The organism is Streptomyces aurantiacus (assembly GCF_001418335.1).
GTDB lineage: Bacteria > Actinomycetota > Actinomycetes > Streptomycetales > Streptomycetaceae > Streptomyces > Streptomyces aurantiacus.
Genome location: NZ_LIPP01000005.1, coordinates 57,672 through 115,342 on the forward strand (window position 1 = coordinate 57,672; position 57,671 = coordinate 115,342).

Consider the following 57,671-nt stretch of genomic DNA (forward strand, 5'->3'; position numbering starts at 1 on the left):
TTCAGGGTCAATCTGCACGTCCGCAAATTTTTCCCCTTGGCGGGCGGCCCAGTTCTCAATTTCCACATCGTCCCACGTGCGCCTATTCATTCCTTTTCGCCCTCCCGATTCAGCCCACGCTCAATCAGCGGAGCCAGACGCCTCCGTGCATGCCGGAGAGTTGAGCGCACAGTGCTTTCTGGCATGTGCAGATGTTGCGCGACCTCCTTACATGTATACCCGTCAAGCAGCCAGGCCGTAACCCGGCGCTGAGCTGGAGGCAGCAACCGGAGGGTGGCAAGTACCTTGCGCCACTCCTCCTCATCGCTCAGTTTCTCTTCGGGTCCCATTTCTCTCGCGGCATTAGACTTCCTATGAGCTTTTTTCTCCCTCGCGTGACGTCGCAAATCGCGCTCGTTAGTGCGCCAAGCAATTCGGACCGCGACCTTGCGCACCCAGGTCCGCGGCTCCCATATTTCCGACCAGTCCCGGTAGGCCAAGATCATTGCATCCTGGGCGGAATCTAGCGATGCCTGCTCGCTTAAACCATGGATCTTTAGATGAGCGACCAGGCGTGGGTATTCTTTCCGGAAGAATGAATCGAATTCATCTTCGTTGCCGGACAAGACATCAGAGCTCTTTTCTCCGAATCGCTGGGCGTGCAGGAGCGTGGCCAATTTTTGTGTATTCTTCGCGATCTCCAGAGTCTCATCCTGCCGATGCTTCCAAGGCTGTGGTGACCACGCAGCGAGTGTGTTGAAGCGTATCCGGCAACTAGGGCGCCAGCAGGGGCTTGAGAGAATAGTTGCGTCGGCGTCGCGAAAGCATGCCGCGCCCCCTGATCCCGCTGCCAAGCCATCATGTCGACGAGCATCTCGCCGAACGATCCGACTGTCCAGGTGCACTCAATGCTGCCGGTTTGTCGGGCTCAAGTCAGCTGTCAGGCCTTGCGCCGGGACATCTCCGCCAGCGGGGGCGACGAGGCGAGATGACAGCCGAGGGACAGTCGAGTGGCATGCGGTCGTAACGAATGTGCCGTCCAGTTGCACAACATGCAGGGCCTGTTGGCTCTAAGAGGCATGGATGAACCAGAGCAGACGTTGAAGGGTGCCAGGTCCATCAGGGCCGGGCACCGTGGGCACACGCACATAAGCGCGAAAAAACGGGCGGCCATCGCTGCCGCGATCTCCAGCACCGTCGGCAGCACGGCGGGCCTGACGGCCGCTCACCTCGGCCTAGACCCGAACCAGTCCGCCCAGATCGGCGCCGTGGTCAGCGGCGCTGTCGGTAACCTCCTCTCCCAAGCCTTCCGCCTGACGCCGAACGACGGCGACAGGGCTTCGGAGGGCAGCTCCCCCTTCCGCGCTGCCGAGATCGAGCCAACCGTCTCGGATGAAGTGGCTTCACCGGGCCGTGCCAGCGAGAGCGACCGCAAGCACCCCCGCCACCGCAAGCTCGAGCGCGCGGCACGGCGGCGGATCGAGCGGCGTCATCGGGCCGGACGGAAGGAGAAGGGACATGACACGTCCTGAGAGGGGGATGGGTGTAATGAGCCGCGCCCAAAGGCATTCCGGTCCGCGGGCAGTGCGATGTCCTGCCGAACGTCAGTCACCGCAGCACCGACCGACCATGTGGCGAACATGTCCGGCATGCAAAGTGCCTGGTCAAGCCATCTTCTCGCAAGAGTCGGTCGGGAAAACTGGAGATCACCGAACGGTGTCAGCTCACCTGCCCCACCATGTGCTACGCGAAATCAGGCCCCACCCGGGGGCACGGCGAGATGTCCACCGACGACTGGAAGCGGCTCATCAGCGACACCGCCGAGGTCGGCGTGAAGAAAGTCCAGTTCACCGGCGGGCAACCCACCCTGCACCCCGAGTTCGAGGCCCTGGTGAACCGCGCCCTGGTACTCGGCCTGACCGTGCGGGTCTACAGCAACCTGTACCGCGTGAAGCTTGAGCGCTGGGAGCTGTTCATGCGCCCGCGGGTGACGGTGGCGACGTCGTACTACAGCGACGATCCTGCAGAGCATGAGCGCGTCACCAACCGTAGGGGCTCGCACGCGGCGACCCGCGCGAACATCGTCGAGGCCCTACGCTGCGGCATCAGCTGCAGGTCGGCACCGTCGAGGTCTTCGAGGGGCAGCGCACCGCGCAGGCACGCGAGGAGCTGCTCGCCCTCGGCGCCGACTGGGTCGTCACCGACCGGGTCCGCAGCATCGGCCGCGGCGAGGTCCACATCCCGAGCACCAGCGACCTGTGCGGCTGGTGTGCCAAGGGCCGGGCGGTGATGATGACCGACGGCACCGTCACCCCGTGCGTCCTAGGCCGTTTCCTGCCTACGGGGAACGCAAAGACCGACGGGCTCGCCGTCGTGTTCGGTGGACGGGCCCCTTGTGTCCAACCTGCGTCCAGAACGCGTCCTAAAAGGACAGGCCCGGTTAGCCCAGGGGCCGTCTCCCTCACCCGGGAGACCGGCTCCGAAACGATGCACAGTGGATTCTCCTTCCGGATGTGCAGACGCTCCGCCACTACACCTCTCACACCCCCGGCCGCCGCGCCGGCACCGGCGGCGATGCCGGGGCCGGCCCCGGCGGAGTGAGCGTGACATCCGCGAGATCGATATCGCCCCCCGCTATGACTTTGCCGAACAACCACACCAGCCGCGTCGCCCGCGCCACCCCCAGAGCTATGGCCGCCTCGGCCAACCAGTGTGTCCCGCCTGGGTCTCGCTGCGTCGTATCGAGGATGATGGCCATCAGGCACAACCCTGAGATCACCAGCGTCGCGCTGAGGATGCTCATCCAATTCCGACGGAACTGCGGCCCCTGTACAGGATGAGTGCGTAGCGTGCGCATCCGTTGCCCAGTGGATGCGGCGTACAGGGTGACGGCCGCGGTGATGAAGCTGCCGACAACGGCGGCGACGGTCGCCGTCGCGGTGTAGGCAGCGACCCTCTGTTCCCTGTCGGGCCAAGCCAGCACATCCCCGCCACCTGCGATCTGCACAGCCGCCGCATGCACCCCGGTGATCGTCAGCGCGAGGATCCAGTCCACCGCTGGCCGTCCCACCCATCGCCGCCACAGCCAATCCAGCATGTCGGCCCCCAACTCCTGCGCTGCTGCTTAGATTAGCGGCCGGTACTGACAGGCTTCCTGGAGCGCACGTTCATGCGTACAGGCCGCGGCGAAGATCGCGTCGACGGCGTAGTGCAGATCGACCGATCGGCCGTCGGTGAACGCGATCGGCACTTCGCACTGCGCCGTGATGCGGTGTGCCAGGAAGTCGAGCGGCTCGTACTCCAGGGACTGTCGGTGTGGGTCCCGGATGGCGACCTGGCCGCTGACCGAGCGCACCACGCCCGACTCGTCCATCCACTCATCGAGGTCGGGAATGAACTGCAGGACATCACTCCGCAGTTGGGTGGCAGCACGGTTCCTGCGGAGCTTGCTCAGCCGTCCCCCGCGCCTGGGAACCTTCAGCGAGAGCGTGATGGAAGTATCGGGATGGCGCTGCCCGAAACTCCGCAACGAGTCCGCGAGATCGCCTCGCGCGCTCAAGGCACTGACCGTGTCCGCCGGGGCGCCTTCGAGCTGCACGGTGAACTCCGACACCGCCTCGATGCGGTTGAGTTTCTCACGGGCTCGCGCGTGAATAACCGGCTTGAGTACGACCTCGCCGCACGAGAGTCCGATCCCGTTCAGCCACTTGGTGATGGCGCTGACACGCGGCGCGGAGAAGCCACCAGGCAGGGCGCCGATGATGTTTCCGTAGGACAGGAAGCAGAGCGTGGTCACATGGACGACATCCGTGCCGGCCGCGAGCTGTAGGGCTTCAATGGTGCCGTTGCTGTGGTCGAGTTGGTGCGGTACCTCACCAGTGATCTTGGCGAGCTGGAGATGGTCGGCCTCGGTGGCCGTATCCACGATCCCGACCAGTTGGTCGTCCGCGCTGCGCACGATCCGCTCGTGCGGCTCCGAGACCGCGACACGGTCAAGGAAGCCCCGCCAGGGCTGGGGTTCCATGCGGGGCTGGCCGTCTTTGGCTTCGACGACCTCGAAGAAATACACGGTCCGTTGGCGTACCGCCCCGGCCATATCCGCCTCCCCGCTGCGGTTCATTGAATGACACATGAGCGTAGGCGGACGCGCCGTGACGCATGCCATACCGGCCACGGAATGGCCTGATCGCGACAATCTCCATCCAGTTCATCTCGAAACCACCCCAACTTGGCATCTGGATCCTGCGACACCTCCTCCCACCTGGCACGATGTCCCCCTCATTTATCTGACGATATGAACACGTCGCGATTCACCACATCCCATCACGCTTCTCACGGATCACATCGATAGGCGGGTGGATCGGGCAGATGAAAGGTGCGGTGAACGACGGTGGCGGCAGCAGCCAGCCAGGCGACCCCCAGGCCCGGTCCACCTCAGGTGAAACGCTGGTATCAGACGCGGCCGTCACCGTTCCCCTGGGAGCAGGCGGCCCTCGATCACATCAAGCAGCGGATGCCGGTCACCGCCCCGCACTACGCCTGGGCGACCTTCTCCTTCACCGCCATGAGCGGCCGTATCAATGAGTGCGATCTCCTCATCGCCATGCCTCGCGGCCTGTACCTGGTCGAGCTGAAGGGGCACCCGGGCCGGGTGGTCAACAGCGGCGACACCTGGAGCTTCCACGCGCCCGACGGCCGGATCCGGACGATCCGCAATCCGTTACACCTCACAGACTTGAAGTCCAAGGAACTCAAGTCCCGCCTCCAGGAGGCCGCCCGCGAGATCTGTCCGGGAGAACGGATCCCGCGCATCGACCCGGCCGTCTTCCTCTCCGACCCGCTGCTCACCAGCGAGCTGGACACGGTGCAGCGCACTCATGTGTACGGGCGTGACGGCTCCAAGACGGGGCTGCCCGGCATCTGGGACGACTTCCTGAATCTCCCGCCGGAGCGCGAGAACTGGCGATTAACCGAGAACTTCGCCCGGCACATCCCCGCCTTGATGAAGAAGATCGGAGTGCGAGCCTCCACGGCCCACCTCGACTTCGGCGACGGCTGGAAGCTCTCCTCCCGTCCCCTGGACGCGGGCCCCACCTGGGAGGACCGGCTCGCGGAACGCAAGGAGATGATCCACGAGGAGGGCCGGGTCCGGGTCTACCTCGTCGAGCAGTTGGCGAGCGAGGAGCAGCGCCGCTCCGCCACCCGGGCCGCGGAACGCGAGTACCAGGTGCTCCAGGGCATCGCTCACCGCGGCATCGCCCAGGCCGTCGCCTTGCGCCAGCACCAGGGCGGTCCGGCGATCCTGTTCCGCCACCGTGAGAGCGATCTCCGTCTGGACAACTACCTTGCTGCGTACGGCGCGAAGCTGACCGACGCGGTACGCCGCGACATGGTCCGCCAGCTCGCCGAGGCCGTCCGCTACGCCCACCGCCGCTCGCTCTACCACCGCGCGCTGGCTGCCCGCTCGGTGTACGTCAGTGCGCGGGAGAACGGCAGTAACCCCGTGCTGCAGATCATCGACTGGCAGGCGTCCGCACGCGACTTCGACACCACCTCGCTGCGCTCGCTCGGCGAGTCCTCCTTCACCGGGGAGCACATCGAGGACGCTGCCCAGTGCTACCTCGCACCCGAGACCGATGCTGACTTCCCCGACCCCGTGGACCTGGACGTCTTCGGCCTCGGAGCGGTCGCCCACCACATCCTGACGGGAATGCCGCCCGCCGAAACCCGCACCGCGCTCAAGGAACGACTCCAAGCCGACGGCGGACTGCACCTCTACGCGGTCAGCGACGCCGTCGACTCCGACCTCGACGAATTGGTGTACGCCGCCACCCGGGCCTCGGTCGACGAACGTCTCGACTCCGCAGACGCCTTCCTCGCCCGGCTCGACGAAGCCGAGCAGGCCCGTGCCGCCCAGGCAATCGCTGTGGAGGCCGACCCTCTTGACGCCACACCCGGACAGGCCGTCGACGGCGACTGGACGGTGGAGCGGGTGCTCGGAACGGGCTCCACCGCGCGCGCCCTGTACGTGAGCCGCGTCAGCGAGGACGAACGTGGGCGGAGAGTGGAGGAGGAACGGGTCCTCAAGGTCGCTCTGGACGCGGAGAAGAACGAGCGTCTGGCCTCCGAGGCTGCAGCCCTGCAACAAATCAGCAGCGGCCGCATCGTCAAACTGTACGAGGGTCCGCGCACCCTCGCCGGCCGAACCGTACTGGCCCTGGAATACGCCGGCCCCGAGACGCTGGGCCAGCGGCTGCGCAGTCACGGGCCGCTGGGCTACGAGGAGTTGGCGACCTGTGGCGAGGACCTCTTCACGGCGCTGGACGACTTGGCCGCCAGGGGCATGCGCCACCGCGACCTCAAACCCGACAACCTTGGGATCAAGGTCAGGGAGGACGGCGAGCAGCAGCTGATGCTGTTCGACTTCTCTCTTGCGGCCGTCTCCGATCGGGACATCAAGGCGGGCACCCGCGGCTACCTCGACCCGTTCCTGGGTGACGCACGGCGGCCTGTGTACGACGACTACGCGGAGCGGTACGCGGCCGCCGTCGTCCTGCACGAGCTGGCTGCCGCCGAGCGGCCCACGTGGGGCAATGGCACCGACGACCCACTGACCGCCATGAAGGACGAAACCCCGCTCCTCGCCTCCGATGCCTTCGTAGCCGTACTGCGTCCAGGGCTTGAGACGTTCTTCGAGCGGGCTCTGCACCGAGACGTCAACCGCCGCTTCGAATCACTGCGGCAGATGCGGGACGCCTGGCGGGCGATCTTCAACGACGCCGACCGCACCCAGCCGCCTCCGACCACGGACACCGTGTCGCTCCTGGGGGTCGGCGGGCTGCCTGAGGGGTTGTCCGAGGACGACATCCGCGATCTGTACGCGGACAGGGCGAAGCTCTCCACCACGCTCAGGGACGCGGGGCTGACCGAGCGGGCGGCGGCGGTGGCCGAGGAACTCGGCGCAGTGACGGTCGGCGAGCTGCTCGACGTACCGCTGCCCCGCTTCCGCAACAAACGCGGGATCGGCGCGATCGTGAAGAAGGAGCTCAACCGGCGGCACCGACAGTGGACGGCGGCTCTCCGTCCGAGGAAGTCCAAGGCCGTGACTGCCCTGCCGGTACAGCCGGTTGAGGCTCTCGGGCCGGTCACGGACAACAAGCTCGGCGCGCAGTACGAGGCCCGGCAGAACGTGGAGCAACTCGCGGCCCTCCTCAACCCGGAGCCGACAGGCCGCAAGGACAACAAGCGACCGCAAGTGGTCGCGGCTTGGCTTGGGCTCGACGGCAACTCGGAAATCGGAACCTGGTCGACCAACCGGCAGGTCGCGGAGGCGGTCAAAGCCTCTGAGTACACGGTCTCCAAGCACCTCGGCTCGACCATCGGCGACTGGGCCGAGGCGGGCTGGATGGACATCCTGTGCGGTGAACTGGTCGACGCTGTTCGGGACGCCGGCCGCGTGATGACCGCTCGCGAACTGGCCCGGGTACTCGCCGCCAGTCATGGCTCGGAGAGCACGACCAGCGAGGGCACGGAGGCCGCCGCGCTCGCCGTTGTACGGGCGGCGGTCGCCGCCGAGACGCTGCTCACCGGTCGCGACGAGGAGCACGAGCCTCGACTCGCTCAGTTTCGGCGCCGGGGGCGGCTGATCGTCGCCCTGGAGTCGCTGGACGGCTCCGACGACCCGACACCGGGTGAACTCGCCGCGTACGCCATAGCGTTGGGCGACGCGGCCGAGAAGATCGCCATCAGCGATCCCCTTCCCGACCGGAGCGCGGCGCTGCGTGACCTGCGTGCCGTGGGCACGCCCGAGGGCATGGACCCGCTGTCCGACGCCCGGTTGGTCACACTCGCCGCGGCGACGTCGATGAAGGCAGCCGCTTCCCCACGCCTTGAGGTGTACCCCAAGTCGCTGGAGCTGTGGCGGGCCCTGCAGATCTCTCAGGCCGCGGCGGGTGTACGCCGCGAGGTCGGCATCAGTCTGGACGGGCTACTGGCCCGGCTGCGTTCACGCTTCCCCGAGATGGCGCTCGGCAAGCCCACGTATGTCGAGGTCGAGGACGCGCTGAAGAAGGCCGGCTTCCCGCTGACATACGAGATGGCCGAGCAGCGTTTCAAGCCGCCGATGCCGGTTGCCCCGGTGGGCGGCGGCAGCAGCTGGCTGTACTCGTCCACGGGCACGGCGACGGCGTCCTCCCGCACACAGACGGCGAGGGCGGGGGCCGGGCGGGATCCGGTGGCCCTGCTCACCTCGAAACTCAACTCCGCGGTACGGGACGGCGGCTTTCTCGCACTGAACGTGGCGGTCAAGCGGATGCGGGGCGAGAACGGATCGGTGCCGGAGGCGATCGCGAGTGCGTTCCCGGTGGTGTCGGTGAATCTGGCGCGGGTCTTCCTGGAGGAGTTCCGGGCCCTGGCCGCCGAGCAGGGCACGGACTGGTCCAAGGTGCTGGGCGCGGACACTCGGTACACCAGGAGCAGCGAACTGCCGGGTGGGCTACGTTCGTTCGTGGTGCGGGTTTGGCCTCGGGTCGCGGAGCGACTGGAGGAGGCGGCCGAGCGGGAGCCGGGGGCGGTGCTGTTCATTCACGCGGCTGGGCTACTGGCCCACTACTACGAGGCGGGCGGGCACGAGCTGCTGGTGGGGCTCCAGCGGGAGGCCCGCAAACCGGGCGGTCGACCGCACGGGCTGTGGCTGCTCACCCCCTCGCACAACGCGCACGGCGCACCGGAGCTGGACGGACGCACGGTGGAGGTGACCGGCGGCGACGCGGAACGCGTGGTGCTGACCGACGACTTCCTGAAGGGCTTGGCTGCACATCAAGGGGGATTTACGCAGTGAGCACTTGGGCCAGTGGCGGAGGCAGTGGCAAGGACGGTCTACTGAAAGACCTCCGCAAAGAGGTCTCAGTCCTGGAGGGCGACTTACGGGCGCGCAGCGACTCGGTGGACGTGTACCGGGAACGGCTGAGCTCCGAGTACGGGAGGGCCTACGAAGCCAGGCGTACGGCGGCCACGTACGAGGCGTGGCGGGACGATCGAGTCACGCAGGTCGCGGCGGCGTGGGTGCTTGGTTGCGTCTTCGTACGCTTCTGTGAGGACAACGGACTCATCGCCCGGCCCTGGTTAGCAGGCATGGGCGAACGTCTCAAGGACGCGGAGGACCACGACGCGGCGTTCTTCGCCGCGAACCCAGAAAAGAACGACCGCGACTGGATCATCGCGGCGTTCGATCACCTGGCGGGGACCAATCCGACGGTCGCGGGCCTCTTCGACCGAGCGCACAACCCGATGTGGGAGATCGAGCCGTCGTACGAAGCGGCGACCGGGTTGTTGAAGTTCTGGCGGCGGGTCGGAGCGGACGGTGAGATCGTCCACAAGTTCGTGGATGAGGACTTGGACACACGTTTCCTGGGCGACCTTTACCAGGATCTGAGCGAAGACGCCAGGAAAACGTACGCGCTGCTCCAGACCCCGGTGTTCGTGGAGGAGTTCATCCTCGATCTGACGCTGGAGCCGGCGGTGGCGGAGTTCGGACTTGAGCATGTTGTGAAGATCCGCGACGGCCGTGACAGGGTACGCGAACTCCCGGCGGGCCTGAGAGCAATCGACCCGGCGTGCGGGTCAGGGCACTTCCTGCTGGGGATGTTCGAACGGCTACTGAAAAAGTGGCGGGACACGGACAAGGTAGCGGACGAGTGGACCCTGATCCGGCGCGCACTGGCTTCGGTGCACGGCTGCGACAAGAACCCGTTCGCGGTGGCAGTGGCCCGGTTCCGGCTGCTGGTCGCGGTATTGAAGGCGGCTGAAGAGGCGCCTAAGAAGCGGCGGCTAAACGCGCTTAAAGAATTCCCGATCAACATCGCGGTAGGGGATTCGCTGCTTCACGGGCGGGATGTGGGGCGGGAACACGACACCCTACCGGAGGATGGAGACAGCGAACCGTTCCTGTACCGGACCGAGGACATCGATACCTTCGTTGAGCGATGCGATCTCCTGGGCCGAGGTTCGTACCACGTGGTGGTCGGAAACCCTCCATATATCACCGTCAAGGACAAGCAGGAAAACAAGAATTATCGCGACCGATACGACACGTGCGGGGGTACATACGCACTGTCGGTTCCGTTCGCACAGCGCATCTTCGAACTGGCGGTGCGCGCGAGCGGGTCGGAGCGTGCGGCGGGGTTCACCGGGCAGATCACGGCCAACTCCTTCATGAAGCGGGAGTTCGGCAGGAAGCTGATCAATTGGTTCCACCAGAAGGTCGATCTGACGCAGGTCATCGACACCTCTGGGGCCTACATCCCGGGGCACGGGACCCCGACGGTCATTCTGGCTGGGCGAAATAGGGTGGCCTACCAGGGCGAACCGATTCGTGTCGTTCTCGGAATCCTGGGGGAACCGTCTCAGCCGAAGAACGCGTCTGAGGGGCTGGTCTGGTCAGCCATCGTCGATCAGCACGATCAGCCTGGCAGCGGGAGCGAGTGGGTCTCAGTGATCGATTCTGAACGTAGCAAGCTCGCTCAGTTCTCGTGGTCTCTGAGCGGTGGTGGAGCTGGAGAACTCGCCGACGAGGTTGCGTCGAACCGGGAGAAGCTTGGCTCTAGAGCCGTCAGTATCGGGCGGACCACTGCAACTGGAGCTGACGACGCTTACTTCCTCCCAAACCTCGGTACCGCACAGCGACTCGGTGACGAGTCTGCAATCCGAACGCTGATCACAGGTGACGTCGTACGAGACTTCCAGTTCACTGGCTCCGCCACTGTACGGAACCCTTATTCAGGACAAGAGAATCGAGTTTCCATTGATCCTAACAACCACCTTGTGACGCACAGTTTATGGCCGTTCCGCACTCAGCTTACGAACCGCGTCATCTTCGGCAAGACGGTGATCGAGAACGACTATCCCTGGTACTGCCACCTTGAAAACTATTCAAGCAAGCTCACCACCGCGAAGGGAATCTCCTTCGCCTTTGTTTCCACGCACAATCACTTCACGCTCGACACTCAGTCGCGTCTCTTCAACCGCACCGCGCCAGTGATCAAGCTGCCGAAGGATGCGAATGAGGACGAGCACTTAGCCTTGCTCGGCGTGCTCAACTCATCGACGGCTTGCTTCTGGCTCAAGCAGGTCAGTCATGACAAGGGAAGCCAGGGAATCAACGAGGGCTTCAAGTCACAGGAGTGGGAACGCTTCTACGAGTTCACCGGCACCAAACTCCAAGACTTCCCCCTCCCCACGCCGCTCCCCCTCTTCCTCGGCCGCTCCCTCGACGCCCTCGCCCAGGAGCTCGCCACCCACGAGCCCTCCGCCATCTGCGCCGCCAACGAGCTGCCCACCCGCACCCGTCTCGACGACGCCAACACCGCCTGGACCCGTACCCGCCAACGCATGATCGCGCTCCAGGAAGAGCTCGACTGGGAGGTCTACCACTCCTACGGCCTCCTCACAGACTCCGAGAGGACCCGCCTCACTACCCTCTCCCCCACACCCACCACCATTCCCCAAGTCAGGCTTGGGGAACGGGCATTCGAGATCGTCCTCGCGCGCAAGCAAGCCGCCGGAGAGTTGAAGACCGCATGGTTCGAGCGGCACCGATCCACCCCCGTCACCAAGATCCCACCCCACTGGCCCGACTGGTACCAGGCCATCGTGCAGGCCCGCATCGACACCATCTCCACCCGTCGCGACCTCGCTCTCATCGAGCGCCCCGAGTGCAAGCGGCGCTGGACTATCGACCCCTGGGAGAAGCGCGAGAAGGCCGCGCTCCGCACCTGGTTACTCGACCGCTGCGAGGACAAAACCCTCTGGTTCCACGTCCTCAACGACTTCGTGCAGCCCCGCACTCTCACCATCGCTCAGCTCGCCGACGAACTCGAAAAGCTGCCCGATGCGAAAGCGATCCTCAACACGGCCCACCTCTACGCCACCCACCTCGGCAAACCGAACCTCTCCCTCACCCAGGTCCTTACGGACGTGGTCGACGCCGAGCACGTCCCCCACCTCGCCGCGTACCGCTACAAGGACACCGGCCTGCGCAAGCGTGCGCAGTGGGAAGCCGTATGGGAGCAGCAACGCGAGGAGGACCGTACCGGGGAGCGGCTCGACATACCCGTACCGCCGAAGTACACCTCCGCGGACTTCGCCAAGCAGTCCTACTGGTCGAACCGCGGAAAACTCGACGTTCCCAAGGAGCGTTTCGTCTCCTACCCGGACGCGAACCCCGACTCCGACCCGACCCTCCTCCTCGGCTGGGCGGGCTGGGATCAACGCGACCAGGCGACCGCTCTGCTGAACATCGTCAGCGAACGCCGCAAGCAGCAGGACTGGCCGGCCGAGCGGCTCGTGCCGCTGCTCTCCGGGATCGCGGAGCTTATGCCGTGGCTGCGGCAATGGTTCGGGGAGGTCGACGAGGAGTGGGGCGAGGAGTCGGCCGCCGAGGAGTTCCAGAGCTTCCTGGACGGGGAGTTGGCGAGCGCACAACTCACCCCGAGGGCGCTCAGCGACTGGCGTCCGGTGAAGAAGGCCCGGGCGCGTAAGACGGCAACCACGGCAGTACAGACGCAGGCAACGGGCACGACGAAGATGGTGGAAGACGATGAGTAGCAGCGGCAGCGAGCTCTACCTCCGGGACGTACTGGACCTGTCCGAGGTCGTCCGTGCCGGGTCGTTCAAGATTGAGCTGTCCGGCGGCTTCGACGAGACCGCCAAGCGCGTTGCCGAGTACGTGGTCACCCCGCAGCTGGAACAGGCACTGCGCCGCGCCCTGAAGATCGTCGAAGCGTCCGTACGAGCGGGGACGTCCGACGCCGCCTATCTGCATGGCTCCTTCGGCTCCGGCAAGAGCCACTTCATGACCGTGCTGCACGCGATCCTCTCGAACGACCCGGCTGCACGCGCCAAACCCACGCTCCAGCCGATCATCGCGGATCACGACGCATGGCTACGGAACCGGAAGTTCCTGATGGTGCCGTTCCACCTGGTCGGCGCGACCGATCTCGACTCGGCGATCCTCGGTGGCTACGTCCGTACAGTCCGGCAGTTGCACCCGGACGCACCGGTGCCGCCGGTCTACCGTGCTGACGCGATGTTCGACGACGCCCGCCGCCAGCGGGAGTTCTTCGCCGACGACGAGCAGTTCGTCCGCTGGCTCGGCAATCCCGCGCTACCCAAGGAGGAGAAGACACCCGCCCAGCAGACCGCAGCGACCGACGACGAGGCCGACCTGGTCGACCTCGACGTCAAAGAGGCCCCGGAGACCTGGTCCCCGGCTCTCCTCGACCAGGCCCTCGCTGCCTCCCCCGATCCGAAGGTCCGCGAGTGGCTGGCGTCCGCGCTGCTGTCCGGTCCGTACTCCTCGTACTCCCGTGGCGCTCTCGGTGCGAAGAACGCTTTCCTGCCGCTGGAGAACGGCCTGGACATCATCAGCCGACATGCCAAGTCCCTCGGCTACGACGGTCTCATCCTCTTCCTCGACGAGCTGATCCTCTGGCTCCAGGCTCACCTGCGTGAGCGGACCTTCGTCAATGACGAGGTCAACAAGCTGGTCAAGCTGATCGAGTCGGGCACGGGGGGCCGCGCGCTGCCTGTCATCTCCTTCATATCCCGCCAGCGCGACCTGTCCGAGCTGATCGGTTCGGACGCCGTCGGCGCCGAGGCCAAGAACCTTGAACAGCAGGTCAAGTACCTGGCAGGGCGCATCGACCCGATTAGTCTGGAGGACCGCAACCTCCCCGAGATCATCAAGGAGCGCGTCCTCAAGCCCAAGGACGACGCCGCGAAGGCTGCCCTCGAAGCGGCCTTCGCCCGGATCGAGACCTCGAACCAGTCGGTACGTGATGTACTCCTCGACGCCAATGGCGTCACCCACGCTGACTGGAAGGACTTCAAGGCGCTCTACCCCGTCTCGCCCGTCCTCCTCAACGTCCTGGTCGCCCTCTCCGGCGCGCTCCAGCGCGAGCGCACCGGTCTCAAGCTGCTCCAGCAGATGCTCTACCAACGGCGCGAGGACATGAAGGTCGGCGAATTGATCCCGCTGGGCGACCTGTGGGACGTACTGGCCGAGGGGATGGGCGAGGCGTTCACCGACCGGCTGCGCAGTGAGGCCGAGGCGGCGACACGCTTCCACGGCAAGGTGAAGGACCACCTACTGGAGAAGTACGGGGCTGCCGAGGACACCAAGTACAAGGCCGACGAACGCTTCGTCAAGACGATGCTGCTCGCCTACCTCGCACCCGAAGTGCCGGCTCTCGCCCGGCTGACCGGGCCGCGGCTGAACGCGCTGAACCACGGGTCTATCCGCTCGCGCACCGGCCAGGAGGACCGGATCGTGGTCAGGCGAATGCAGGAGCTCCAAGCACAGTTCCCGGGGGAGTTGCGCAGCGACGGACATGATCTGGACCCGGTGTTCACGCTGCATTTGTCCGATCTGGATGTGGAGCCGATCCTGGACAGCGTCGGCGAGAAAGACACCCTCGGGGCACGCAAGCGGTGGGTGCAGGAGTGGCTGTGGCGGGAGTTGAAGATCGCTGACAACGGCACGCTCGTCGCCGACCGTGAGATCGTCTGGCACGGAACGCGCCGGACCGCGGAATTCGTCTTCGAGAACGTACGCGATCCTCAGATCCTGCCCGACGCGCAGTTCGAGCCGTCCACTCCTGACCGGATCCGCTTGATCATCGACTACCCCTTCGACGAGGACGAGAAGGGCACCCCCAGCGCGGACGAAAACCGGGTCTACCGCCTGCAGCGGGAGAAGCCGGACGCGGCGACCGTCATCTGGCTGCCGTCCTTCGTCTCCAGCCAGCGGGGCACCCAGCTCGGCCGCCTACTGAAGATCAACTACCTACTCGATCGTGACCGCTTGAAGGACTTCGCGACTCATCTCGGCTCTGACGACCAGGTACGGGTGCGGCATCAGCTGGAGGCGCAGCGCGAAACTCTCGTCGCACAGCTGGGGCAGGTGCTGCATCAGGCGTACGGGATCGCCAGGGCCAACGAGAGTGACCTGGGCGCCCAGGTCACCGAGGGCAAGCACGTCCATGCGCTGTACGCCGGGCACCGTCCGCAGCTCCAAGGCGGCGGGGCCTTCGAGTACAACCTGCTGAAGCTCGCCGACGGGCTGCTAGACGCGATGTATCCCAAGCATCCGAACTTCGACCGTCAGGAAAGCCACAAGCCGGTCACCGCCGCGAAGTTCAAGATGGCGTACGGCTGGATCACAAAGGCCATGGACGACAGCTCGCGCCGAGTCGTCGTCGACAGCCGAGACCTCGGCGATGTGGCACGCATCGTGCATCCGCTGGAACTCGGCGAGGTACACGACGGGCCCCTGAACGTCTCCACGGACTGGCGCCGTCACATCGACCAGCAGGCGGGCAAGCACGGCGCGAAGGGCGACTTCAGGGCAGAGGACATCCGCACCTGGATCGCCGAGCTGGGCTGGACGGGGCTGGACAGACTGGTCTCCAATCTGGTCATCGCGACCTACGCCTTGCTCGCGGACCGTTCCTGGGTCTACAACGGCAAGGTCGAAAAGGTGCCTGCGCTGGACCAGATAGGCCCTGGCTGGGCGCTGCGGGCACAGGAACGGCCCAGTGAGGAGGAGTACACCAGGGCGCACGAGCGAGCCGCGGCGCTGTTCGGCACGAGCGTGCCGACGGTGCTGTACACCCGTAACGTCAACGCGCTCGCGGCAGATGTCCGCACCAAGGCGGAGGCCCGCGAGAGTGCCGTCAACGGGCTGCGGCGGGCTCTGGCCCGCTACCGCTCCGCCCTCGGCATCACCGGCGAGGCGCCGACCGCACGCGAGCAGTCGGTTCGGGACGCGGCCGACCTCCTCGCCCGGATCAAGCAGACTCCGGAGGCGACACCGCTCACCCGGGACCTGGCAACTGCGACGTATGTGAGCACGTACTTCGAACTGGGCAAGGTGATCTCCTCGGCCCAGGAGGTGCTGAACGCACTGGAGAGCACCGACTGGGAACTGATCGACAGCGTACGGAAGTACACCGACCGCGGGGACGGCCTCGCCGACCGGTCCGAGCGACTGCTCGCGGAGATCGCGGACGCCGCATCGAGGAACGAGTACGACACCAGCTTGAAGCCGGTCCTCAACGGGGCCCGCGGTCAAGCGGTGGCTCTGATAAGCGAGGCGGCCCGGTTGAGCACCGTCGCGCCTGTGTCGCCTCCGCCCCCACCGACCGTCACGCCCGAGGTGAACTCCCCCAGGTCCAGTACTGGTCACAGCGGTGTCAGCCCGACCACGGACGACCAGCCACCACTACCCTCCCCGCCGACCACTGCAGCGACGGCCTCTCGTCGCTCGCGGCGGGTGAAGGCCGCGGAGGGCGGGCGTGTGCAGGAACACGCACTCAACCGGGCGCTCACCGACGTACAAGACCAGATTCGCGACTACGCCGCCGCCCATCCGGACGTCGAGATCGAGATCAAATGGCAGGTGGTGCAGGCCGGTAAGGGTGACGGCTTGAGTCTGCCGGAAGGTGATCACTGATGGGAGCCCTCGTGCCCGAACTCGACCAGCGGGTCATCACCGGGCTGCTCACCACCCGGCTGGCCCGCACCAAGGGCCGGCGGCTGCTGCTGGTGCACGGGAAGTACGCGGCGAATGGGCCCGAAGAGTTCAGCGTGCCGACCGGCGACGGGAGACGGCGCAAGGTTCGGGTCGCCCATGCCACCTCGGTACTCGGACTTACCGACGCTTGGCAGGCCCATCTGGCTACCAAGAACGTGGACTTGCTGGTGGTCACCACGGATGTGCCGGGGGAACGGATCAGTCTCGATCTGCTGGGTGAGATGGTGCGCTCGCAGATCATCGCTGTAGACGAGGCCGATATCGTCAAGCAGCTCTTCGGCGCCTCCGACCTCGACCCGCGCATGCGGCGAGATCCATGGCTGTGGCTGCCGGCCGCGCTGATCGACGCCGAGCCTGATGCGACGCGGGGCGGCTGGCCGCAGCACGGTGCCGTGCTCACCCTGGACGCGGCGATGCGTGCGTTGGTCGGAGTGCGGCTCGGGCTTGAGGGCCTCTTCGAGGGCGGGGCGTCGGTGGACGTCGACGCCCTGCTGGCCTGGTCCCGTACGCTGGGCGGTCCCGAGCGCCTCGCCAAGCTGTCGGAGGCCGAACGCCGAGGCATCACCGAATGGCTGGCGCAGAGTGCGGGCGAGGCTGCGCCTGTGCTCCTGCGGCTCGCACTCCAGGGGCGGGGGGCCGAGGCCACCGCGCTGGGTGTGCTGGCGTCCGTCGTGACCGGGGACGCGGCATCGGCCGACGCGGCCGTCGCACTTGGCTCGGTGTTCGGGCGGGGATCCCGTCCCTCCGAACTCCGGGCCTATGCACGGGCGGTGGAAGGCACCCTGACCCGCTGGATCGGCGAGGCATCGAGCCGGGGACCACAGAGCGAGGAGGCCCTGCAGCGGGTTGTCGATGTGCTGCACCAGGCGGACCGGCTGGCAGACGACGCCCATCTGACCGCCGCACTGGCCGGCAACCCCTTCCTGCCATCCGGTTTCCAGGCACGGCTGCACGGGCTGGCCGACGCCCTGCCCAAAGGGCCGCAGGCCGCTCAAGCCGCCTGGGAGCATGTGGCGGAGCATCGACTCGCCGCCGTCCTCTACCCGAAGCAGGTCGAGCTCGCGGGCATGGCGGTGCGGCTGCGGCGCTGGCTGGACACGCCGGAACCGGTCATGTCCTCGGTCGGTCAGGCTGTGCGTACGCATGTGGCCGACTGGGGGTGGGCGGACCGGGCACTCGCGCAGCTGTGGGCAGGCGGCGGAGAGGCCGAGCCCGCGCTGGCGCTGGTGTATCGCACGGTGCACGACGCGGTGCGACGGCGGCGGGCGCTGCTCGACGAGGCTTTCGCGGCTCGACTCGGACCGTGGGTCGAGCGCGCCACCACCGCGCAGTCCGGTGGGGCGCTGCTCGTGGAGGATGTCCTGCGGACGATCGCACTCCCGCTCGCGAAGGTGCGGCCGCCGCTGGTGATCGTCCTGGACGGGATGAGCAGCGCGGTCGCGGCCCAGCTCGGCGAGGAGCTGACCGGCGCGGGGAGGTGGAGTGAACTGTCCGGCGAGGGACGACGGTCCGCTGCCGTCGCTGTGGTCCCTTCGGTCACGGCGATCAGCCGGGCGACCTTGCTGTGCGGACGGCCGTCTGCGGGCGGTCAGAGCGTGGAGAAGGAGGGGTTTGCTGCCTTCTGGAAACAGCACCGGCACACGGCGGTCCTCTTCCATAAGGACGAAATCCCTGGACCGGCCGGGCAGTTGCTCGACCCGCGGCTGGTCGCAGCGATCGCCTCGGACGACGTGGTCGGCGTCGTACTGAACACGATCAGCGAGAGTCTCGATCACGGGCAGCGGGGCGCGCTCGCCGACTGGCCGGTGAGCCGGGTGAAGTACCTCACCGAGCTCCTCAACTCCGCTCGTGGGCAAGGTCGTCCGGTGGTACTGGTGTCCGACCACGGGCATGTGCTGGACCGAACAGGAACCGAGGCCGGGCCGTCCACCGCCGAGGGCGTGGAGTCGGCCCGCTGGCGTACGGGGCCGGAGGTCGGTGAAGGCGAGGTCTCGCTTTCCGGGCCCCGGGTGCTGGAGAACGGCGGCCGGGTCACCGTGCCCTGGTCGGAGGAGATCCGCTACACCCCGCGCAAGTCCGGGTACCACGGCGGTGTTGCGCTCGCCGAGATGACGGTGCCGGTGCTGGTCCTGGCACCGTCGGCAGAGCTGGCACCCGCGGAGTGGAGCGAGCTGCCACGCGAAACCGTACAGCCGTCGTGGTGGGAGGCGGAAGCCACATCCCCACCGGTGTCGATCCCTGCCAAGCCAGCGAAGAGGGCAGCGAAGGTCAAACCGAAGCCACGACCGCAGGAAGGTGAGCTCTTCGCCGACGATGCGGTCGAGGTGCCCGCCGCCACCCCACCGGCGGAACCGGCGCTACTCACGCTCGGTCAGCAGATCCTCGACACCACGGTCTACAAGCATCAGCGCAAGTTCGTCCGCAAGCCGCCGGAGCACAAGGTGGTGGCCGCCGTCATCGACGCGCTCGACCACGCGGGCGGCACGCTCTCGCTCGCGGCGGTCGCCGCGGCCGCCCTCGGTTCGGGTGGCCGTACGAACACCCGAACCGAGGGCCTTGTGACCGTGCTGACCCGGCTGTTGAACATCGAGGGCTACGAGGTCATCAGCCTGATCGACTCCCGGACCAGGGTCCGGCTCAACCGTGAGACGCTGCGTGAGCAGTTCGAGCTGTCCCAGGAGAGCGTGTGAGCGTCGCATCCGTCAGCGCGGCCCGCCGCCGCGAGGTCATCGACGCGTTGCGGCGCGGGACCGTGCCGCAGTCGGGACTCGACCTGTTCGCGGTCGGTCTGGACCGTTTCACGCCCGCGTTGGACGAGCGGATCTCCACGATCGCATCGGGCGGCGCGTCCTTTCACGCGATCCGTGGAGAGTACGGGTCCGGCAAGACGTTCTTCGCACGCTGGCTCGCCGAACGGGCCAAGCGGTCCGGGCTGGCCACCGCCGAGATCCAGATCTCCGAAACGGAGACCCCGCTGCACAAGCTGGAGACCGTCTACCGCCGGCTCACCGAGCGGCTGACCACCGCGACCGAACCGGCCAGTGCGCTGCGCTCGGTGGTCGACGGATGGTTCTACACCCTTGAGCAAGAGGTGGACGAGGCGCATCCCGAACTCGCCGGGGACAACGCGGCGTTGGAGGAGGCGGTCGAGGACCTGCTGGAGGAACGACTGCGCGCGGTCGCCCGGACCACGCCGGCGTTCTCCGCGGCTTTGCGCGGTTACCGCAAGGCTACGCTTGCCGGGGATTCGGCGGCCGCCGAGGCTGTAATCGCCTGGCTTGGCGGCCAGAAGGCGGTGGCCGCCTCCGCACGACGAACCGCAGGAGTACGCGGAGACCTGGACCACTTCGCGGCGCTCGGCTTCCTCCAGGGTCTGCTCACCGTACTGAAGGACTGTGGGCATCCCGGGCTCCTGGTGGTCCTGGACGAGATCGAGACCTTGCAGCGGGTCCGAGGCGACGTACGTGAGAAGGGGCTGAACGCACTGCGTCAGCTCCTCGACGAGATCGACGCGGGCCGCTTTCCCGGACTCTTCCTGGTGATCACCGGAACCCCCGCCTTCTACGACGGACAGCAGGGCATACAGCGACTCCCACCGCTCTCCCAACGGCTGGCGACCGACTTCTCGACCGATCCGCGCTTCGACTCACCGCGGGCGGTCCAACTGCGCCTGACCGGCTTCGATCTCGTAAGACTCGGCGAACTCGGCTGTTCCGTAAGGAACCTGTACGCGGGCGCGGCCAAGCACCCTGAGCGCATCGAGGCACTGGTCGATGACGCGTACGTCGCCGAGCTGGCCACCGCCATGACAGGCAAGCTCGGCGGGCGGGCCGGGATCGCCCCACGGCTGTTCCTGCGCAAGCTGGTCGCGGATGTACTGGACCGGGTCGACGAATTCGACGAATTCGACCCACGCAAGCACTACGCGCTGACGGTGAACGCCACTGAGTTGAGCGAGGTCGAGCGCAACGCGGCAGCAAGCAGCGCCGACGAGATCGAGCTGGAGCTGCCATGACCGGCGCCCCCGAACCGCTCGACCGGTTACATCCCGGACTGGTCCATCACATCGTCAACACCCTGGGATGGCCCGAGCTGCGCCCTCTCCAGGAGGAGGCCATCGAGCCGCTGCTCGACGGCTCGGACGCTGTCCTTCTGGCCCCGACCGCCGGCGGAAAAACCGAGGCCGCCTCCTTCCCGCTGCTCTCGAAGATGGCGCAGGAGAACTGGACCGGCACCTCGGTGTTGTATGTCTGTCCGCTGAAGGCGCTGCTGAACAACCTTCTGCCGCGCCTGGAGACGTACACCTCCTGGCTGGGGCGGACCGCCGCACTGTGGCACGGAGACGTGTCGCAGCCGCGCCGCAAGAGGATCCTGCGGGATCGGCCGGACGTACTGCTGACCACACCGGAATCGCTGGAAGCGATGCTCGTCAGCACCAATGTCGATCACCGCGCGTTCTTCTCAGGACTGCAGGCCATCGTCGTCGACGAGGTGCACGCCTTCGCAGGGGACGACCGGGGGTGGCACCTGCTGGCCGTGCTCGAACGCCTGCAACGCGTCGTCGGACGACCGGTACAACGCATCGGGCTTTCCGCGACGGTGGGCAACCCGGATCACCTGCTCACCTGGCTGCAAGGATCCGGGAGCGGGCACCGCGCGGCGCGGGTCGTTGCCCCACACCTGCGCGAGGCATCCCCTGTGCTGCCCCCGCCCGGCGACATCCAGGTCGACTATGTGGGCTCCCTAGAGAACGCGGCCACAGTGATCACTGCGCTGCACCGCGGCGAGAAGCGGCTCGTGTTCTGCGAATCGCGCCGACAGGTCGAGAAGCTCGGACAGAGCCTGCGGGCCAAGGGGGTGACCACTTTCCTGTCGCACGCGTCCCTGTCAGTGGATGAACGGCGGCGGGCGGAGGAAGCCTTCACCGAAGCGCGCGACTGCGTGATCGTCTCGACAAGCACCCTCGAACTCGGCATCGACGTAGGCGACTTGGATCGCGTCATCCAGGTCGATGCACCCGCCAGCGTGGCCTCTTTCCTCCAGCGTCTTGGCCGGACCGGCCGGCGGTCGGGTTCCATCCGCAACTGTCTGTTCCTCACCATCGACGAGGACGGACTGATCGCTGCGGCAGCCCTGCTCCTGCTGTGGTCGCGCGGTTGGGTGGAGCCGGTGGTGGCCCCGCCGGAGCCGCGGCACATCGTCGCCCAACAAGTACTGGCCCTCTGTCTGCAGGAGCATCGGGTCGGGGACCGGCTGTGGCAGGAATGGTGGGGAGGGCTTGGTCCTTTCGGCGCTTCGGCCGAGCCCATCGTGCGCCACCTGATCGAGGAGGGGTTCCTGGACCGGGACGGAGGGATGCTGTTCATCGGTCCTGAGGCGGAACGCCGGTTCGGCTACCGGCACTTCATGGACCTCACTGCAGTGTTCACCGCAGCTCCGGAATTCACGGTGCTTTCGGGACGCACCGAGATCGGCACGACCAATCCCGCGCTGTTGACCGAAGAGGTGGTAGGACCTCGGCGCCTGCTCCTCGCCGGGCAGAGCTGGCAGGTTACGTACATCGACTGGTCCCGGCGGCGATGCTTCGTCGAACCGGTCGATGGCGGCGGGAAGGCGCGCTGGGGAGGAGCAGGTTCCGGCCGGACCGCCTCGTACGAACTGACGCGCGCAGCACGGGAAGTTCTCCTCGGCGCCGACCCGCCGGTCACCCTCACCGGGCGCGCCAGGACCGCACTCGCCCAAGCACGCGAGAGCAGCTCGGAACTGGTCCACCCCGACGGGACAGTGGTCGTAAGAGGCGGACGTGACACCAACGTACGCTGGTGGACCTGGGCCGGTTACCGGGCCAACGCCACACTGACTGCCACACTCACCACGATCGCCGATCCGCTCCAGAGACCAACGGATACATGCATCCGCCTTCGCGAGGACGCGACACCCGCAGAGTGGAGGAAGGTCACTTCGGAGGCCGCCGATCAGCTGTGCCTTCCGGCAGTGGACGCGCGTGCGCTGAACGGCCTCAAGTTCAACGCCGCACTGCCGACCCGGCTCGCGGAGGCCACCCTTGCCGCACGGCTCGCGGATCTGGACGGTGCGACGGCTGCGCTCAGAGAACCGACCAGGTTCACGGCCCTAGGACAGTGACAAGGGTGTCGATCAACGAGAGGTCAAGAGCTGACAGACGTGATCCTGCCTCAGGAGATCAAGCTCGTGCGTCTCGCTGCTGCACGTCCTTAAGGACTCCGGTACATCGCGGACGACGGCTCACAGCCAGCGATGAGAGGTGCCCTGGCCCTGATCCCACGCAGGCGATGCATCGCGTCAGCGCCGACTTGGTCCCTGTCTGGTCCCTGGACCTTGTCTTTCCGTTCCAGAGCGGATACATCGGAGGCCAACAACAATCTTGATTACCTGTTCCGTCGCAGGTCAGAGGTATCAAAGAGCTTCCGAACAGCACAGCACAGCACCCACGACTTTCCGAACTCGCGAGCAGCGGATTCAGTCCGTTCAACCGAAGTTGCCCCTCCGATACCTCACGAGGAACGTTTCCGCAGGTCAGGGCGCTACTGAGGTGGGGCGGGTGGGACTCGAACCCACGGCCAGCGGATTATGAGTCCGCTGTTCCTCTCTACGAGGTATCAACCCGGCCGACAGCGTGCGTCAGCAGACTGATTCCGCTGACTGCCGGGACACGCTCTGAACCAAGGTTCCGAAGCCAAGATCCGGACCAGACGCGGGCCAGCGGCCAGTCACACATTCCAACTAGCATCGTTTCTACTGGTCAGCGACGTGCGAGCCCTGTACCACCAGAAGGCGAAGAACCTGCCGGGCGGTCCGCACCGGTGACTGAGCCTGACCGCTTGGCACCACGAAATTCTCGGCGATCACGCTTGACCGGCCTACGCATCGGATCGTCCGACCAGCGGCGCAACCCACCTGACACCCCATCAGAACGAGCGTCAAATGAGCGTCACGGGCGTCATTTCAGCGTCAAGATATCGCCCGTAACGCCCACACCGCACATAACGCGCACGCGCGAAACCCCAGGTCAGACGCCCTTCGCCACCGGTTCAAGGATCGCCACGCACTCCACATGGTGCGTCATCGGAAACAGGTCGAACGCCCGCAGCGTCCGCACCCGGTACCCGCCCTCCCTGAAGTACGCCAGGTCCCGTGCCAGCGCCGCCGGGTCGCAGGCCACGTATGCGATCTTGCGGGCGCCCAGTGCGGCCAGCTGCTGGACCGTCTTCTTGCCGGCGCCCGCGCGCGGCGGGTCCAGGACGATCAGGTCGGCCTCCTTGATGCCGGTGCGCGGGAGGACCGTCTCGACCTTGCCCTGCTCGATGCGGACGCGGTCGAACGCGGCGAGGTTGTGCCGGGCGTCCTCCACCGCGCGCTTGCCCGACTCGATGCCGAGGACCGCGCCCTTGTCGCCGAGGCGGTCCGCGAGGGCGCCGGCGAAGAGGCCGACGCCGCAGTACAGGTCGAGCGCCATGTCGCCCTTGCGCGGCAGCAGGCCCTGCATGACGGCCTTGACCAGGGTGTCGGCCGCCTGCGGGTGGACCTGCCAGAAGCCGCCGCTGCCGACCCGGTGCGTACGCCCGTCGGCGCGCTCGCGGACGAAGGCGCGGCCGTGGACCCGGTGGATCCCGCCGTCGTGCTCCTCGACGCGCATGACGGAGGCCGGCTTGTCGAGTTCGACGAGGGGCAGCCGGGCACCGGGTTTCGGTTCGAGGATCACCATGCGGTCCTGCGAACCCGTCGCGGCGATCGCCTCGACCGATTCCATGCCGGACCAGTCGTGCTTCTCGATGCCCAGCTCGGAGACCCCGGGCGCGGCGATCATGCAGTGCTCGATCGGCTCGACCTCGTGCGAGCGGTGGCGGCGCAGACCGGCGTTGCCGTCCTCGTCGACGGCGTACTGCACGCGCGTACGCCATGCGGGCACCTCGCCGGGGGGCAGCTTGTCGCCCTCGGCCGGCATCACCGTGCCGTCCCAGCCGGCCTCCTCCGGCGTGAGGCCCGCGAGCCGCTGGAGCTGCTCGGTGACGACCTCCCCCTTCAGCCGCCGCTGCGCACCCGGCTTGGCGTGCTGCCAGTCGCAGCCGCCGCAGCGCCCGGGGCCGGCGTAGGGGCACGGGGCCGCCACCCGGTCCTTGGACGCGTCCAGGATCTCGACCGCGTCGGCGCGCAGGAAGCGCGAGTCCTCCTCGCCGTCCGTCACCCGCGCCACGACCCGCTCGCCGGGCAACGCGTGCCGTACGAAGAGGACCTGGCCGGCGTCGGTACGGGCGATGCAGTGCCCGCCGTGCGCTACGGGGCCGATCTCGACCTCGTACTCCTGCCCCACGAGCGACCCCGCCGGCGTTTTCTTCGGTTCTGCCTGCATTGCGGGGTGACTCCAGATGCGAAAGGTACGAAAGGGGGAATGGGGGGAACTTACGGCCGGACCGGCCGGACCACAGCCCACCAGTCTACGTGGACGCCGCCCGACCGCTCACCACACCGCTCACCACAAGCCGGCCGGCCCTGCCAACCGCTCTGCCGGCCCTGCCACCCTGCCCGCTCCGCCGGGAGCCTCAGTTCTTCGGGTCCGTGGGCTCCTTGTGCCGCTCCGCCGCCGGACCGCGCCGCACCGAGCCCGGAGCCGTCCACTCCTGCCGCTTGCGGGCCCGCTTCTTGGCCAGCTCGGAGGACTCCAGCTGATAGGGCACGGACGTCACCATCACGCCCGGCGTGAACAGCAGCCGGCCCTTGAGCCGCAGCGCGCTCTGGTTGTGCAGCAGGTGCTCGTACCAGTGGCCGACCACGTACTCGGGGATGATCACCGACACCACGTCGCGCGGGGACTCGCGGCGCAGCCCCTTCACGTACTCGATGACCGGCCGCGTGACCTCGCGGTACGGCGAGTCGAGGATCTTCAGCGGCACGGTGAAGCCGCGCCGCTCCCACTCGTCCCGCAGGGCCTTCGTCTCGGCCGCGTCGACGTTGACGCTGAGCGCCTCAAGGGAGTCGGAACGCATCAGCTTGGCGTAGGCGAGGGCGCGCAGCGTCGGCCGGTGGATCCTGGAGATCAGGACGACGGAGTGGACGCGGGAGGGGCGCACGCTGTCGTCGGACGGGCCCTCGGGCGCGGCGATCTCCTCGGCCACCCGGTCGTAGTGCTTACGGATCGCGGACATCGTCGCGTAGAAGATCACCATGCCCAGCAGGGCGACCCAGGCGCCGTGCGTGAACTTGGTGCCGAGTACGACGACCAGCACAAGGCCGGTGAAGAAGGCACCGAACGCGTTGATGGCCCGGGAGCGGACCATGCGGCGGCGCTTGGCCGGGTCCTTCTCGGTGGCCAGGTGGCGGTTCCAGTGCCGGACCATGCCGGTCTGGCTCAGTGTGAAGGACACGAACACGCCGACGATGTAGAGCTGGATGAGGCGGGTCGAGTCGGCGCCGTAGATCCAGATCAGCAGGATGGCCGCGCCTGCGAGCAGCACGATGCCGTTCGAGAAGGCGAGCCGGTCACCGCGGGTGTGCAGCTGGCGCGGCAGATACCGGTCCTGGGCGAGGATCGAGCCGAGCAGCGGGAACCCGTTGTACGCGGTGTTCGCGGCCAGGAAGAGGACGAGCGCGGTGGCCGCCGCGAGCACGATGAACAGGAAGCTGCCGTCGCCGAACACGGCCTCGGCGACCTGTGAGATCACCGGGTTCTGGACGTAGTCGGCGCCGACCGCGGCGCCGTTCTCCAGCAGGTCGTGCGCCGGGTTCTCGGCCATGCGGACCTTCGTCGCCATGGCCAGCGCGATGATGCCGCAGAACATGGTGACGGCGAGCAGGCCCATCGCCGCGAGCGTGCTCGCCGCGTTCTTGGACTTGGGCTTGCGGAAGGCCGGGACGCCGTTGCTGATCGCCTCGACGCCGGTGAGCGCCGCGCAGCCGGAGGAGAAGGCGCGCAGCAGCAGGAAGACGAGGGCGAAACCCGCGAGCCCCTGGTGCTCTGCCTTGATCTCCAGGTCGGCGGTCGGCGCCTTCATCGTGTCGCCGAGGACGATCCCGCGGAACGCGCCCCACGCGATCATCAGGAAGACACCCGTGACGAACACGTACGTCGGGATCGCGAAGAGCTTTCCCGACTCCTTGACCCCGCGCAGGTTCATCAGCGTGAGCAGCACGATCACGGCGATCGCGCAGAGGACCTTGTGTTCGATGACGAACGGGATCGCCGAGCCGAGGTTCTCGATGCCGGACGCGATCGACACGGCGACGGTGAGGACGTAGTCCACGAGCAGCGCGCTGGCGACGGTGAGGCCGGCCTTGGGGCCGAGGTTGGTGTTGGCGACCTCGTAGTCGCCGCCGCCGCTGGGGTAGGCGTGCACGTTCTGCCGGTAGGAGGCGACAACGGTGAACATCAGCACGACGACCGCGACGGCGATCCAGGGGCTGAAGTGATAGGCCGACACGCCCGCGATGGACAGGACGAGCAGCACTTCTCCCGGCGCGTAGGCCACGGAGGAGAGCGGGTCGGAAGCGAAAACGGGGAGTGCGATGCGCTTCGGCAGGAGTGTCTCTCCGAGCCGGTCACTGCGCAGTGCGCGCCCGATCAAGATCCGTTTAGGCACGTCGGTCAGTTTGGACACGGTGAGGATCGTAAGCGGTCGAACAGGCCCTCGCCCACCCTCCCCCGCCCCCGGTGGCGTTCGATCGCACGGATGTGTGCCCGCGACCTGCCCACGAGCTGCCGGTGATCCGCCGCTATCTGCCCGCGAATCGCCTGCGATCTGCTCTCGATCTGCTCTACGAGTGAAATCCGGTGCGGTCACGCCTATGGATTCCTCGACCAGACGTATCCCCATGCCTATATGAAAAAAGCCAAAAGTTTGCCACTCTTTGCCAATTCATGGAGGTTCCATGCACGCCACCGCTGAACTCATCGGCGCCGCCGCCGGACTTGTCGGCCTCGGAATCCTGACTCTCGTCAGCGTGCGGAGCATCAGCCGTCGCTGATCGTCGGCGGTCGGCGGCGGTCGGCAGGGATCAGTAGCAACCAGCGGCGGTCAGTGGCGGGCAGTCGCGGACAGTGGCAAATATCGGCAAGCAGTGGGCGCGTGCGCACGACGCGCCGCCCGCGGAGGTGCGCGGGGGCACACGGGGGTGCCGCCCACGGACGGTGCGTGTGTAGCTTGGGCGTCGGTCTGAGACCCTGTCTTAGCGTGTCAGCCTGAGCAGTACTTTTCACACCGGAAGGACGGTCGTGCACATCGTCATCATGGGCTGCGGGAGAGTGGGTTCCGCTCTTGCCCGGACCTTGGAGCAACAGGGGCATACGGTCGCCGTGGTCGACCAGGACCCCACGGCCTTTCGACGGCTCGGCTCCGGGTTCGGCGGCCGTCGGGTGACCGGCGTCGGCTTCGACCAGGACACCCTGCGCGAGGCGGGCATCGAGGAGGCCGGCGCCTTCGCCGCGGTCTCCAGCGGCGACAACTCGAACATCATCGCCGCCCGGGTGGCCCGCGAGATGTTCGGCATCGAGAACGTGGCGGCACGCATCTACGACCCGCGCCGCGCCGAGGTCTACCAGCGCCTGGGCATCCCCACCGTCGCCACCGTCCGCTGGACGGCCGACCAGATGCTGCGCCGGCTGCTGCCGTCGGGCGCCGAGCCGCTGTGGCGCGACCCCACCGGCGGGGTGCAGCTCGCCGAGGTGCACGCGTCGACGGCGTGGGTGGGCCAGCGGATCAGCCGGCTCCAGGAGGAGACCGGGGTGCGCGTGGCCTTCCTCACCCGGCTGGGCGAGGCGGTTCTGCCCAGCTCTCAGACCGTGCTGCAGGAGGGCGACCTGGTGCACGTGATGATGCGTACGGACGCCATCGAGAAGGTCGAGGCGTCGTTCGCCGAGGGCCCCGAAGAGGAGAGCGGTCACTGATGAGGGTCGCCATTGCCGGTGCCGGCGCCGTGGGCCGCTCGATCGCGGGCGAGCTCCTGGAGAACGGGCACGAGGTCCTGCTGGTCGACAAGGCGCCGACCGCCATCTCGGTCGAGCGCGTCCCGCGGGCGGAGTGGCTCCTCGCCGACGCCTGCGAGATCACCTCCCTCGACGAGGCGGCGCTCCAGCGCTGCAACGTGGTGATCGCGGCCACGGGTGACGACAAGGTCAACCTCGTCGTCTCACTGCTCGCGAAGACCGAGTACGGGGTCCCGCGGGTCGTCGCCCGCGTCAACAACCCCAAGAACGAATGGCTGTTCAACGAGTCGTGGGGCGTGGACGTCGCCGTCTCGACCCCGCGCCTGATGTCGGCCCTGGTCGAGGAGGCGGTGAGCGTCGGCGACCTGGTCCGGCTGCTGCGCTTCAGCCACGGCGACGCCAACCTCGTCGAACTGACCCTGCCCCCGGAGTCCGCCCTCGCCGGTACGCAGGTCGGCGACGTGGCATGGCCGGAGGACACCTCCCTCGTCGCCATCATCCGCGGCACCCGGGTGCTCACCCCGACCCGGGAGGACTCCCTGGAAGCGGGCGACGAGCTGCTGTTCGTGGCGGCCCAGGCCCGCGAGGAACAACTGGAGGACCTGCTGTCGGTCCGCCGCCAGAACACGACGGGCTGAGCCCCGGAGGTACGAGAATGGGGGCGCCCGGAGTTCTCCGGGCGCCCCCTCTTCGTATCTCTTCTCAGCTCTTCTCAGCCTGGTCGGGCACCACCCAGCCCGTCCGGCGTTCGAGGACGAGGCCGTTCAGGCCGACGCGGGGGTCTGGGGGCGGCAGCCCCCAGTGGCCCACACCGGCAGAGGGCGCCTACTCAGCGGAGGGAGCCACCGACTTACCCTCCCGCTCCGCCTTCTCCGCCGCCTCCATCTCCGCGAACACGTCGATCGGCGGCGGAGCCTTCGCGAGGAAGACCCAGGTGAGCCAGACCGCGAGCAGGAAGGGCGGGATCTTGAGCGCGATCAGGACCCAGCCGAACTGGGTGGTGTCGCCCCACCAGTAGAGCGGGAAGAGGATCGCGCACTTGGCGAGCAAGATCAGGCCCCAGGCGTAACTGGCCTTCGCGTACGCCTTCTTGCGGCCGGGGTTGCGCGTGCGCCAGGAGAGGTTCTCCTTGAAGACCGGGCCGAGGATCAGGCCGATCAGGGGGACGCCGGCGAGCGTCGTGACGAGGTAGGCGAGGGCGAGGCCGAGCGTGTAGAGCATGCCCGGCAGATAGAAGTCCTTCGCGTTGCCCGTCATCATCGCGAAGACGACACCGAAGGCGACACCGAAGACACCGCTGAACGCGTGCTTGACGGTGCCCTTCATGACCAGGCGGACCACGACCAGCAGGATCGAGACACCGAGGGCGGCGATGGCCGCCGAGTGCAGGTCCTTGTTGATCGTGTAGATCGTAACGAAGAGCAGGCCCGGCAGGACCGTCTCGATCATGCCCCGCAGACCGCCGAACGCCTCGAAGAGCGCGGCCTCGGTCACCGCCCGCGCATCCCGCTGGGCGTCTTCGGTCGGCTTGTCGAGCGACGTCACCGGCTACTCCCGTCCGAGGGGTCTGAGTTCGTACTTGGGATTGAACAGCACACGGCGGCCCCGGCTCATCGAGATCCGGCCCGACGCGATCAGCTTGCGTCCGGGTTCTATCCCCACTATGGAGCGCCTGCCCAGCCACACCACGTCCAGGGCGGCCGAACCGTCGAACAGCTCGGCCTCCAGGGCCGGAACACCGGCCCTCGGGCGCAGAGTGACCGTGCGCAAGGTACCAGTAACCGTGACCACCTGTCGGTCGCGGCAGTCGCCGATGCGCGTGCAGCCCGTGGTCTCGGAGTCCTCTCTCAGCTCCTCCGACTCCAGGTCCTCCTGGGAGGAGGAGAGCCGGTCGAGCATGCGCCGGAACCGGCCCACCGGCTTTTCGGAACGAGGGACAGCACTCATGTCTCAAAGCGTACCGAAGGGCGCTGACACTTACGTACCCGTGGTCACCGCTCACCGCTCGAACCGGTATCCCATCCCCGGCTCGGTGACGAAGTGCCGCGGATGCGACGGGTCCGCCTCCAGTTTGCGGCGGAGCTGGGCCATATAGACCCGCAGGTAGTTCGTCTCGGTGCCGTAGGAGGGGCCCCAGACCTCCCGGAGCAGCTGTTTCTGGCTGACCAGACGGCCCGCGTTGCGCACCAGCACCTCCAGGAAGTGCCACTCGGTGGGGGTCAGGCGTACGTCGCGGCCCGCCCGGTTGACCTTCTTGGCGGCCAGGTCGACGGTGAAGTCCTCCGTCGTGACGATCACGTCGTCCTCGCCGCCCCCGGTGGGCTCGGCCCGGCGGACGGCCGCCCGGAGCCTCGCGAGCAGTTCGTCCATGCCGAAGGGCTTGGTCACGTAGTCGTCGGCGCCCGCGTCGAGGGCCTCGACCTTCTCGTCGGAGGAGTGCCGGGCGGACAGCACGAGGATCGGTACGCGCGTCCAGCCGCGCAGCCCCCTGATCACCTCGACGCCGTCCATGTCGGGCAGGCCCAGGTCGAGCACGATCACGTCGGGGTGGCGGGCGGCCGCGAGCTGGAGCGCAGTGGCACCGTCGGGGGCCGTGTCGACCTCGTACTTGCGTGCCTTGAGGTTGATCACGAGGGCTCGGGTGATCTGCGGCTCGTCGTCGACCACGAGGACACGGGTCATGAGGCCTGCCTTTCCGGTTGTACGGGTCCTGCGGCGTGGGCGGGTCCTGCGGCGTGGGCGGGCCCTGCGCCTTGTACGGGTTCGGCGGCGGCGTCCGCGAGGGGGCCTGGACGGGAGGGGCCCGCGCTGAGCGTGAGGACCATCGTGAGGCCGCCGCCCGGGGTGTCCTCGGCGTTGAGGGTGCCGCCCATGGCCTCGGCGAAGCCGCGGGCGACCGCGAGGCCGAGGCCCACTCCGGCGCCGCGCGGGGCGTCGCCGTACCGCTGGAAGGGGGCGAAGATACGATCCTTCGCCTCGTCGGGGACGCCCCGGCCACGGTCCACGACCCGCACCTCCACCCGGTCGCCGAGCGCGCTGGCGGCGACGAGGACGCGTTCTCCGGCGGGGCTGTACTTGACGGCGTTCTCGACGATGTTGGCGACCGAGCGCTCCAGCAGGCCCGGGTCGACCGCGACCATGGGCAGGGTCTCGGGGATCTCCAGTTCGACGCTGTGTTCCGGTACGCCGCCCAGGGCCATCGGGACGACCTCGTCCAGGTCGATCTCGCGGATCAGCGGGGTGACCGTGCCGGTCTGCAGGCGGGACATGTCGAGCAGGTTGCCCACCAGGTGGTCGAGCCGGTCGGCGCCCGCCTCGATGCCTTCGAGGAGCTCCGCCTCGTCCTCCTCGGACCAGGCCACGTCGTCCGACCTGAGGGACGTCACGGCGGCCTTGATGGCGGCCAGCGGGGTGCGCAGGTCATGGCTGACGGCGGCCAGGAGCGCCGTACGGATGCGGTTGCCCTCGGCGAGCGCGCGGGCCTGCCCGGCCTCCTGCTGGAGACGCTTGCGGTCCAGCACGACGACGGCCTGGGCGGCGAAGGCGGCCAGCACCCGGCGGTCCTCGGCGGGCAGCACCCGGCCGGAGAGGGCGAGCGCGGTGTGGTCGCCGACCGGCATGTCCACGTCCGCGGCCTCGGGGAGCGTCGGCGGACGCGGGCCCACGCTGCCCGCGCAGGTCCACGGGTCGACGTCGCCGGCGCGCTCAAGGAGCGCGACCGACTCCATGCCGAAGGTCTCGCGGACCCGCTCAAGGAGCGCGTCGAGGCTGGTCTCGCCCCGCAGGACGCTGCCCGCCAGGAAGGAGAGGATCTCGGACTCGGCGCGCAGCCGGGCCGCCTGATGGGTGCGGCGGGCCGCGAGGTCCACCACCGACGCGACCGAGATGGCGACGCCCACGAAGATCGCGATGGCGACCAGGTTCTTGGGATCCGCGATGGTCAGCCGGTGCAGTGGCGGCGTGAAGAAGTAGTTCAGCAGGAGCGAGCCGAGGGCCGCCGAGGCGAGCGCCGGAAGGAGTCCGCCGAGCAGGGCCGCCGCCACAATCAGGGTCAGGAACAGCAGCATGTCGTTGGCGAGCCCGAGGTCCGCGTCGGCGTGGGTCAGCAGCAGGGTGAGGACGGCCGGGCCGACGACACCGACCAGCCAGCCCAGGATGATCCGGGACCGGCCCAGGCGGGCGCCCCGGGCGACCGGCAGACCGCGCCCCTTGCCCGCCTCGTCGTGCGTGACGATGTGCACGTCCAGGTCGGGCCCCGACTCCCGGGCGACGGTGGCGCCGACGCCGGGCCCGAACACGTACTGCCAGGCCTTGCGCCGCGAGGAGCCCAGCACGATCTGGGTGGCGTTGACGCCGCGTGCGAACTCCAGCAGCGCGGTCGGGATGTCGTCGCCCACGACGTGGTGGAAGGTGCCGCCGAGGTCCTCGGCGAGGGTCCGCTGGACGGCCAGTTCCTTGGGCGAGGCGGCGGTGAGGCCGTCGCTGCGGGCGATGTAGACGGCGAGCACCTCGCCGCCTGCGCCCTTCTCGGCCAGTCGGGCGGCCCGGCGGATCAGCGTACGGCCCTCGGGTCCGCCGGTCAGGCCGACGACGATGCGTTCGCGGGCCTGCCAGGTGGAGCGGATGCCGTGTTCGCCGCGGTACTGCTGGAGGTACTCGTCGACGCGGTCGGCGACCCAGAGGAGGGCCAGCTCGCGCAGCGCGGTGAGGTTGCCGGGGCGGAAGTAGTTGGACAGGGCCGCGTCGACCTTGTCGGGCTTGTAGATGTTGCCGTGCGCCATCCGCCGTCGCAGCGCCTGCGGCGACATGTCGACGAGCTCTATCTGGTCGGCCCGCCGCACCACCTCGTCCGGGACGGTCTCCCGCTGGCGCACGCCGGTTATGGACTCGACCACGTCACCGAGCGACTCCAGGTGCTGGATGTTGACCGTCGAGACGACGTCCACGCCGGCGGCGAGCAGCTCCTCGACGTCCTGCCAGCGCTTGGCGTTGCGGGAGCCGGGGACATTGGTGTGCGCCAGTTCGTCCACCAGGGCGACGGCCGGGCCGCGCTCCAGGACGGCGTCGACGTCCATCTCGGTGAAGGCGGTGCCCCGGTGGGCCAGCTCCCTGCGGGGGATCTGTTCCAGGCCGTGCAGCATGACTTCCGTACGCGGCCGGTCGTGGTGCTCGACGAACGCCACCACACAGTCCGCGCCCCGCTCGACACGGCGGTGCGCCTCGGACAGCATCGCGTACGTCTTGCCGACGCCCGGTGCCGCACCGAGGTAGATCCGAAGCTTGCCGCGTCCCATGGCCTCATTGTCTTCCCGAACGCATCGTGTGCGCTGAGTAGACCCTACGGCCGACGATTGGGGCGAACGGGACGGGAGGCCCGGGCGCGGGCGTCTTTGACAGAACCCTGACGCCCGGGCCCCGGGCGCTGCTCCTGGCTCGGGCCGGAGCCGAGTCCGGGCATCGGTGCGGGACGCCGGTGCGCGGCACCGGTCCGCAGCGCCGGTCCAGGACGCCGGTCCGCAGCGTCAGCTCTCCACTATTTCGCCGTCGCTCAGTTCCAGGACCCGGTCGGCCAGGTCCAGGAGGGCCGCGTCGTGGGTGGCCACCAGCGCGGTGACCCGCTCGCTGCGGACGACCGCCCGCAGCAGCTCCATCACCCCGATACCCGTCTCGGCGTCGAGCTGGCCGGTGGGCTCGTCGGCGATGAGGAGCGCCGGGTTGTTCGCGAGGGCGCGGGCGATGGCGACGCGTTGCTGCTGGCCTCCGGAGAGCTCACCGGGCCGCTGTGCCGCGTGGTCGGCGAGCCCGACCAGGGAGAGCAGCAGTTCGACGCGCTCCTCGCGCTCGCGCGGGTGGGCCCGGCGCAGCCGCATGGGCACGCCCACGTTCTCGGCGGCCGTCAGGATCGGGATGAGCCCGAAGGACTGGAAGACGAAGCCGATACGGTCCCGGCGCAGCTCAAGGAGCCCGTTCTCCCCGAGCCCGGAGAGGTCGAGTCCGTCGACGGTGATCCGGCCCTCGTCCGGTTCGTCGAGCCCGCCGACGAGGTTCAGCAGGGTCGTTTTGCCCGACCCCGAACGCCCCTTGAGCGCGACGAGTTCGCCGCGCGGAATGTCGAACGACACTCCGCGCAGGGCGTGTACGGCGGTGGCTCCGCTGCCGTACGAGCGGTGGATGTTCTCCACGCGCACCATGGTGTCCGTGACGACCTGAGTACTCATGCCTCTCCCCCGTGGACCGAGCGCCAGTATCACCGTCCGACGCCCGGACCTGCAACGGTTCGACCCCTCCGGCCCCCCCTGACATCCGATGGACCGGTCGTATCCGCCGGATACGCCGGATCGGCCGGTCAGGCCTTGACCGTGAAGCCGTGCTGCCGCCCGAGCTTGCCGAGGGTGGTCTGGCCCGGGATGCCGTTCGCGTCGGCGCCGCTGAAGCCGTAACGGCGCTGGAGGGCCGCGTACGCCTCGACGGTCCTGGAGCCGAAGGAGCCGTCGGCCCACTGGGCGGGCAGCAACCCCTCGGCCACGAGGGCCTTTTCGACGACCAGGACGTCCGGCTTGTGCGTCGTGCCGCCCTGGGGCAGGCCCGGGTCGCGCCGCGCGGCGGCGATCAGATTGCTGAGGTCGACGACGGGCTTGGCGGGAGTGGTGCCGGTACCCGGCTTGCCGGCCGGGGCCGCCTCGAAGAGGGCGGCCTTGTCGATGCTGCCCGGGTCCCAGTGGTCGTTGCCCGGGATGTTCGCGTGGCCGTAGTGACCGCCCTTGCTCATCCACACCGAGCGGGGGCGGTTGGTCGCGTCGGCGCCCGAGGTCGCGAGACGCCCGGCCGGGAAGGTGTCCGGGATGTTCCAGGAGCGGATCGCGGCCATCATGGCCCGGTAGTTCGGGCCCGGCTTCCAGGTCTTGGTGAACGGCTTCGCGGCCCGCCCGAGCACCTCGATCTGGATGCAGACCTTCCCGACGCGGTTGGTCCTCGTCGACCCGTCGTTGCGCAGCGCGCGGGCGCTCTGCTTCAGCGGGCCGTACTGGCCGAGCCGGTCGGTCGTCGGGTCGTACAGCAGGTGCGGCTCGGCGGCGACACGGATCAGATGCGCCGCCACCGAAGTGAACGCGTCGTCCCCCGTGCCGCTCTCCGTCGTGTGCCAGACGACGCGGCCGGGAACCGACGGATGGTCCATCGCGCCTCCGATGCTTCCGTCACCCAACCGCTGTGCCTTTTCGATCCAGTTGGTGCTCATTCCGATTCCCCATGGTCTTTCTTGATCGGCAAGTCGGGCGCGTATCAGGGGAGTTGATGACTCCCCCCTCCCCTGATCACGCTCAGAGTGACGCAACGTAGCCGCTTCCGGGTTGCGCCCGGGGCTTTCTTCACTCGTTCGGCCGAAACGACGACGGGCCGCACTCCCCGAAGGGAATGCGGCCCGTCGCGTGTGCTCTGTGCGGGTCTGCGTGTCCGTGTGCCCGGTTAACGGACCTCGGTGATCTCCGGGCCGCGCTGCAGCTGCCCCATGCCGCCGGAGAAGCGGGAACCGGCCTGCTCCTCCTGCTGCACACCCTCCGCGACCATCTGCGCGTCGTCCGGCAGCTTCAGGACGATCGGGTCGCGCGGCGCCATCGGGCCCTCGCCGCGGACCACCACGGTGTCCCGGAAGATCTGCTCCAGCAGACCGGCGGCCTGCGGCTGCACCGCGCCCTGCCCGGAGATCACTCCGCGCAGGAACCAGCGGGGGCCGTCCACACCGATGAACCGGACGACCTGGAAGCCGCCCGTGCCGTCCGGCAGCTGCACCGGTACCTGAGCGCGCAGCTCCCAGCCCAGCGAGCCCTCGACCTCGTCGATGACACCGCCCTGCTGGGTGATGCCGGTGGCGATCTCCTCGCGCACCTCGCCCCAGATGCCCTCGCGCTTGGGAGCGGCGAAGGCCTGCAGCTGGACGGCGCTGTCCTTCAGCACCACCGTGGCCGCGACGATCGCGTCACCCGCGACCTCCACCCGGAGCTCCATGCCGTCGACCCCGGGCACGAAAAGGCCACCCAGGTCGACCCGGCCCTCGGCCGGATCACGCACCTCGGTGCTGTCCCAGGGCCCGTCGGGACGCGGCTCCGGCGCCAGCCTCACGCGCTCGCGCTCCGCCTCGTCCGTCTCAGTGTCGACTGCGTCGACGACCTGCTCGGCCTCGCCCGCCGCGTCCTCGGCGGCACTGCCCTTCTTGCGACGTCCGAACACGTCACTGTCCTTCCCGGTCGGATACGACCGAAGCGTATCGATTGCCACCCGTTGTGCCGCCCACCGCGGAATGCCCGCCCGTGGACCCGAAGCCCCCTGCGGCCCGCGCCGAGTCGGGAAGCTCCGCAACCTCCTGGAAGCGCACCTTCTCGACCTGCTGGACGACCAGTTGGGCAATCCGGTCGAAGCGCTCGAACCGCACGGACTCGCGCGGGTCGAGATTCACCACGATCACCTTGATCTCCCCACGGTACCCGGCATCAACCGTCCCCGGGGCATTCACGAGAGCGACGCCGCAGCGGGCGGCAAGACCGGAACGCGGGTGCACGAAGGCCGCGTACCCCTCGGGGAGCGCGATGCACACTCCGGTGGGGAGCACGGCCCGTTCGCCGGGTTCCAGCACCCGGCTCTCCGTGGTGCGCAGGTCCGCGCCGGCGTCGCCGGGATGCGCGTATTCCGGAAGCGGTACGTCCGGATCGACGCGCTTGATCAGCACGCCCACGGGCGCCTGCGCGGGCGTCACGGGTTCACCTCGAAGGCACGCGCCCGGCGGACCTGGTCGGGGTCGTTCATGGTCGCCCGGATCTCCTCCTGGCGGCCGTTGCCGACGAAGTGGTCGACACCCACCTTGATGAAGAGGGCGTCCGCGCGGACCGCGACGGTCCCGTCGGGGCCCCCGATGCGGCCCGTGGCGGACGAGTAGATCTTGCGTCCCGCCACGGCCGTGACCTCGGCCTCCAGGTACAGCACGGTGCCCACGGGCACGGGCCGTACGAAGTCGGTCTCCAGTCGGCCGGTCACCGCGATGGTGCGCAGCAGCGAGTTCAGCGAGCCGAGGGTCTCGTCGAGGGCACTGGCGAGGACTCCGCCGTGCGCCAGGCCGGGGGCGCCCTGATGCGCCGGCTGCACGGTGAACTCGGCGGTCATCCTGACCCCGTCGCCCGCCCGGGCCGCGAGACGCAGCCCGTGGGGCTGTCCGTCGCCGCAGCCGAAACACTGGTCGTAGTGCGCGCCGAGCAGCTCGCCCGGGGCGGGCGCGTCGGGGTGGCGCACCGGCGCCACGGCGTCGGCCGGGGGCCGCAGGGCCGAAGATGTAGCACTCACAGGCGCAGACCCTACCTCCGCGTCGGCGGACCGCACGCACCGTGGCAGGCTTGGCGGTATGCAGCCCTCCGCCTCGCCGTACGAAGAACGTCTGACCGCGCCCCGTTCCTGGTGGCTCGTCTGCCTGCTGGTGGGCGTCTCGATGGCCCTGATCCTGCTGCCGTTCGGCACGCTGGCCCTCCTGGGCGGGCTGGCGGGCGGCACGGCGGTATCGGCGGTGGTGGCCAGTTCGTACGGCTCCGCGCGGATTCGTGTGGTGGGCGGCTCCCTGATCGCGGGCGATGCCCGGATTCCGGTCTCCGCCCTGGGCGAGGCCCATGTCCTCGACCCCGAGGAGGCCCGCGCCTGGCGCTCGTTCAAGGCGGACGCGCGCGCCCACATGTTGCTGCGGGCCTACGTCCCCACAGCGCTGCGCGTGGACATCACCGACCCGGCGGACCCGACGCCGTACGTCTATCTGTCGACGCGCGATCCGGAGCGCCTGGCCGCGGCACTGGACGCGGCCCGCACAGCCGCGTAGACGCCTGCGGCTGCGCTCCGTCACCACCGCATCCGGAACCGTTCGTACTCGTACGAGAACTTTTCCTTCCGCGGGACAGAACTTTGCCCGTTGCGCGACGCCGGTCCTCGGTAGCGACAGGTCGGGGCGGTGGGCGAGTCGGCCCGGTGGGCTCAGGGTGCCGGCTCTCCGGGGGTGTCACCCGGGTTCAGTGGCAGGGGGTCCGGCGGCGTCTCCAGGGGCGGCAGCGCCGGGAGGGCGTCCCAGGGCACCTGTGCCTTGCGGAGGTCTCCGCGGACGCGGTCCGCGAGCTTTCTCGTGTCACGGCGGTTCATGGCCGCCCCCACGGCGGCGCCCACCATGAACGGCATCAGGTTCGGCAGGTCCCTGATCAGGCGTTTCATGATCTGCTGGCGCAGCTCGCGCTTCATCGGGCCGCCGAGGGCCGAGGTGAACGTCGACGGCTTGGTCACGTCGATACCGCGTTCCTCCGACCACGAGTTCAGATACGTGGTGGAGCGGTCTTTCAGGCTGCCCGCCGGCCGCAGGCCGTAGACCTCGTACAGCTCGGCGATCAGCTTCAGCTCGATCGCGGCGACGCCGGTGATCTCTGCGGCCAGTTCCGCCGGCATCGCCGGTGGTACGGGCATCATCGCGGCGGCACCGACTCCCGCGCCCACCGTGGACGTCGCGTTGCGCGCGCCCGCGACGAGCTTGTCAGCGAGCTGCTCGGGCCCCAGGCCCGGGAACTGCTTCCGAAGCGCGTCGAGGTCACGTACGGGGATCCGCGGGGCGATCTCGATGACGCGGTCGGTGAGGTACGCCAGGGCGACTCTGGCCCGGCTGCCGCCCTTACGGACGCCTTCCTTGACCCCGTGGCCGATGGCGGCCGCTCGGCGCTTGGCGACAGGCGCCTTGGCAACCGGCACCGCCAGGGCACCGGAGGCGCCTGTCGCGTCCACTCCTTCGAGCGAGGCCGGGCGGCCCCGCTCGTCGTCACGCATGCCGTCCTGAGACGGACCGGCCGCTCCCCGGTCACGGAAGCGGCGCTTCCAGGGCGGGGTCGAGCCTGTCACGGCCGACCCTGCCTCAGTCGCAGTCGCGGCAGATCGGCTGGCCGTTCTTCTCGCGGGCCAGCTGGCTGCGGTGGTGGACCAGGAAGCAGCTCATGCAGGTGAACTCGTCCTGCTGCTTCGGCAGGACCCGGACGGCCAGTTCCTCGTTCGAAAGGTCCGCTCCGGGCAGTTCCAGGCCTTCGGCGGCCTCGAACTCGTCCACGTCGACCGCTGAAGTCGACTTGTCGTTCCGGCGAGCCTTGAGTTCTTCAAGGCTGTCCGAGTCGACGTCGTCGTCGGTCTTGCGTGGGGTGTCGTAATCCGTTGCCATTGTCGCTCTCCCCCTCTGGGTGTCTGCGGTGTCTCAGCGCAGGTAACGCGTGAGAGGCCGGACTTGTGCCCGACCTGAGGCGGAGATTTTGCCTCACATCAAGGTCTGTTACTCAATCGACACCCAACCGGACTCCTCAAGAGTGATCGGCTTGGATGGCGAACGGGACCGTACACGGTCCGAATGCCGCACTTCAAAGGCGTCTCACCGTGTACTTCCCGTGATCTCGGCCCCCGAAAACCCGGATGTTCCCGGCTTTCCGACAGTCTTATTGATCACGGAGGGTAGATGGCCGGAAATTCGCCCTGTGATCGATCACACACGAGAGTGTCCTTTTTCCGCCCAGAAAATTCCGCGCAAAGCGAACATCCCCGCGTGTCGGCGACATGTTCTCAGATGGGCAGGGCCACTCGCATCACCAGGCCACCTCCCTCGCGCGGCTCCGCGACGATGTGACCGCCGTGGGCACGGGCCACCGACCTGGCGATGGACAGTCCCAGGCCCACCCCCTTGTCGCTGCCCGTCCGCTCGGTACGCAGCCGCCGGAACGGCTCGAAAAGATTGTCGATCTCGTACGCGGGGACCACGGGCCCGGTGTTGGCCACCGTGAGGACCGCCTGGCCGTGCCGCACGCCCGTGACGACCTCGACCCAGCCGTCGTCCGGCACGTTGTACCGCACGGCGTTCTGGAGGAGGTTCAGGGCGATCCGCTCCAGGAGGACACCGTTGCCCTGGACGACCGCGGCGGCCCGCTCCCCGCGGACCTCCACGCCCTTCGCCTCCGCCTCGCCCCGCACCTGGTCTATGGCCTGCGAGGCGACCTCGGCGAGGTCGACCGGCTTGCGCTCGACGATCTGGTTGTCGCTGCGGGCGAGCAGCAGCAGGCCTTCGACGAGCTGCTCGCTGCGCTCGTTGGTGGCGAGCAGGGTCTTGCCCAGCTGTTGCAGCTCCACGGGGGCGCCCGGATCCGACAGGTGCACTTCCAGGAGGGTGCGGTTGATCGCCAGGGGCGTCCGCAGCTCGTGCGAGGCGTTCCCGACGAACCTCTGCTGGCCGGTGAAGGCCCGCTGCAGCCGCTCCAGCATGTCGTCGAAGGTGTCCGCCAGCTCCTTGAGCTCGTCGTCGGGACCGTCCAGCTCGATCCGCCGGGAGAGGTCCGAGCCCGCCACCGCGCGCGCGGTACGGGTGATGCGGCCCAGCGGCGAGAGGACCCGGCCTGCCATCGCGTAACCGAAGGCGAACGCGATCACGGCCAGGCCGAGCAGAGCCATCAGCGAGCGGCTGAGCAGGCCGTCCAGGGCGTGCTGCCGCTGGGCGGCGGTGCACTCCTTGAGCATCGCGTTCAACTCTTCGTTACTGCTGGCACCGCTCAGTTGTGGACACGTGCCACTGGTGAGTTCCAGATTGCTGCCGGTCACCCGGAAGTCGACACCGCTGCCCTCGTGGAGGGCCTGGGCCGCGAGCAGGTAGATGATCGACAACAGCAGGATCCCGGCGATCAGGAACATCCCGCCGTACAGCAGCGTGAGACGTATCCGGATGGTCGGGCGCAGCCAGGGGAACGGCGGGTCCGGTTTTCTGGGGTCCCAGGTGGGTTTCGGTGGCGCCTTGGGCGGAGCGGGTGTCGTGGTCATCGGGGATCAGATCCGGTAGCCGGAGCCCGGCACGGTGACGATGACCGGCGGCTCGCCGAGCTTGCGGCGCAGGGTCATCACCGTGACGCGTACGACGTTGGTGAACGGGTCGGTGTTCTCGTCCCAGGCCTTCTCCAGGAGCTGCTCGGCGGAGACGACGGCGCCCTCGCTGCGCAGCAGCACCTCCAGGACGGCGAACTCCTTGGGCGCGAGCTGGACCTCCTTGCCGTCGCGGAAGACCTCGCGGCGGTTGGGGTCGAGCTTGATCCCGGCCCGCTCCAGGACGGGCGGCAGCGGCAGGCTCGTCCGCCGGCCCAGCGCACGCACGCGTGCCGTCAGCTCGCTGAACGCGAAGGGCTTGGGGAGGTAGTCGTCGGCGCCGATCTCCAGGCCCTCGACGCGGTCGCTGACGTCTCCGGAGGCCGTAAGCATCAGCACGCGGGTGGGCATGCCGAGCTCGACGATCTTGCGGCAGACGTCGTCGCCGTGCACGAGCGGGAGGTCACGGTCGAGGACGACCACGTCGTAGTCGTTGACGCCGATACGCTCCAGAGCCGCCGCGCCGTCGTACACGACGTCGACGGCCATGGCCTCCCGGCGCAGTCCGGTGGCCACCGCATCGGCGAGCAGTTGCTCGTCCTCGACGACGAGTACGCGCACGTCGCTTGTCCTTCCTGTGTCCACCCGCGTAGCTGCTTCTCGGCGCACGCGGGCGGGTCCGACGGGGTCCTCCAGCTCGGGCGCAGCCGCGAGCAGGGAGAGTGAGACTCCATCCTGCCCTTTTCGGCCATAAGTCGGCTGTAAGACGAGTTCCTGGGCCCGGGAATGCCAGATTTTCTCGCGTGGTTGAGGTTTCCGTCGAAGGGACCGGGGGGAGGACGGCTTTACACCCCGCGATCACGCTCTGCTTGTGCCGCACGACCATGCGGCACGTCATGGTCCGCTTCCGCAGGGCGGGCGTGGGTGTCCGGCACTGACGCCGCCCGGCTGGGCAGCGCCGGGCACCCCCGGAGACGTGATCGCCCCTTCCGAAACGGCACACCCCCGTGCCACCCGACCCACGACCCACGACGAGGGGGCGCAGCATGGACGCTTTCACCGCAGGACTTCTGCAGCGCATAAGGACGACCGAGTCCGACCTGACGATGGCTCGCGAGACCGGCGACGACTTCCTCGCGGAGGTCGAGCAGGCAGAACTGGACGACCTGCACCGCCTGGCCGCGGAGCACGGTGTGCAGGTCGGCGCGTCACACGTCTGACCAGGCTCGTGACCGAGAGCGGGGCCCCGGGGGAAGATCCAGCCCGGGGCCNNGGCCCCGGGCTGGATCTTCCCGCGCCGTCAGTCGTGCCAGGCGCCGAGTTCGTCGAGGCGGGACTGGAGGGGTTCGAAGAGGCCGGGCGGGGCCGCGACCGTCAGCTCGGTCGAGAGGGGCTCTCCGGGGCGTCCGCCGGTCAGCGCGCCCGCCTCCCGGGCGATCAGGTCACCGGCGGCGTAGTCCCAGGGGTTAAGACCGCGCTCGTAGTACGCGTCCAGGCGGCCCGTCGCCACGTCGCACAGGTCGATCGCGGCGGAGCCACCGCGGCGGATGTCCCGGACCTGGGAGATCAGCTGCCCGACCACCTCGGCCTGCCGGGTCCTGCGGTCCGCGAGATAGCCGAAGCCGGTGCCGACGAGGGCGAGACCGAAGTCGGGAGCGGGCCGCACGCGCGCGGGGCGGTCGTTGACATACGCGCCCTCGCCCAGGACGGCCCGGTAGGTCTCCCCGCGCATCGGGGCGTGGACGACACCGACAAGGGTCTCGCCGTCCTTGCGGACCGCGATGGACACGGCCCAGCTGGGCAGTCCGTACAGGTAGTTGACCGTCCCGTCGATCGGGTCGATCACCCACTGGACGCCGCTGCTGCCCTTGATGTCGGCGCCCTCCTCGCCGAGCACGCCGTCGTCGGGCCTGACGTCGGCCAGCAGGCCGGTGATCAGCTTCTCGGAGGCGATGTCCATCTCGGTGACGACGTCGACCGCGCTGGACTTGGTCGCTGCCACGCCCAGGTCGTCGGGGCGGCCGTCGCGCAGGAAGGCTCCCGCTCGATGGGCCGCGTCGAGCGCGATCTCCAGCAGCTCGGCCTTCAGCTCGTCGTTCGCTGTGGCGGTCACGGTGCTCCTCATGCGTACGGGCTGTCGGCGCCCGCGGCGGCGGGCCGAGGTGTGCGGGCAGGGCAGCAGCCCACGGGGCAGAGGTCGTGGCTCGGGCCCAGGGTGCCGAGGGCACAGGGGGAGACGTCCGCGCCCCTCTCGGTGGCGGCCCGCTCCAGGACGAGGTCGCGGATCGCGGCGGTGAACCGCGGGTCGGCCCCCACCGTGGCCGAGCGGCGCACCGGCAGTCCCAGCTCGGCGGCCTTCGCCGTGGCCTCCGTGTCGAGGTCGTACAGGACTTCCATGTGGTCCGAGACGAACCCGATCGGCGCCATGACGACGGCCGGGACGCCCGCCCCGTGCAGCTCTTCCAGGTGGTCGCAGATGTCCGGCTCCAGCCACGGGATGTGTGGGGCCCCCGAACGCGACTGGTAGACGAGCCGCCAGGGGTGGTCGGTCCCGGTCCGCTCGCGCACCGCGTCGGCGACGATCCGGGCGACGTCCAGATGCTGCTTCACGTACGCCCCGCCGTCGCCGTGCGCCTCGACGGGTCCTGAGGTGTCCGCCGCGGCGTCCGGGATCGAGTGCGTCGTGAAGGAGATGTGCGCGCCCGCCCGGACGTCCTCGGGGAGCTCGGCGAGGGACTTCAGGACGCCCTCGGTCATCGGCTCGATGAACCCCGGGTGGTTGAAGTAGTGCCGGAGCTTGTCGATCCGCGGCAGCTCCAGGCCCTCCCCCTCCAGGGTCGCCAGCGCTCCGGCCAGGTCCTCGCGGTACTGCCGGCAGCCCGAGTACGAGGCGTACGCGCTGGTGGCGAGGGTGAGGACGCGGCGGCGGCCGTCGGCGACCATCTCGCGCAGGGTGTCCGTCAGATACGGGCCCCAGTTCCGGTTTCCCCAGTACACCGGCAGGTCCGGGCCGTGCTCCGCGAAGTCCTTGCGCAGCGCGTCCAGCAGAGCGCGGTTCTGGTCGTTGATCGGACTGACCCCGCCGAACAGGAAGTAGTGCTGCCCCACCTCCTTGAGGCGTTCCTTGGGGATGCCCCGGCCACGGGTCACGTTCTCCAGGAACGGGACCACCTCGTCGGGACCCTCGGGGCCGCCGAACGAGAGCAGGAGCAGGGCGTCGTAGGGGGTGGCATCGAGCGCGTCTCGCATGCCTCGATCCTGCCATCCGCCTCCGACACCGGGGCGGCGGCGGGGGGCCGGACGGCAGGTGGACGGCAGATGGGCGGCAGATGGGCGGCCTGACCGGACATATCCGTGGATGCGTTACGGTCACCCGACCCGTAAGCTGCATCGGTCGGATACACGCCTTACCGACCTCTCGTCGCACCCTCACCGGAGACTCCCGTGCCCAGCCCCTACCGCGCCCTGTTCGCCGTGCCAGGCGCCAGGGGCTTCACCGTCGCGGGCCTCCTCGGCCGGATGCCGCTGTCGATGATGGGCATCGGCGTGGTCACGATGATCTCGCAGGTCACCGGCCGGTACGGGCTCGCGGGCGCGCTCTCGGCGACGATGGCGCTGTCCGCGGCGGCGCTCGGACCCCAGATATCCCGGCTGGTGGACCGGCACGGGCAGCGCAGGGTGCTGCGGCCCGCCACGCTCTGCGCGCTCACCGCGTCCACCGGCCTCCTGCTGACCACGCGCCTCGACGGGCCGGACTGGCTGCTGTTCCTCTGCTCGGCCGGCATCGGCTGCGTACCGAGCGTCGGCGCGATGACCAGGGCCCGCTGGGCGCTCGTCTACCGGGGCAGGCCCGAGCTCCACACCGCGTACGCCTTCGAGTCGGTCGTCGACGAGATCTGCTTCGTCTTCGGGCCGATCATCTCCATCGGCCTGTCGACCGTGTGGTTCCCGGAGGCCGGACCGTCGCTCGCGGCCTGCTTCCTCGCGGCCGGCGTCTTCTGGCTGACGTCCCAGCGCGCCACCGAGCCGCCGCCGCATCCGCGCGGGCACCACACGGGAGGCTCGGCACTGCGCTCGGCCGGCCTCCAGGTCCTGGTTGCCACCTTCGTGGCGACCGGCGCGATCTTCGGCGCGGTCGACGTGGTCACCGTGGCCTTCGCCGACGAGGAGGGCCACAAGGGAGCCGCGAGCCTCGTCCTGGCCGTGTACGCGGCGGGCTCCTGCGCGGCGGGGGCCGTCTTCGGGCTGCTGAGCTTCGCGGGGGCGCCCGCCCGCAGGTGGGCCCTGGGCATCTGCGCCATGGCCGTGAGTATGATCCCCCTCCTACTGGTCGGAAACTTGCCGTTCCTGGCCGTGGCGCTGTTCGTTGCGGGCCTGTCCATCGCACCGACGATGATCACGACGATGGCCCTCGTCGAACTGCACGTACCCCGCGCGAAACTGACCGAGGGCATGACGTGGGTGAGTACCGGGCTCGCGGTCGGCGTCGCGCTCGGCTCCTCCGTGTCCGGCTGGGTGATCGACACGGCCGGGGCGCGGGCCGGGTACGGGGTGCCGGTCGCGGCCGGGGCCGTCGCGGTCGCGGTGGGATTCCTCGGGTATCGCCGGCTCAGCAGGCCGGTTCCGCAGCGGGAAGGGGCCCATGAACAAGGCAGCGAGCAGGAAGAACGGCACCTGGCGTAACTGGGCCGGGAACGTCACCGCCCGCCCGGCCCGGGAGGTCGCTCCGGCCTCCGTCGAGGAACTCTCCGCCGCTGTGCGCCGGGCCGCCGAGGACGGGCTCAGGGTCAAGGCCGTCGGTACGGGCCACTCCTTCACCGCGGTCGCGGCGACCGACGGTGTGTTGATCCGCCCTCAACTGTTGACCGGGATACGCAAGCTCGACCGCGAGGCCTCCACCGTCACGGTGGAGGCCGGCACACCGATCAAGCGTCTCAACCTGGCCCTGGCCCGGGAGGGTCTTTCGCTCACGAACATGGGCGACATCATGGAGCAGACGGTGTCCGGCGCGACCAGCACCGGCACGCACGGCACCGGCCGCGACTCCGCCTCGATCGCCGCCCAGATCACGGCCCTCGAACTGGTGACCGCCGACGGCTCGGTCCTCACCTGCTCCGCGAAGGAGAACCCCGAGGTCTTCGCCGCGGCCCGGATCGGTCTCGGCGCCCTCGGCGTCATCACCGCGATCACCTTCTCCGTGGAGCCCCTTTTCCTCCTCACCGCCCGTGAGGAGCCGATGAGCTTCGACAAGGTGACGAACGCGTTCGACGAACTGTGCGCGGAGAACGAGCACTTCGAGTTCTACTGGTTCCCCCACACCGGCAACTGCAACACCAAGCGCAACAACCGCAGCGCGGGCCCGGAGCAGCCGGTGGGCACCGTCCGCGGCCTCTACGAAGACGAGTTCCTGTCCAACGGCGTCTTCCGAGCGGCCAATCACGTGGGCAGGGCCGTCCCCGCCACGATCCCCTCGATCGCCCGGATCTCCAGCCGCGCCCTGTCCGCGCGCACCTACACCGACATTCCCTACAAGGTCTTCACTTCTCCTCGCCGGGTGCGCTTCACGGAGATGGAATACGCCGTTCCGCGTGCCGCCCTCGTCGAGACCCTGCGCGAACTGAAGGCCATGGTCGACCGTTCACCACTGCGCATCAGCTTCCCCGTCGAGGTGCGTACGGCCCCGGCGGACGACATCGCCCTCTCCACCGCGTCCGGCCGGGACAGCGCGTACATCGCGGTCCACATGTTCCGGGGGTCGCCCTATCAGGCGTACTTCAGTGCCGCCGAGCGGATCTTCACCGCGCACGAGGGGCGGCCCCACTGGGGCAAGGTGCACACACGCGACGCGGCGTACTTCGCCGGCGCCTATCCGCGCTTCGGCGAGTTCACCGCGCTGCGGGACCGGCTCGACCCGGAGCGGCGTTTCGGCAACGACCACTTGCGGCGGGTGCTGGGCGAGTAGCCGTTCACCCTGACCAGCCGTCCACCTCGACCAGCCGTTCACCTCGACCGATTGCCCGAGCACAGGACGTACGAGGCGGAGTGCGACGTCCGTTTCCGGTGATCATGTGAAGAGTGGGTCACGGCATGATCACCGGTGATCACCGGAGCGTCACCCAGGGCCGTCAACTCCCGCCTGCGGACAGAAGTTCGGTCGCGTGCCGATCTACCCAAGTGGGCCGAATGGAGTACTGTTGCGAGCCCTGGGTCCGGACACTCGCCAGGGCGTCCGGGGCCTTCCAGGACCGCCGGGAGGGGGCTCGTTGCACAGGGTGATGAGGTTCGTCACTTAGCGTTGCGAATAGGTAACCGTGCCATAACGGCGAGCCGGGGCCCATGCCCGACACGCCGGGCAACTCGGCAAGGTTGTGGCAGGCTGCACCCGGGCAGGCCACACTCGACTAGCGGAAGCAGCGACGCACGTGACGTCGGCAGGCACCACCCGGGAGGTCCCCATGCCCGAACTGCGTGTCGTGGCCGTCTCCAACGACGGCACACGGCTGGTGCTGAAGGCTGCGGACAGCACGGAGTACACGCTTCCGATTGACGAGCGTCTACGCGCCGCCGTACGCGGCGACCGTCCCCGCCTCGGCCAGATCGAGATCGAGGTGGAGAGCCATCTCCGCCCCCGAGACATTCAGGCACGCATACGTGCGGGAGCATCCGCCGAAGAGGTCGCCCAGCACGCCGGCATCCCCGTCGACCGGGTGCGCCGCTTCGAGGGACCCGTGCTCGCCGAGCGCGCCTTCATGGCGGAGCGGGCCCGCAAGACCCCCGTCCGCCGCCCCGGTGAGACGACCGGCCCCCAGCTGGGTGAAGCGGTGCAGGAGCGCCTCCTGCTGCGCGGCGCCGACAAGGAGACCGTCCAGTGGGACTCCTGGCGCCGTGACGACGGCACCTGGGAGGTGCTGCTCGTCTACCGGGTGGCGGGCGAACCGCACTCGGCGAGCTGGACCTACGACCCGCCCCGGCGGCTCGTACAGGCCGTGGACGAGGAGGCGCGCTCGCTGATCGGCGAGTCCGACGACCTCGCGGCGGCCGAGCCCAGCTTCCCGTTCGTGCCGCGCATCGCCCGGCTGCCGCGCGACCGTCCGCTGGACCGCGCCCTGGACCGGCAGATCGAGCGGCCGAGCCTGCCCCCGTCGCCACCCGAGCCGGACATCGAGGAGGGCATCAGCGAGCGCGAGCGGGACTCGCTGACCAGCCTCCTGGAGGCGGTGCCCAGCTTCCGCGGCGACATGGTCGTACCCGAGCGGCCCTCGACCGCCCCCGCCGCCTCGGCGGCTTCCACTACCTCGGCGGCCGAGTACCCGGCGACGGAGGAACCGCCCGAGGAGGAGCCAGAGGTGGAGGAGCCGCCGGCTCCCGCGGCCTCGGCCGGTTCCGCCTACGCGGACGTGCTCATGCCGCGCTCGGTGGCCAGCCACCGCGACCGGCTCGTCGGCGCCACCGACCGGCAGGCGGAGGCGGACGGGGTCCGTCCGGGACGCAGAGCGGCCGTACCGAGCTGGGACGAGATCGTCTTCGGGACACGCCGCAAGAAGCAGGACTAGAAGGTGGATGGGGCTCGCACCCTCTCGGTGCGAGCCCTTCCCGCTCCTGTCCGCCCCCGCGCACCGACCCGCGCGTCCTCAGCGGCTTGCGCGTTCTTGTCGGTCCGCGCGTCCTTGTCTGCCCGCGTGTCCTTGTCTGCCCGGTCGGCCGCCGCGTCCGTGGGGTTACTGCGGGTCGGGGCCGGTCGCGACCGGGCGCCCGTCGTCCTGGGACCACTCCGACCAGGAGCCCACGTACAGCGCGGCCGGGATACCCGCGACCGCCAGCGCGAGCACCTCGTGCGCGCCGGAGACACCCGACCCGCAGTAGACACCGACCTCGGAAGTGCCGTCGGCACCCAGGGACTTGAAGCGGTCGGCGAGTTCACCGGCCGGCCGGAAGCAACCGGATTCGGCCACATTTCCCGTGGTCGGCGCCGACACCGCGCCGGGGATGTGGCCGCCGACCCGGTCGATCGGCTCGACGTCGCCGCGGTAGCGTTCGGCCGCCCGCGCGTCGAGCAGCAGACCGGTGCGGGCCAGCGAGGCGGCGCCGTCGGCGTCCAGCAGGGGCACCGCTCCGGGAGCCGGTACGAAGGTGCCGGCGGCCACGTCCCGGCGGCCGTCCTCGACCGGTCCGCTCCAGGCCGCGAAGCCGCCGTCAAGCACACGCACCGACGGGTGACCCGTCCAGCGCAACAGCCACCAGGCCCGTGCGGCGGCCCAGCCGAGCCCTCCGTCGTACACGACGACATCGCGGTCCGCGGAGACTCCGGCCGCGCGCATGGCTCTGCCGAACACCTCCGGGTCGGGCAGCGGATGCCGGCCCGCCGCACCGGCGGGAGCGGCGAGTTCGGTGTCCAGGTCCACGTAGGCGGCCCCCGGAATGTGGGCTTCCGCGTAGACGTGGCGCAGGTTCGGGCCGCCCAGCTGCCAGCGGATGTCCAGCACGACCGGGGGGTTCGGCCCCGCCAGGTCGCCTGCGAGTCGGGATGCGGAGATGATGGCGTTCATGGCCACCATCCTCGCGCACGGGGTGGCTACATCGTCCGGGCCCGGCTACTGTGCTCCGCCGGACCGGCCCGACCACCCGGCGTACCGGAACGGGCACACGCTGTACGACGGACACGCACCGCAGGACGGGCACACACCGTACGGCCGTCGGACACGCACAGGCAATCGCGGGGAAACGGATGGGCAACAGGAATGCGGGCACCCTTCCGCCGTGGGCCCTTCGGCCGGGACGCGGTGCGGCACCGGTGGTGCGACCATCGGCACCGGGTGCCACGCCCACGGGCGGCGACGGCGGACCCGGTTCGGAAGCGGAAGCGAAGCGGCCCCCATGAGGCGCCGAGGAGAGGGTGACGATGACCGAGGCACGGGGGTCGGCCGGCCTGAACGGCACTGCGTACGCGCCCGGCACGCCCTGCTGGGTGAGTCTGATGGTGCACGGGACGGCCGCGACCCAGGAGTTCTACGGGGAACTGTTCGGCTGGAAGTTCCAGCCCGGCCCGCAGCACCTGGGTCCCTACGTGCGGGCGCAGCTGGACGGGCAGGAGGTGGCGGGCATCGGCCAACTGCCACGGGACAGCCAACTGCCCGTGGCGTGGACGCCCTACCTCGCCTCGGACGACGTGGACCTGACGGCTGAGACGGTCCGGCACTGCGGCGGCACGGTCGGCGTCGGTCCGCTGGACGCCGACGACGCCGGCCGCCTGGCGATCGCCTCGGACCCCTCAGGCGCCGTGTTCGGCGTCTGGCAGGCCGCGGCCCACCTCGGTGCGGGCCTCGCCGGGGTGCCCGGCACCCCCGTCTGGAACGAGCTCGTCACGCGGGACGGCGCGGGTGTCACCAGGTTCTACGAGACGGTCTTCGGCCACGAGGCGAAGCCCTCGGTCTCCGCCGGCTCCGACTACGTCACCCTCCACGTCGAGGGCCGCCCGGTGGCCGCCATCAACGGCGTCGGCGCCGCCCTCCCGCGGGACCGCGGCGCCCACTGGATGACGTACTTCGAGGTCGTCGACGTGGACGCGGCCGTGGCCCGGGTCGTCTCCCTCGGCGGCCACGTCGTCGAGCCGGCCCACGAGGGCCCGCACGGCCGGGTCGCCTCGGTGGCCGACCTGGAGGGCGCGTCGTTCTCGCTGGTACGCACGAGCCGCTGAGCCGGCGTCCGGGCACGTGGGCCCCTGCTCGGCCGACCCGGTGATCGGCCACGACAGCCCTTAGGGTGGGTGGCCGGGTGGGTTGTTCTCAGGGCCTGTGGGTCGAGTGTCTGTGGGTCGGGGACCGGCGCGTGTCGGCGCCGGTGAGGGAGGCGCTGTGGACGGCGGCACGGTGGGACTGCGGATCGCGTCGGCAGTGGTCGTGCCGGTGCTCAAACGCCTGCTGCTGCCGCCCGCGAGCGCACCGGGGGCCGAGTTCGGCGACCGCCCCGTACCGATCCGCCGGCTCGTGTCCTTCACCTCCTTCGCCAAGGAGCACCGCACGCTCACCGAGGACGATTTGCACAAGGTGGCCCGCGAATTGGTCCGCCGCGCCGTGCGGGCCGCCGGACCGCACGATCCGCCGATCGGCGCCGACGAGCACGACGCCGTGGGGCAGGCGCTGACCCGCACCCTGCACGCGCTCGGCGATCTCGACATGGACGACGTCCACGCCTTCGCGCTCGGCCCCGAGAGGCTCGCCGCGGAACTGTCCAGGAGCGCGGGCCCCGACACCCGAAGGCTTCTCAGCGAGGACGCCGCCCGCTTCCACGACCGGCTCCTGGAGACGGCCTGCGTGCATCTCGTGCGGTTCTTCAGCCGGCGGCCCGGGTTCGCTGCCCGCGCCCAGATCGAACAGAGCCGCGAGATGCGGGAGCAGAGCGAGAAGCTGGACCGGATCCTGCGGCAACTGCCGGACATCAGCAGCCAGGACGCGCAGTTCGAGGAGGAGTACGCGCGCTATGTCGTCGAGTTCCACGGCAGGCTCACCATCTACGGCGTCGACCTGCGCGAACCGGACGGCCACGACTGGCCCCTGGAAGCCGCCTACCTGAGCCTGGACGCCCTGCCCTACCGCGACGGAGCCGATCCCGTTCCGGTGGTGGCCGGCGAGCCGGGCACCGACCGCGACGCGGAGGTCGAGCGGGCCGCGTGCCCGGCCGAGGAGGTCCTCGCCGACCACGAGCGCGTACTCCTCCGCGGGGTCGCGGGTACCGGCAAGACGACCCTGGTCCAGTGGCTGGCCCTGGCCACGGCGCAGCAGGAGCGGGTGCCCGGCGCGCTGTCGCAGCTGTTCGGACGGGTCCCCTTCGTCCTGCCGCTGCGCACCCTGGCGCGCAAGGGCGCCGAACTTCCCCTGCCCGAGGACTTCCTGCGGTGGATGGGCTGCCCCCTTGCGGGCACGGAGCCCGACGGATGGGCCGCGCGGGTGCTGCGGCACGGGCGCGGCGTGCTGCTGATCGACGGGGCCGACGAGATCCCGAAGGACGACCGGACCCGCACGCGGGCCTGGCTGAAGAAGCTGCTCGCCGTCTTCCCCGGCAACCTGTGGCTGCTCACCTCCCGTCCGTCGGCCCTCGAACGGGGCTGGCTGGCGCGCGAGGGCTTCCAGGAGTTCGCGCTCGCCGCGATGCGGCCCGCCGACATCAAGCAGTTCGTGCGGCGCTGGCACACGGCGGCGAACGCCTCGGAGCAACTCGGCGAGTCGCTCACCCTGTCGCTGCGCAGCAGTTCCGAGTTGAGCCGCCTGGCGACCAATCCCCTGATGTGCGGCCTGATCTGCGCCCTGCACCGGGAGCGCCGCGGGTTCCTGCCGCAGGGCCGTGCCGCCCTGTACGAGGCGGCGCTCTCCATGCTCCTGGAACGGCGCGACGTGGAACGCGAGGTGTACGGCCGCGGCCGCCCGGCACTGGACCAGAGGTCGGCGACGGAACCGCTCCAGCGACTCGCGTACTGGCTGATCCGCAACGAGCGGACGCAGCTGGACCGGCCGGACGCGGTGGACGTGGTGCGGCGGTTGCAGCCGTCCGTGCCCCGCCTCGCGGAGGTCGGGACGGCGGAGGACGCCCTGCAGTACCTCCTGGAGCGCTCCGGGCTGCTGCGCGAACCCGCCACCGGCGCCGTGAACTTCATCCACCGCACCTTCCAGGACTTCCTGGGCGCCAGGGCCGTACTGGAAGAACGTGACATCGGCATGCTGGTGAGCAACGCGCATCTGGACCAGTGGGAGGACGTGGTCCAGATGGCCGTCGCGCAGGCCCGCCACCAGGAGCGCGCCGATCTGCTGACCCGCCTGCGCGAACGGGGCGACCGGGAGCAGGACCCGGCGGTGCAGGCACGGTTGCGGCTCCTCGCGCTCGCCTCCCTCGAACAGGCCACCCGCCTCGAACCCGCGGTGCGCGAGGCCATCGAGGACCGGGCCGCGCGGATGCTCCCGCCGCGCAGTCTGCGGGAGGCCAGGTCACTGGCGCAGACGGGACCGCTGCTCCTCGGCCTGCTGCCGGCGGCCAAGGACCTGGTGGGTGACGAGGAACTGGCCACGGTGCACGCCATCTGCCAGATCGGCGGGGACGCGGCCATCCCGAGGCTCCGGGAGTTCCTGGGCACGCGCCAGCCCGCGGTACGCACGCAACTCCTCGGCCACTGGGACCGGTTCGACACGGCCGTGTACGCCGAGGAAATCGTGCGGCCACTCCTCGAAACCGCCCCCGACGAAACCGTCACGGTGCGTTCGCACGCCGAACTCGACGCTCTGCGCACCATGTCCGGGTACCAGCGCGTGGGGCTGCACGGCGACTTCGGCCCCGAGGAGATCCGCACCTCGCTCGACCCGCGCCGGCTGCGCGAGCTGCGGCTGCGCGACACCCTGCAGTTGCAGGATCTCGACCTGCTCTCCGCCTACCCCGAACTCGAAACACTCGTCCTGCGCGGGTGCCGCAACGTCAAGGACCCGGCGCCTCTGACGCGGCTGCCGCGCCTGCGGCGACTGGAACTGCGGGATCTCCCCCGGTTCGAGCCCCTGCTGAAACTGGCGGAGTGCCCGCGGCTGGAGGCTCTCCTCATCGGGCCGGAAGTCCCCTGGCGCGGCCTGTCCGACCTTCCTCGTGCCATCGAACTGCGCCTACTGTCGCTTCCGTCGGCGGCGGCGCAACTCTCGGGCATCGTGGTGTGCCGCGAGCTGGAGGACCTGCGCCTGCACGACGCGAGCGAGCGACTGGCACCGGACCAGTGGGGCCTGCTTCTCGGCACGTTGCCGAAGCTGCGCAAACTGACTTTGTCCTCGCAACAGTTGAGCATCCTGCTGTTCGCCCCGCGCACCGAGATACCCCAGGTCACCCACCTCGATGTGCGGGCCGGGGCCGGTTCCGCCGTGCCGCTGCGGCGGATCGTCCGGCGCCTTCCGGGGCTGGAGGAGATCCGCCTGTCGCAGGCCGCGGAGCTGGACCTGTCGCCCCTGGCCGGACTGCTCCGACTGCGCCGGGTGCGGCTCTCCTACCCCGGTGAGGTCCGCGGGGCGGATTCGCTGCCCCAGAACGTCGAGTTGGACATCCATCCGCGTCCCTGACGCCCCGTGCGCCATCGGTCGGCCCGAACACGCGTATGGGCCGGGTCCTGTGGGTCTTCGCCGGACAGGGCCCGGCGGGCACAGGTGGTAACCACCTGGTAACGCAGGCCCGGGAACACCTGGCAAGATGTTTGCGGGAACGGTAAATTCTACGCCTCCAGGCGCAATTGGTCCGAGTCCGCGCCTTGTGTCTCGGCGGACGGTGCCGCCCGCCTCCGAGGCTTTTTGCCGCTGGGCAGCGCAGGGCGACGGAAGCGGGACGCAGCCAGATGCACGTACCGGAGGGAGCGCCGCTCTACGGCAGGGACCCGCTGCTGCGTTCGCTCGTCCCCCGGCTCACGGGCCTCGCCTACGACGAGAGGTCCCGTACGGTGCGGGAGCACCAGGGCGATCTGCCGGTGGTGCTGGTGACGGGGCATCACGGCATGGGGCGTACCGCCGTACTCGACGAACTGGCGTCGCGCTATGCCGGCCGGCTGCCCCTCGCCCGGGTGCGGGCCGTGCCGGCCGAATCCGAAGTCCTCCCATCCGCTTCGGCCGACGGCACCGCTCCTGTCGCGTCGACACTCGCCGGACTCCTGACGGAGCTGGTGTGCGGGCTCGGGCCCGGCCTTCGCCGGCACTTCCCGGTCCTGGTGCCCGGCCTGTTCGCCGTCTCCGGCTGGCACCGCGGCAACGCCGAGCAGCGGGACGCGGCGTGTCTTCGGTGCGCCCGGCTGCTGCTCGCCTGCCGTCTCGCCGGCGGGGACGAGAACGCGCTGCGGCACACATGGGCCACCGCGGTCGAGGGGCGTCTGGAGGCCGTCGAGGCCGTCAATGCTGTCAACGCGAACGTGGATACGGGCACGGACACGGACGCGGACACAGACGCGGGCACGGATACGGACGCGGATACGGAGCAGAGCCGGCAGGCGCTCGGCGGCGCCCTGGTGGCGGAGTACGTCGACCGGTATCGGCCGACCGCGGCCCAGGAGTGGTATCGCAGCCGTTTTCCGCAGGGTGTGCGGGAACGGGATCCGCTGGTGGTGCTCGGTGAGTGGTTCCGGCAGGGCGGCGACTACCGGCACGCTGCCGAGCAGAGTCTGGTGGCCGCCTTCCTCCATGACGTCGCCGCCTCCTACGGCAGGCTGCAGCGGTGGAACCGTGAACCCTGGCCGCTCGTCCTGCTGGACGACGCGCACTGCGCGGCGGGCAGGGACTTCCTCCAACTGCTCCTCGAACACCGGGCGCTGCCCGAACGCCCCGATCACGAGGAACTCGTCGTCGTGGCCACGCGGCTCGGCGGTCCGCCGGACGGCACACCGGACGCCGTCCGCCGCGACCTCGCGGAACTGGTGCGATCCTCCGGCTGGGAGCGCAAGGGCCTCGCCCCGTCCGCCGGCCTGCTCACGGTCCCCCTCACCCCGCTGGCCCGGGACGACATCCTGCCCCTGCTCGTACGGGACCGGCCCGCGCCGCCGCTCCACCCTCATCTCGCCTCCGCCGTGCACTCCCTGACCGGCGGGCATCCCGCGGTGACCACCGTGCTGTGCGCGGCGGTCCTGGACGCCACCGAGCGGGGCCGCAGCGTGGGCCCGCGGGACCTCCTCGGCCTCGGCACCGGGGACGGCCGCCCGGTCGGCGAGGCAGTCCTCGAACGGCTGCTGCCGGACCGGCGCCAGCGCGACCGGCTGACCATGCTCTCGCTCGCCCGCGACAGCACGGCGGCCGAGGCACTGGCCGACCATCTGCGTCTCCAGGGCCCCGACCAGCTGCCCGCCAACTCCGCCACCGACTACCTCGAAGACCAGCAGTGGCAGCAGCACACCGACCCGGACCGGCCGTTGGTCACCGACCCCCTGTTACGCACGCTGCTCGTGCACGAGGCGCGCCGCACCACCCAGGGGGCCGCCGACGGCCGCGGCTGGCATGAGATCCACCGTTTTTTACAGTTGCACCACGCTCAGCGCGGCGAGAGCGGCGAGGCGGACGCGCTCCGGCACATGCTCGCGGCCGGGAACGCCGAGACGGTGGTGGCCACGCTGACGGAGGAGTTCCAGTCGGAGCAGGACGAACAGGCCGCCTCGCACTGGCTGTTGTGTCTGCGGTACGCCGCCACGGCTCCGACGCCCCCCACCGGCGAGTGGACCGACGAACGTACACAGGTCGCACTCGGCGCGCACGACCGCCGGTACTCGAATCTGCACGAGATCGAACGCTGCGTGAACCGGCTGCTGCACGCCCAGTGGCACGTGTCCGAACCGCACGCCCAGCCGGACCCCGACATGTGCAGGGCGGTCGGTGAAGAACTGGCGTTCCTCTCACCGCGACACCCGTCCTGGCACGCCGTCCTGAGCCAGGCCGCCCGCAGTTGGCCCGTGGCGGCACGGCAGAAGCGCCCCTTCCCCATCCCCGGTCAGTGAGGAAGCATGCTGGTCCGTCTGTTCCGTCGTCATCCTCGCGAGTGGGGGCCGGTCGAGTGGACGGCCGTCGTGGGACTCGGTGCGCTGATCGCCGTGACGATCACCGTCGTCGTCGGCGTCGCGCGCGGCCCCGGCAGGTGCGGTGACGATCTGCGGGAGATCAACGGAGACTGCGTGGGCGTCACCGAGAAGGCCTTCGAGGCGGACCCCGGCATCGCGAGTCTCATCAAGGCGGTCGCGCAGGAGAACGCCCGGGTGAAGCAGGGCTGGGAGTCCCCGCCGAGCGGCCCGAAGATCCCGTACGTGCGTATCGCGCTGATGATGCCCTTCACCTCGGACGAGCACAGCGCGATGACGACGGACATGATCCGCCGTGGGCTCGCCGGTACGCTGGCCGCCCAGCGGCAGGCCAATCGTTCCGGCGGACCGCGCTTCCAGTTGCTGCTCGCCCCCGACGGCCGGAACCTCGACGCCTGGGAGCCCGTCGTCGCGCGGTTGGCCCAGCTGGCCGAGGACACCGAGGCGCCACTGGTCGGCGTGTCCGGCATACCGAGCAGCACACCGGAGACCCGTAAAGCGATCACCGCGCTCAGTGCGCGCAAGATCCCCACCGTCGGCCCTGTCATCACCGCGGCCTCGATGAACTCCCCGTACTTCTTCAAGACCTCGCCCAACAACGACGAGTTCGCCCGCGCCCTCAAGCTCCACCTGGGCGACAAGCCGACGCGACAGAAGGGCTTCCTGGTCTGGGACAACCGCAAGGACGACGTCTACTC

Annotated in this window: 41 protein-coding genes and 1 tRNA gene (2 of these 42 cut by a window edge); 19 read left to right on the plus strand and 23 right to left on the minus strand. The window is 69.2% G+C overall.

Annotation, left to right across the window (positions count from 1 at the left end; genetic code table 11):
• Positions 1 to 66: the 5' end (the start) of an anti-sigma factor antagonist gene (locus AOK01_RS00915; protein WP_425424709.1), read on the minus strand. 447 nt of this gene lie to the left of the window's left edge; the window shows 66 of its 513 coding nt (coding positions 1–66); the start codon lies at positions 64 to 66; the stop codon falls past the left edge of the window.
• Positions 67 to 86: 20 nt separating this feature from the next.
• Positions 87 to 656, minus strand: coding sequence for an RNA polymerase sigma factor (locus tag AOK01_RS40465; protein WP_157871154.1), 570 nt, complete (start codon positions 654 to 656; stop codon positions 87 to 89).
• Positions 657 to 1,022: 366 nt separating this feature from the next.
• Between AOK01_RS40465 and AOK01_RS00920 the strand changes: the two genes are divergently transcribed.
• Both AOK01_RS00920 and AOK01_RS40470 read left to right on the plus strand, forming a co-directional pair.
• A complete protein-coding gene (locus AOK01_RS00920; protein WP_157871155.1) occupies positions 1,023 to 1,511 on the plus strand; it encodes a hypothetical protein in 489 nt (162 codons plus the stop codon).
• A 206-nt stretch (positions 1,512 to 1,717) separates the two neighbouring features.
• Positions 1,718 to 2,269 (plus strand): radical SAM protein, encoded by a 552-nt coding sequence (locus AOK01_RS40470; protein ID WP_079103076.1) that lies wholly within the window; start codon positions 1,718 to 1,720, stop codon positions 2,267 to 2,269.
• Between the two features lie 249 nt (positions 2,270 to 2,518).
• On the opposite strand, the gene AOK01_RS00930 is transcribed toward AOK01_RS40470, so the two are convergent.
• Positions 2,519 to 3,076, minus strand: coding sequence for a hypothetical protein (locus AOK01_RS00930; RefSeq protein WP_190849995.1), 558 nt, complete (start codon positions 3,074 to 3,076; stop codon positions 2,519 to 2,521).
• Between the two features lie 27 nt (positions 3,077 to 3,103).
• A complete protein-coding gene (locus AOK01_RS00935; RefSeq protein WP_213862033.1) occupies positions 3,104 to 4,099 on the minus strand; it encodes a hypothetical protein in 996 nt (331 codons plus the stop codon).
• A 318-nt stretch (positions 4,100 to 4,417) separates the two neighbouring features.
• On the opposite strand from AOK01_RS00935, the gene pglW reads away from it, so the two are divergent.
• Genes pglW through AOK01_RS00965 form a run of 6 tightly spaced genes read left to right on the plus strand, consistent with a single transcriptional unit; the run spans position 4,418 to position 22,714 of the window.
• Positions 4,418 to 8,818 carry a BREX system serine/threonine kinase PglW gene (gene pglW / locus AOK01_RS00940; RefSeq protein ID WP_245702021.1) on the plus strand — a complete coding sequence of 1,467 codons (4,401 nt, stop codon included), beginning with the start codon at positions 4,418 to 4,420 and terminating at the stop codon, positions 8,816 to 8,818.
• Positions 8,815 to 12,582, plus strand: coding sequence for a BREX-2 system adenine-specific DNA-methyltransferase PglX (pglX, locus tag AOK01_RS00945; protein WP_055507305.1), 3,768 nt, complete (start codon positions 8,815 to 8,817; stop codon positions 12,580 to 12,582). Before pglW ends, pglX begins: the two co-directional genes overlap by 4 nt.
• Positions 12,575 to 16,489, plus strand: a complete 3,915-nt coding sequence (locus AOK01_RS00950; protein WP_055507306.1) for a BREX-2 system ATPase PglY family protein — start codon at positions 12,575 to 12,577, stop codon at positions 16,487 to 16,489. The genes pglX and AOK01_RS00950 overlap by 8 nt, the downstream gene beginning before the upstream one ends.
• Positions 16,489 to 19,260, plus strand: a complete 2,772-nt coding sequence (gene pglZ / locus AOK01_RS00955) for a BREX-2 system phosphatase PglZ (RefSeq protein WP_055507308.1) — start codon at positions 16,489 to 16,491, stop codon at positions 19,258 to 19,260. Before AOK01_RS00950 ends, pglZ begins: the two co-directional genes overlap by 1 nt.
• The gene (gene brxD, locus AOK01_RS00960; RefSeq protein WP_055507310.1) at positions 19,257 to 20,585 is read left to right on the plus strand and encodes a BREX system ATP-binding protein BrxD; all 1,329 of its coding nucleotides are present in this window, start codon (positions 19,257 to 19,259) and stop codon (positions 20,583 to 20,585) included. Before pglZ ends, brxD begins: the two co-directional genes overlap by 4 nt.
• The gene (locus AOK01_RS00965; protein ID WP_055507312.1) at positions 20,582 to 22,714 is read left to right on the plus strand and encodes a DEAD/DEAH box helicase; all 2,133 of its coding nucleotides are present in this window, start codon (positions 20,582 to 20,584) and stop codon (positions 22,712 to 22,714) included. Before brxD ends, AOK01_RS00965 begins: the two co-directional genes overlap by 4 nt.
• A gap of 428 nt (positions 22,715 to 23,142) precedes the next feature.
• Here the strand turns inward: AOK01_RS00965 and AOK01_RS43305 are convergent.
• The 3 genes from AOK01_RS43305 to AOK01_RS00975 all read right to left on the minus strand — a co-directional run bounded on the left by AOK01_RS43305 (position 23,143) and on the right by AOK01_RS00975 (position 27,201).
• Positions 23,143 to 23,203 (minus strand) — tRNA-Ile (locus AOK01_RS43305).
• 415 nt (positions 23,204 to 23,618) lie between these two features.
• Positions 23,619 to 24,959, minus strand: a complete 1,341-nt coding sequence (locus AOK01_RS00970; RefSeq protein ID WP_055507314.1) for a class I SAM-dependent RNA methyltransferase — start codon at positions 24,957 to 24,959, stop codon at positions 23,619 to 23,621.
• A gap of 190 nt (positions 24,960 to 25,149) precedes the next feature.
• Positions 25,150 to 27,201: an APC family permease gene (locus AOK01_RS00975; RefSeq protein WP_055507316.1), complete on the minus strand. Its 2,052-nt coding sequence runs from the start codon at positions 27,199 to 27,201 to the stop codon at positions 25,150 to 25,152.
• Between the two features lie 614 nt (positions 27,202 to 27,815).
• Here AOK01_RS00975 and AOK01_RS00980 point away from each other — a divergent pair.
• Positions 27,816 to 28,487, plus strand: coding sequence for a potassium channel family protein (locus tag AOK01_RS00980; protein ID WP_055507318.1), 672 nt, complete (start codon positions 27,816 to 27,818; stop codon positions 28,485 to 28,487).
• Positions 28,487 to 29,164, plus strand: coding sequence for a potassium channel family protein (locus tag AOK01_RS00985; RefSeq protein ID WP_055507320.1), 678 nt, complete (start codon positions 28,487 to 28,489; stop codon positions 29,162 to 29,164). Before AOK01_RS00980 ends, AOK01_RS00985 begins: the two co-directional genes overlap by 1 nt.
• Before the next feature lie 187 nt (positions 29,165 to 29,351).
• Here the strand turns inward: AOK01_RS00985 and AOK01_RS00990 are convergent, their stop codons facing one another.
• The 9 genes from AOK01_RS00990 to AOK01_RS01030 all read right to left on the minus strand — a co-directional run bounded on the left by AOK01_RS00990 (position 29,352) and on the right by AOK01_RS01030 (position 37,856).
• Positions 29,352 to 30,071: a DUF3159 domain-containing protein gene (locus tag AOK01_RS00990; protein WP_055507322.1), complete on the minus strand. Its 720-nt coding sequence runs from the start codon at positions 30,069 to 30,071 to the stop codon at positions 29,352 to 29,354.
• A gap of 3 nt (positions 30,072 to 30,074) precedes the next feature.
• Entirely contained in the window at positions 30,075 to 30,473 is a 399-nt protein-coding gene (locus AOK01_RS00995) for an OB-fold nucleic acid binding domain-containing protein (RefSeq protein WP_079103077.1), read from the minus strand.
• A 51-nt stretch (positions 30,474 to 30,524) separates the two neighbouring features.
• A complete protein-coding gene (locus AOK01_RS01000) occupies positions 30,525 to 31,208 on the minus strand; it encodes a response regulator (protein ID WP_055507324.1) in 684 nt (227 codons plus the stop codon).
• Positions 31,205 to 33,820, minus strand: a complete 2,616-nt coding sequence (locus AOK01_RS01005; protein WP_055507326.1) for a sensor histidine kinase — start codon at positions 33,818 to 33,820, stop codon at positions 31,205 to 31,207. Before AOK01_RS01005 ends, AOK01_RS01000 begins: the two co-directional genes overlap by 4 nt.
• A gap of 228 nt (positions 33,821 to 34,048) precedes the next feature.
• Complete coding sequence (locus AOK01_RS01010; protein ID WP_055507328.1) at positions 34,049 to 34,744, minus strand: ABC transporter ATP-binding protein; 696 nt, start codon at positions 34,742 to 34,744, stop codon at positions 34,049 to 34,051.
• Between the two features lie 128 nt (positions 34,745 to 34,872).
• Positions 34,873 to 35,763 carry a peptidoglycan-binding domain-containing protein gene (locus AOK01_RS01015; RefSeq protein ID WP_055507330.1) on the minus strand — a complete coding sequence of 297 codons (891 nt, stop codon included), beginning with the start codon at positions 35,761 to 35,763 and terminating at the stop codon, positions 34,873 to 34,875.
• Positions 35,764 to 35,990: 227 nt separating this feature from the next.
• Positions 35,991 to 36,752, minus strand: coding sequence for a DUF3710 domain-containing protein (locus AOK01_RS01020; RefSeq protein ID WP_055507332.1), 762 nt, complete (start codon positions 36,750 to 36,752; stop codon positions 35,991 to 35,993).
• 1 nt (position 36,753) lies between these two features.
• Positions 36,754 to 37,275, minus strand: coding sequence for a dUTP diphosphatase (gene dut / locus AOK01_RS01025; RefSeq protein WP_055507334.1), 522 nt, complete (start codon positions 37,273 to 37,275; stop codon positions 36,754 to 36,756).
• Entirely contained in the window at positions 37,272 to 37,856 is a 585-nt protein-coding gene (locus AOK01_RS01030; RefSeq protein ID WP_055507336.1) for a PaaI family thioesterase, read from the minus strand. Before AOK01_RS01030 ends, dut begins: the two co-directional genes overlap by 4 nt.
• A gap of 58 nt (positions 37,857 to 37,914) precedes the next feature.
• On the opposite strand from AOK01_RS01030, the gene AOK01_RS01035 reads away from it, so the two are divergent.
• The gene (locus tag AOK01_RS01035) at positions 37,915 to 38,376 is read left to right on the plus strand and encodes a DUF3093 domain-containing protein (protein ID WP_055507339.1); all 462 of its coding nucleotides are present in this window, start codon (positions 37,915 to 37,917) and stop codon (positions 38,374 to 38,376) included.
• Between the two features lie 152 nt (positions 38,377 to 38,528).
• On the opposite strand, the gene AOK01_RS01040 is transcribed toward AOK01_RS01035, so the two are convergent.
• The 4 genes from AOK01_RS01040 to AOK01_RS01055 form a co-directional block, all read right to left on the minus strand.
• Complete coding sequence (locus AOK01_RS01040) at positions 38,529 to 39,431, minus strand: hypothetical protein (protein WP_107099695.1); 903 nt, start codon at positions 39,429 to 39,431, stop codon at positions 38,529 to 38,531.
• Positions 39,432 to 39,444: 13 nt separating this feature from the next.
• Positions 39,445 to 39,741, minus strand: coding sequence for a DUF4193 domain-containing protein (locus tag AOK01_RS01045; RefSeq protein ID WP_005481602.1), 297 nt, complete (start codon positions 39,739 to 39,741; stop codon positions 39,445 to 39,447).
• Positions 39,742 to 40,133: 392 nt separating this feature from the next.
• The gene (locus AOK01_RS01050) at positions 40,134 to 41,375 is read right to left on the minus strand and encodes a sensor histidine kinase (RefSeq protein ID WP_055507341.1); all 1,242 of its coding nucleotides are present in this window, start codon (positions 41,373 to 41,375) and stop codon (positions 40,134 to 40,136) included.
• Between the two features lie 6 nt (positions 41,376 to 41,381).
• The gene (locus AOK01_RS01055; protein WP_006380516.1) at positions 41,382 to 42,035 is read right to left on the minus strand and encodes a response regulator transcription factor; all 654 of its coding nucleotides are present in this window, start codon (positions 42,033 to 42,035) and stop codon (positions 41,382 to 41,384) included.
• 425 nt (positions 42,036 to 42,460) lie between these two features.
• Here AOK01_RS01055 and AOK01_RS43965 point away from each other — a divergent pair, with 425 nt between their 5' ends.
• Positions 42,461 to 42,634, plus strand: coding sequence for a hypothetical protein (locus AOK01_RS43965; RefSeq protein ID WP_169800091.1), 174 nt, complete (start codon positions 42,461 to 42,463; stop codon positions 42,632 to 42,634).
• An 80-nt stretch (positions 42,635 to 42,714) separates the two neighbouring features.
• Here the strand turns inward: AOK01_RS43965 and AOK01_RS01060 are convergent, their stop codons facing one another.
• On the minus strand, positions 42,715 to 43,539 hold the full coding sequence (locus AOK01_RS01060) for an inositol monophosphatase family protein (RefSeq protein ID WP_055507343.1): 825 nt from the start codon (positions 43,537 to 43,539) through the stop codon (positions 42,715 to 42,717).
• On the minus strand, positions 43,536 to 44,663 hold the full coding sequence (locus tag AOK01_RS01065) for a ferrochelatase (RefSeq protein ID WP_055507345.1): 1,128 nt from the start codon (positions 44,661 to 44,663) through the stop codon (positions 43,536 to 43,538). Before AOK01_RS01065 ends, AOK01_RS01060 begins: the two co-directional genes overlap by 4 nt.
• Positions 44,664 to 44,858: 195 nt before the next feature.
• Here AOK01_RS01065 and AOK01_RS01070 point away from each other — a divergent pair, with 195 nt between their 5' ends.
• From AOK01_RS01070 to sepH, 3 genes are all read left to right on the plus strand, one after another.
• On the plus strand, positions 44,859 to 46,097 hold the full coding sequence (locus AOK01_RS01070) for an MFS transporter (RefSeq protein WP_055507347.1): 1,239 nt from the start codon (positions 44,859 to 44,861) through the stop codon (positions 46,095 to 46,097).
• The gene (locus tag AOK01_RS01075; RefSeq protein ID WP_055507349.1) at positions 46,057 to 47,376 is read left to right on the plus strand and encodes a D-arabinono-1,4-lactone oxidase; all 1,320 of its coding nucleotides are present in this window, start codon (positions 46,057 to 46,059) and stop codon (positions 47,374 to 47,376) included. Before AOK01_RS01070 ends, AOK01_RS01075 begins: the two co-directional genes overlap by 41 nt.
• Positions 47,377 to 47,869: 493 nt before the next feature.
• Entirely contained in the window at positions 47,870 to 48,967 is a 1,098-nt protein-coding gene (gene sepH, locus AOK01_RS01080; protein WP_055507377.1) for a septation protein SepH, read from the plus strand.
• 165 nt (positions 48,968 to 49,132) lie between these two features.
• Here sepH and AOK01_RS01085 read toward each other — a convergent pair whose 3' ends face one another.
• Entirely contained in the window at positions 49,133 to 49,960 is an 828-nt protein-coding gene (locus tag AOK01_RS01085) for a sulfurtransferase (protein ID WP_055507352.1), read from the minus strand.
• Between the two features lie 353 nt (positions 49,961 to 50,313).
• Between AOK01_RS01085 and AOK01_RS01090 the strand changes: the two genes are divergently transcribed.
• From AOK01_RS01090 to AOK01_RS01105, 4 genes are all read left to right on the plus strand, one after another.
• The gene (locus AOK01_RS01090; RefSeq protein ID WP_055507354.1) at positions 50,314 to 51,108 is read left to right on the plus strand and encodes a VOC family protein; all 795 of its coding nucleotides are present in this window, start codon (positions 50,314 to 50,316) and stop codon (positions 51,106 to 51,108) included.
• A 157-nt stretch (positions 51,109 to 51,265) separates the two neighbouring features.
• Positions 51,266 to 54,493, plus strand: coding sequence for an NACHT domain-containing protein (locus AOK01_RS01095; protein WP_055507356.1), 3,228 nt, complete (start codon positions 51,266 to 51,268; stop codon positions 54,491 to 54,493).
• A 269-nt stretch (positions 54,494 to 54,762) separates the two neighbouring features.
• Positions 54,763 to 56,895, plus strand: a complete 2,133-nt coding sequence (locus AOK01_RS01100; protein WP_055507358.1) for a hypothetical protein — start codon at positions 54,763 to 54,765, stop codon at positions 56,893 to 56,895.
• A 6-nt stretch (positions 56,896 to 56,901) separates the two neighbouring features.
• Positions 56,902 to 57,671, plus strand: the start of a protein-coding gene (locus AOK01_RS01105; RefSeq protein WP_055507360.1) for an ABC transporter substrate-binding protein. The gene runs 814 nt beyond the window's last position; 770 of the gene's 1,584 nt are visible here — the first part of the coding sequence; it begins with the start codon at positions 56,902 to 56,904; the stop codon falls past the right edge of the window.

Bases quoted from the DNA above. Each gene is read 5' to 3' on its own strand.
- AOK01_RS01075 (WP_055507349.1), top strand. From the start codon at position 46,057: ATGAACAAGGCAGCGAGCAGGAAGAACGGCACCTGGCGTAACTGGGCC.
- AOK01_RS01010 (WP_055507328.1), bottom strand. From the start codon at position 34,744: ATGAGTACTCAGGTCGTCACGGACACCATGGTGCGCGTGGAGAACATC.
- AOK01_RS01090 (WP_055507354.1), top strand. From the start codon at position 50,314: ATGACCGAGGCACGGGGGTCGGCCGGCCTGAACGGCACTGCGTACGCG.
- AOK01_RS01060 (WP_055507343.1), bottom strand. From the start codon at position 43,539: ATGAGGAGCACCGTGACCGCCACAGCGAACGACGAGCTGAAGGCCGAG.
- AOK01_RS01005 (WP_055507326.1), bottom strand. From the start codon at position 33,820: ATGGGACGCGGCAAGCTTCGGATCTACCTCGGTGCGGCACCGGGCGTC.
- AOK01_RS01045 (WP_005481602.1), bottom strand. From the start codon at position 39,741: ATGGCAACGGATTACGACACCCCACGCAAGACCGACGACGACGTCGAC.
- sepH (WP_055507377.1), top strand. From the start codon at position 47,870: ATGCCCGAACTGCGTGTCGTGGCCGTCTCCAACGACGGCACACGGCTG.
- AOK01_RS00985 (WP_055507320.1), top strand. From the start codon at position 28,487: ATGAGGGTCGCCATTGCCGGTGCCGGCGCCGTGGGCCGCTCGATCGCG.
- AOK01_RS40470 (WP_079103076.1), top strand. From the start codon at position 1,718: ATGTGCTACGCGAAATCAGGCCCCACCCGGGGGCACGGCGAGATGTCC.
- AOK01_RS00935 (WP_213862033.1), bottom strand. From the start codon at position 4,099: ATGAACCGCAGCGGGGAGGCGGATATGGCCGGGGCGGTACGCCAACGG.
- AOK01_RS01035 (WP_055507339.1), top strand. From the start codon at position 37,915: ATGCAGCCCTCCGCCTCGCCGTACGAAGAACGTCTGACCGCGCCCCGT.
- AOK01_RS43965 (WP_169800091.1), top strand. From the start codon at position 42,461: ATGGACGCTTTCACCGCAGGACTTCTGCAGCGCATAAGGACGACCGAG.
- AOK01_RS00970 (WP_055507314.1), bottom strand. From the start codon at position 24,959: ATGCAGGCAGAACCGAAGAAAACGCCGGCGGGGTCGCTCGTGGGGCAG.
- AOK01_RS00930 (WP_190849995.1), bottom strand. From the start codon at position 3,076: ATGCTGGATTGGCTGTGGCGGCGATGGGTGGGACGGCCAGCGGTGGAC.
- AOK01_RS01100 (WP_055507358.1), top strand. From the start codon at position 54,763: ATGCACGTACCGGAGGGAGCGCCGCTCTACGGCAGGGACCCGCTGCTG.
- AOK01_RS01065 (WP_055507345.1), bottom strand. From the start codon at position 44,663: ATGCGAGACGCGCTCGATGCCACCCCCTACGACGCCCTGCTCCTGCTC.
- AOK01_RS01085 (WP_055507352.1), bottom strand. From the start codon at position 49,960: ATGAACGCCATCATCTCCGCATCCCGACTCGCAGGCGACCTGGCGGGG.
- AOK01_RS00965 (WP_055507312.1), top strand. From the start codon at position 20,582: ATGACCGGCGCCCCCGAACCGCTCGACCGGTTACATCCCGGACTGGTC.
- AOK01_RS00995 (WP_079103077.1), bottom strand. From the start codon at position 30,473: ATGAGTGCTGTCCCTCGTTCCGAAAAGCCGGTGGGCCGGTTCCGGCGC.
- AOK01_RS01050 (WP_055507341.1), bottom strand. From the start codon at position 41,375: ATGACCACGACACCCGCTCCGCCCAAGGCGCCACCGAAACCCACCTGG.
- AOK01_RS01000 (WP_055507324.1), bottom strand. From the start codon at position 31,208: ATGACCCGTGTCCTCGTGGTCGACGACGAGCCGCAGATCACCCGAGCC.
- AOK01_RS00950 (WP_055507306.1), top strand. From the start codon at position 12,575: ATGAGTAGCAGCGGCAGCGAGCTCTACCTCCGGGACGTACTGGACCTG.
- AOK01_RS01015 (WP_055507330.1), bottom strand. From the start codon at position 35,763: ATGAGCACCAACTGGATCGAAAAGGCACAGCGGTTGGGTGACGGAAGC.
- pglZ (WP_055507308.1), top strand. From the start codon at position 16,489: ATGGGAGCCCTCGTGCCCGAACTCGACCAGCGGGTCATCACCGGGCTG.